Here is a 57,371-nt window from a genome sequence, read left to right as displayed (position 1 = left end):
CGGCCAAGCCCTCGGGGTTCTCGGAGAACCAGTGGTCCGGCCCGGGCAGGTCGTGATCGAGGGTGAAGTGTTTCTCGAACAGGCGCGCCCCACGTGCCACGGCCAGGGAAGCAGCCAGCGGCCCCTGGGTGTGGTCGGAGAAGCCGGTCAGCAGTCCCGGGAAGGCTTGTTGCAAGGTGCCCAACTTGGCCAGGTTCACGTCCTCGTCAGGCGTCGGGTACTGCGAAGTGCACAGCAACAGCGCCACGTGGGCTCCCTCGAACCAGCCCACGGTCTCCAGCGCCTGGTGCACCTCGGCCAGGTCGCTCATGCCACAGGACAGGATCAGCGGCAGGCCCGCACCGGCGTAATGACGCAGCAGCGGCAGGTTGCTGAAGTCATCGGAGCCGACCTTGATCGCCGGCACGCCGATCCGCTGCAGCAAGTCGAGGTCGCTGCGATTCTGCGGCGAGGAGAAGAAGGTGATGCCGACCTTGGCGCAATGCGCCTTGACCGCACGCCACTGCACCTCACTGAACTCGTAGCGCTGGAACATCGCCAGCATGGACTCGGTGACGCTGCGCCCCTGGGACTGGTAGGTGAACATCTGCTGCGGGTCGCCGCAGAACTCCTCGGCCTTGAAGGTCTGGAACTTGACCGCATCGGCCCCTGCCTCGCGGGCGACCTCGATCATCCTCAGGGCCAGGTCGAGCTCGCCGTTGTGGTTGATCCCCACCTCGGCGATGCAATAGGGCTTCTGCTCGGGGCCGATGGGGCGCCCGGCGATCTGGAAATGACGTGTCGACATGCTTGCATCCTCCACGACCGGCTCAGGAGCCGGCCATTGCGTCCATGAGTGCGCGCCCGACACGGGCGACGCCGAGGCCATCGACCTGGTCCCAGGCCCGCCGGGACATGCCGCGCAGTAGCTCGGCGTCGAGGCCCTCCAGCACGCGCTGGTAGTCGGCGGATGACACGTCGGCGTGCTCACCCAGGTCGATGGCAAGGCCGAGCCCGTCCAGCCCCCGGGCCAGCTCACGCTGGTTTTCCGCCAGCACCACCACCAGAGCCGGCAGCCCAAGAGCACAGCGCTCCCAGGAAGACGAGCCAGCGGCGCCGATGGCCAGGTCCGCCACGGCCATCAGCCGGGCCATGTAATCGATCTGGCAGTGCAGGTGCCAGCCCTGGGCGGTACAGAGGCGCTCCAGCACCTTGTGATCACCGTGCCCAAGGCCGATGACCACATCCACCTGCAGTTGCGGCCGCCAATCTGCCAGCGCCTGCAGGGCCTTGAGGGTCTCGCCCTGGTCGTCGCCACCAGTGAAGAACACCAGCAGACGCTTCAGCTCACCGGCGCGCGGTGCGATTCCTTCACGGGCACACAGGAACTCCTCGCGCAGCAGGGCGTAGGACGGACCGAACAGCGTCGTTGCAGAGCAGGTCAGATGGCTGGCGTAGCGTGCATGCGGTTCGGCATGCAGGCCCGGGTCCAGCAGCAGGTCGCAGTCCAAGGGGCGGTTGGCCAGGTCGTCCAGCACCATGACGCGCGACGCATGACGACGTGCAAGGCCATGCCACTCGGCGTCCAGACCGTAGTGGTCGACGACGCACCAGTCGAAATGGCGTTCGCCCAGCAATCCATGCAACGCCTCGGCATCGGCGCGGTTATCGATCCGCGCTTCGGCGGTACAGGCCGCCGTCTCGTCAGCAGCGCTCGCGGGCAGCCTCAGCAGCGCGTAGTCGCTCGGCACCAGCGCAAGGGGCGCAGCGGGCAGGTCACGGCAGGCGAAGGTCAATCCGGCACCCTGCTCGTACAGTTCGCGGGCGAGCGTCAGGCAGCGCATCAGGTGGCCGCTACCCATGACGGGCGATGCATCCACACGAAACAGCACCTGCATCTCAGATATCCCCCTCCAGCAGCAGGGCGGCGTACATCAGCTCGGCACGGTGCCAGTCGTCGGGACCGTCGATGTCCTGCACCAGGTAGCGCGGCAGGATCAGCGGCAGCGAATGCGGGGCGTGTACCGCCTTGCCTGCGAGCCAGGCACTTGTACGCCCCCAGTAGAACTGACCGGCGTCATGGTAGGCGCGCTCCAGGTCCTGGGAACGGGTTTCGTAGAACTCGGGATAGAGCGACTCGACGCCGCCATCGGCGGCAACCCGCAGGGCACGCTGCACCGGCGAGGCGAAATCGGTGACGGTGAAGGCGAAATCCTTCTCCGGATGTGCCGCCAACAGTTCGAAGCCCTCACTGAGCTTCTCCGGCAATACCAGAGGGGCGGTGGCGTAGAGGCAGCAGGTGTAGTCGGGGTGGTCGCCAACGGCAGCCAACTCACGGAGCGCATGCTGGATGACCTCGACCGTGCCGGCATGATCATCGGCCAGGGCCGCCGGACGCATGAAGGGCACCTCGGCCCCCAGTTCGCGGGCCACGCTGGCGATCTCCTCGTCGTCGGTGCTGACGATGACGCGGTCGAACAGCCCCGACAGCAAGGCCGCGCGGATCGGGTAGGCGATCATCGGCTGGCCCTGGAAGAGCTTGAGGTTCTTGCGCGGGATGCGCTTGCTGCCGCCTCGGGCGGGGATGATGGCGACGCGGCTCATGGGCGCTTCTCCAACAGGAACCAGTTCATATCATCGGCCGGGAAGTTCACATCACGCCGATAGATAAAGCCGTAGTCCACCAGGCGCAGGTCCTCGTAGCGGTCGAGCAGCTCGCCGGCGAAGTCGCGCTTGAACAGCTTGCCCGTGTGCCCCCGGTAGCTGACTTCCACCGGTGAGGGGTTGTAGTACTCGGCGACGAGCACGTAGCGCCGGCTGGCCTCGTACAACTTGGCGTAGGCCTTGGGCAGCAGCTCGGGCGGCAGGTGGATGAGCACCCCACGGGTGAACGCCAGGTCCACCGGCTGGTGTACCGGGTAGTCGAACAGCGAGCCGTGCCAGACCTCGGCGATTCCCAGTGACTGGGCGATGACGTGGGCCTTGGCATTCAGCTCGACGCCATGCAGGGCGGCGTCCGGCAGCAGCCGATGCAGCGCCTGGAGGTTGAGCCCGCGGTTGGTGCCCAGCTCCAGCAGGCTGTCGAGGCGCCCGGCACGGCGCAGGGCCTGGGCGAAGAAGGCGGTGGCGCTGGCTACGTGGCGCTCGCCGTCGTTGCGGTCGACGTAGTCGTCACCGAACTCGCCCTGCCAGAAACGTTCCTGCTCGGTCAGTTCGCGCATAGCGCGTCTCCTGTCAGCGCAGGAGGGCGGTCAGTGCCTGCACCACCCGCTCCTGCTGGTCATCGGTCATGCCGTGGAAGAGCGGCAGGCTCAGGGCCTCGGCGTAGTAGCGCTCGGCCTCGGGGAAGTCGCCCGGGGCAAAGCCCAGCCGCTGGTAGTGAGGCTGCAGGTGCACCGGGATGTAATGCAGGTTGACGCCGATGCCGGCGGCCCGCAGCCCCTCGAACACCTCACGGTGGCTGCGGCGGATGGCGTTCAGGCGCAGGCGCACCGGGTAGAGGTGCCAGGCCGAGTCGGCCCCCTCCTGGCGGCCCGGCAGGCGCAGCGGCAGATCGGCGAGCAGCTCGTCGTAGCGGTCGGCCAGGGCCCGGCGACGAGTGACGAAGGCCTCCAAACGCTGCAACTGGGAGAAGCCGAGGGCGGCCTGCAGATCGGTCATGCGGTAGTTGAAGCCCAGTTCCAGCTGCTGGTAGTACCAGGGGCCGTGGCTGGCTTCGGTCATGGCGGCCGGGTCACGGGTGATGCCGTGGCTGCGCAGGCGCCGCAGGCGCTCCGCCAGGTGCGGGTCCTGGGTGGTGAGCATGCCGCCTTCGCCGGTGGTGATGATCTTCACCGGGTGGAAGCTGAACACGCTGATGTCGGCATGGGCGCCGCAGCCCACCGGGCGCCCGAGGTAGGCGGCGCCGACGGCGTGGGAGGCGTCCTCGATCACGCGGAAGCCGTAGCGCCGGGCCAGTGCGGCGATGCGCGCCATGTCGCAGCTCTGCCCGGCGAAGGCCACCGGCACCAGCACCTTGGGCAACCGGCCGCGCTGCTCGGCCTGGGCGAGGCGAACCTCCAGCAGGTCCACGTCGAGGTTGAGGGTGCGCGGGTCGATGTCGACGAAGTCCACCTGGGCGCCGCAGTAGAGCGCGCAATTGGCGCTGGCGACGAAGGTGTTGGGGCTGGTCCAGAGCCAGTCCCCCGGGCCCAGGTCGAGGGCCAGGCAGGCGATGTGCAGGGCTGCCGTGGCGCTGCTGACGGCGATGCCATGGGCGGCCTCGCAGCGGGCGGCGAAGGCGCCCTCGAAACGCTCGATGGCCGGCCCCTGGGTCAGCCAGTCGGAGTTGAGGGTCTCGACGACGGCGTCGATGTCCGCCTGGGAAATGCTCTGGCGTCCGTAGGGAATCATGCTCAGGACCAGGCCTCGGCCAGCTCGCGCAGCTCGGCGACGCTGAGGTAGTGGGGATTGCTGTCGGAGACGTACTCGAAGCCCTCCTCCACCGCCCGCCCGATCCCTCCCAGGCCGTCACAGGCGTAGTCGTACTGCATGTTGAAGTTGATGGAGGGGGCGATGACGAAGTGGCTGTCGAATTCCCAGGTGTGGGAGCTGTCATCACGGGAAATCATCATTTCGTGCAGTTTCTCGCCGGGGCGGATGCCCACCAGGCGATGGGGCAGGCCCGGTGCGAGGGCCTCGGCCAGGTCGGTGATACGTGCGGAGGGGATCTTCGGCACGAACAGCTCACCGCCCTGCATGCGCTCGAAGCTGCGCATGACGAAGTCGACGCCCTGGTCGAGGGTGATCCAGAAGCGGGTCATGCGCGCATCGGTGATCGGCAGCTCGCGGGCACCGTCGGCCAGCAGCTTGCGGAAGAACGGCAGCACCGAGCCCCGCGAGCCGACCACATTGCCGTAGCGGACGACGGCGAAGCGGGTCTGGTGGTCGCCGGTGATGTTGTTGGCGGCAACGAACAGCTTGTCGCTCAGCAGCTTGGTGGCGCCGTAGAGGTTGATGGGGCTGGAGGCCTTGTCGGTGGAGAGCGCCACCACTTTCTGCACGCCGTTGGCGATGGCGCCGTTGATGATGTTCTCGGCGCCGCCGACGTTGGTGCGGATGCATTCGGTGGGGTTGTATTCGGCAGCCGGTACCTGCTTGAGGGCTGCGGCGTGCACCACCAGGTCGATGCCACGCAGGGCCTGCTGGACGCGGTCGGCGTCGCGCACGTCGCCGAGGAAGTAGCGCATGCAGGGGGCGTTGAACTCCTGCTGCATTTCGTACTGTTTGAGTTCGTCCCGCGAGAACACCACCACGCGCTTGGGCTGGTAGCGCTGGAGCAGGCTGCGGATGAAGGAGCGACCGAACGAGCCGGTACCTCCGGATACGAATACGGACTTGCCATCGAACATGCGTGTTCTCCCCTGCCCTGCCGCCACCGGCTTCGCCGACGGCCCTGCGCCTGTCGTGCTGACGGAATTATGGCGTTCTATTCGGTTTTCAGGTCACGAAGCAAGCATGGTGCCAACCCACCGGAATGCAAGGCGACGCCGTGTCCCAGGGACAGGGCGTCGCCAGCAGTGCGCAGAAGGCCGATCAGTTGAGGAAGTTGAACAGGCTCAGGCCGTTGATCTTGACGAAGCTCTGCTGGGCCGCCTGCAGGATGGTGGACTGCAGGGTGAGACGCGAGATGGCCTCGGCGTAGTCCAGGTCCTCCAGCTCGGATTGCACGGCCTTGTTCACCAGGCTGACGTCGTCGACGAACCCTTCGGTGGTCTCCAGGGTGTTGAGGCGCGCGCCGATGGAGCCCTGCACGGCAAGCACCTTGGTGTTCACCGCTTCAAGGTTGGACAGCGCCACCGCCACCGAGTCGCGAGTCTGCAGATTCCCCACCGGGCCGTCGGAGGAGGACTGAAGGGCTTTGCGCAGGTCGGAGACCACGTTCAACAGCCCGCGCTTCTCCTGGGATGGGTTGCGGTTGATGCTGAAGTCGTCGCCAGTGGCGGGATTGCCGTCGATCTGCACCTTGACGCCGCCATAGGTGACGAAGTTAGGGGTGGCCGTGTTGGTATCGAACGCTCCGGTAGCCAACTGCCCAGTCGGCGGCGTCGCGGGGTTGTAGGTGGTCCAGTCGTAAGCCGGCGGCAGGGTGGCCGGGTTGTAGACCACATAGTTCTGGGAGTCGAGGAAATGGATGCCGATGGCATCGGTGGCCACTGGCGGGTTGCTGGCGGGGAAGATGGTGTCGTAATCGACCTTGTCTATCACCAGGCCCTGGGCGATGCGCGCGGTACTGCCGGTACCGACGCTCCCCTGGGAGGTGGTCACGCGGTTGGCGTTGAACACGTCCTCGAACAGCGCCTTGCCGTTGTCACCCAGGGCGAGGAAGGTGCTGCTGGCCACCTGCACCTCGCGCCGGCCCTCGTCGCCCAGGTAGCTGTAGGTGCCGTCGGCATTACGGACGAACGGCGCGGTATCGGCCTGGGAGCCGCCGAACAGGTACTTGCCGCTGGAGTCACGACTGTTGAGCAGGCTGAGCAACTCGTCCTCGCGCTGCTGCAGCTCGGTGCCCAGGGCTGCCTTGTCAGTGGAGTCCTGGCCACCGTCACCTGCCTGTACGGCAATCTCGCGGATGCGCTGCAGCACGTTGCCCACCGAGTTCAGCACCGCTTCCTCGGCGTTGAGGCTGTTCTTGGCGGCGGTGATGTTCGACTTGTACTGGCCGTTCAGCGACTCCTCCTGGCTGAGTTGCAGGAGGCGCACGGAGGCCACCGGGTCGTCAGCCGGCGTGAGGAGGCGCTTGCCGGTGCTGATCTGTTCCTGGGTGCGGGTGACGTTGGAGTAGTTTCGCTGCAGGCCGGCAACCTGGTTGTTGAAGGCCTGGATGGTGGAGATTCTCATATCGCATCAGCCTCAGTTGAAGGCGCCGATCAGGGTATCGAACAGCGCCCGCGCAACTTGAATGACCTGGGCATTGGCATTGTAGTACTGCTGGAACCGGATGAGGCTGGCGGCCTCCTCGTCCAGGCTCACAGCCGACAGGGAGTCACGGCTGTCCTGGGCCTGGGCCTGCACCGCCTCGGCAGCGGCCGCGTTGATCCGCACCTGGGAGGTCAGCGCACCGACCTTCTCCACCAGAGCGCTGTAGGAGTCGTTGTAGGTGGCACTGGTGGCACCGATGTTGACCGTCTGCTTGGTCTGCAGCCCGACCAGGGCGAGGCCGTTGCGGTTGTCCGCCGTGCCCTTGGTGTTGAAGGCCAGGGTGAAGCTGTCGCCGCCCTGGGGAATGCCCGAGACAGTGAACTCGTAGGTGTAGCTGTTGTTGGTGGACGGATCGGTGTAGTTCAGCCGCAGGGTGTTGGTCTGCCCCGGGGTCAGCGCCGTGGTCGAGGGTGAGACATAGCTCAGGGTCGCGCCAGGCGGCAGGGCGCCGGTCAGGGTGTTGGTGGTCGAGTCGAACGTCAGCGTGCGACCGGTGGTGCCGAACAGGTCCTGCAGGTCGGTGAGGTCGATGGGCGATGGGCCGTTGACCAGCGCCGGCTGCCCGATGGCGCCGGTACCCCGGTTGTTGGTGGTGGCTTCGGCACGGGCCGAACCGGCGAACGCCAACTGGTCGGCGGACTGCAAGGTCGCGCCGAAGTCGGCAGCGCCGCGACGGGTCGGTTGCAGGGTGAAACGGTCACCGGCGGCCGGCAGTGCGTTCAACTGCACCTGGAAGCCCTGGTTGACGCCCGAGGCGTCGGCGAAGCTCAGGGTGTAGGGGCCGGTGCCGGTGACCGTGACGGTCATGCTGGCGTTGTCGGACAGGCGCAGCGCGGTGAAGTTGGTGCCGTCGAAGTCCAGCCGGTAGTCGCTGGAGGTCATCTGGCTGGTGTTGGTGATGTTGAGGACACCGCTGGCCGTACCGGTGTTGGTGGTGGCCGCGAGTACACGCAGGGATGCAGCCTGGGCCGAGTTGATGTCGGCGAAGAGCGGGCTGCCGGCCCGACCGACCAAATCCAGGCCCTGGCCCAGTTGCTTGTTGACCGTGTCGCTGATGGTGATGGCGAGCTGGCCCAGGGCGTTGTAGGACTGGTCCAGCGCGGTGTCTCGGTAGGCGATCAGGCCGCCCATCTCGCCACCGGTCACCTGATCGGTGACGATCTGCGAGACGCCGCCGGTGATGAGCTCGATCTGGTAGCGCGACGGATCGTTGACGCCCGGCGAGGCTTTCAGGGTGGAGGCGGAGCTGCCCACCACCAGCGGCTGACCGGTACCGATGAACAGGCTGAGGGTGCCGTCCTTCTGCTCCAGGGTCTTCACGCCGACCATCTCGGATATCTGCCGGATCGCCTCTTCGCGGGCGTCCAGCAGGTCGTTGGGCTCGGCGCCGTTGGCACGCGCTTTGGCGATGGCGTCGTTGTAGGAGGCGACGTTGGCAGCCAGGGAGTTGATCTGGGTGGTCAGCGCATCGAGCTGACTGTTGATCTGCTCGTTCTGCTTGTCGAACTGGCCGTAGAGCGTGTTGAAGGTGTCCGAGAGGCTCTTGGCCTGGGACAGCACGGCCTCGCGCCCGGCCAGGGACGCCGGGTCCTGGGAAGCGGTCTGCAGCGAGGTGAAGAAGCTCTTCAGCGCCGGGCTGATGCCGGTGGTGGTGCTGGACAGCAGCGAGTCGAGCTGTTCGATCTGGCTCTTGAATGCCTGCAGTTCGCTGTTCTGGCTGGTGGCCGTGCGCAACTGCGAGGTGAGGAACTCGCTGGCCAGCCGCCGCACATCCGTCACCTGGCTGCCGGAGCCGATGTAGCCGCCGCCGGTGAACTGCGGGAGGTTGGTCTGCTGAACGGTCTGCTGACGCGAAAAACCGGGCGTGTTGACGTTGCTGATGTTGTGCCCGGTGGTGGTCAGCGAGGTCTGCGTGCTGCGCAGGCCGGACAGGCCGATGTAGAGAAGGTCAGCCATTGCTCATCCTCATGAGTTGGGCACCGAACCGACCGATGCGACGGCCTGGTAGGTCTGCATCTGGCGCGCGATCTGCGTGACCTTGCGGGCGTACTGCGGGTCGGTGGCGTAGCCGGCCTGCTGCAGTTCGCGCACGAAGCGCTCAGGTTTGTCGGTCACTGCCAGTGCGTCCTGGTATCGGTCATTCCCCTGCAGGAAGCTCACGTAGTCACGGAAGCTCTGCCGGTACGAGTCGTAGGCGCGGAACGAGGCCGCTTCCTTGACGGCTTCGCCGCCCTTGTATTCGGTGGTCACGGCGCGGGCGGACTGACCGCCCCAGCCGTGGGATTTGATGCCGAACAGGTTGTGGCTGCTGCTGCCGTCCTGCTGGCGAATGATGGATTTGCCCCAACCGGTCTCCAGTGCTGCCTGGGCCACCAGGTAGCGTGGGTCGACGCCGATGCTCTTCGCCGCTTCCTGGGCCATGGGCATCATGGTGTCGATGAATTCCTGGGGTGAACTGAAAGCGGGCTTGCCCGGTGCCAGCGGCGGCTGGGCGATGCGCCGGCCGATCACGGCGCTGTCGCCATCCACCGAGGCCACGCCCCGCTCGGGTGCGCCATAGGACTTGGCTGGCAGCCAATCGGAACCAGCCAAGGCCTGCTTGCCGTCTGCGACTCCGGCAGGCGGCACGATGCCGGCCAGCAGGCGGTCGGTGAAGCGACTGGGCAGGCTGATGCGGCGCTGGGCCAGCAGTTTGGAATCGTCACGCCCCCCTTCCGGCGCGGCCGCGGGGCTGCTGCCCTTCTGCGGCCACTGGGCTCCGGCGGTCTCGGCCACCTGGGCGAAGGGGTTGGCCTTGCCGGTGGACTTGGTCTTGCTCAACTGGCGGGTCAGCACATCGGCCAGGCCGATGCCGTGGCCCTTGGAGATGGTGACCGCGAGCTGCTGGTCGTACATGTCGCGGTAGGTCTTGCTCTCGTTGCTGTTGAGGAAGTTGCCTTCGGCGAAGACGTCGCCGGCAGCACGCATGGACTTGAGCATCTCGTTGACGAACAGCGACTCGAACTCCTGAGCGACCTTCTTGACGTTTTCCTCGCCGTCGCGCCCCTTGCCCACCTTGAACTGGGCCATGCGGTTCAGGTCGGTGAAGGCACCGGAGTCGATGGCCCCGCGCGTGGCGAGGCCTGTAGTGAGCCTGGAGTCCATGATCGCTACCTCAGATCACGATCAGGTCAGCCTGGAGGGCGCCGGCTTGCTTGAGCGCCTCGAGGATGGCCATCAGGTCGGAAGGAGACGCCCCCACCTGGTTGACCGCGCGGACGATCTCGTCCAGCGAGGTACCGGGAGCGAACTTGAACATCGGCTTCGCCTCCTGGTCGGCCTTGACCTTGGAACGCGGTACGACAGCCGTCTGCCCGCCGGACAGTGCGCCCGGCTGACTGACGATGGGGTCTTCGGTGATGGTGACGGTGAGGCTGCCGTGGGTGACGGCGGCCGGCTGCACGCGCACGTCCTGGCCGATGACGATGGTGCCGGTGCGTGAATTGATGATGACCTTGGCCACGGCCTTGCCGGACTCGATCTCCAGGTTCTCGATCACCGAGAGGTAGTCGACGCGCTGATTCGGGTCCAGCGGGGCACTGACCCGCACCGAACCACCGTCGATGGCCTGGGCGACACCTGGGCCGAGCATCTCATTGAGCTTGTCGACGATGTTCTTGGCGGTGGTGAAGTCCGGGCGGTTGAGGTTCAGGGTCAGGGTATTGCCCTGGTCGAAGCCGCTCGGCACCGGGCGCTCGACGGTGGCACCTGCGGGAATCCGACCGGAGGACGGGACATTGACGGTGATCTTGGAGCCGTCGCTGCCCTGGGCGTCGAAGCCGCCCACCACCAGGTTGCCCTGGGCGATGGCGTAGACGTTGCCGTCGATGCCCTTCAGCGGGGTCATCAGCAGGCTGCCGCCGCGCAGGCTCTTGGCGTTGCCGATGGAGGAGATGGTCACGTCCAGGGTCTGGCCGGGCTTGGCGAAGGGCGGCAGGTCGGCGTGGATGGAGACGGCGGCGACGTTCTTCAACTGCACGTTGCCCGAGCCCTCCGGGACCTTGATGCCGAACTGCGCCAGCATGTTGTTGAAGGTCTGCAGGGTGAAGGGCGTCTGGGTGGTCTGGTCGCCGGTGCCGTTGAGCCCCACCACCAGGCCGTAGCCGATCAACTGGTTGTTACGCACGCCCTGAATGCTGGCCAGGTCCTTCAGGCGCTCGGCATGAGCGAAAGTACCGGCGAGCAACAGGCAAAGGGCTGCGATGAATCGTTTCATGTCGCGCTACCTGCTCAGAACGGCCACAGCGGGCTCATGAAGAAGCGGTCGAACCAGCCCGGCTGGCTGGCGTCGGCGAAGGCGCCGGTGCCCGAGTAGGTGATGCGGGCGTCCGCCACGCGAGTGGAGGACACGGTGTTGTCGGTGCCGATGTCGTCCGCACGCACCAGGCCGGCAATGCGCACCAGCTCGTCGCCGGTGTTCAGGGTCAGCCATTTCTCGCCACGCACGGCAAGGATGCCATTGGGCATCACTTCGGAGACGGTAACGGTGATTGAACCGGTCAGGCTGTTGCTCTGCCCCACCTTCGAGGTGCCGTTGGCATCACGGCTACCCGAGTAACCGGCGGACAGCGTGAGGTCCTCGGCCTCCAGGGGGTTCAGCTTGGAGCTGGGGTTGCTGATCGAGACGCCACCGCCGAACAGGGAAGTCAAGCCAAGGTTGGCAGTGCTGTTCTTCTGGATCTGCGAGTTGGCGTTCTTGCTGGCCTGGGTCCGCTCGTTGAGGGTGATGGTGATGATGTCACCCACGCGGTAGGCCTTGCGGTCGTTGTAGAGGTTGGTCTCGAACCCGGGCTGGTAGATGGCGCCGTTGTTCTGCGCGGCCGGCAGCGGGGTGCGGGGCAACACCGGTGCGTAGTACGGGTCGTTCGGCTTGGGCGGCGGCGCGACGCACCCGGCGAGAAGTTGGGTGGCGAGCAACGGGGCGATGATGAGCAGCCGGTTCATGACAACTTACCTCGGGGGCGTTACAGGTTCTGCGAGATGTAGCCGAGCATGGAGTCGGCGGTGGAGATGACCTTGGAGTTCATCTCGTAGGCACGCTGGGTGGTGATCATGTCCACCAGTTCCTCCACCACGCTGACGTTGGAGTTCTCCAGGGTGTTCTGCAGGACGTTGCCGAGTCCGGTGAGGCCCGGGGTGCCAACCTGCGGCGCACCACTGGCGGCGGTCTCCAGGAACAGGTTGTTGCCGATGGCCTGCAGGCCGCCGTAGTTGACGAAGTCGGCGGTCTGGATGTTGCCGATCACCTGGGGCGTGGGGTTGCCGAAGGTGGTCACCGAGGCGGTGCCATCCTCGCCAACGGTGAAGGTCTGGACCTGGGCGGGCAGGACGATGGCCGGCTCCAGGGGGTAGCCCTGGCTGGTGACGATCTGCCCGTCGGAGTTCAGGTGGAAGCTGCCGTCGCGGGTGTAGGAGACAGTGCCGTCCGGCAGGAGTATCTGGAAGAAGCCGCGCCCATTGATGGCGAGGTCGAGCGGCTGCTCGGTGGTCTGCAGGCTGCCCTGGGTGAAGATCTTCTGGGTGCCGGCGATGCGCACACCGGTACCCAGCTGCAGGCCGCTGGGAAGCTGGCTGTCCTGGGTGCTCTGGGCGCCGGGCTGGCGGCGGATCTGGTAGAGCAAGTCCTGGAATTCGGCGCGGTCGCGCTTGAAGCCGGTGGTGGAGACGTTGGCCAGGTTGTTGGAGATGGTGGTCAGGTTCATGTCCTGTGCCGCCAAACCCGTCTTGCTGACCCAAAGTGCCGGAATCATCGTCATTCTCCTCGGGCGCCGAAGTCATGGCGCCGCGTACTGGTTGTTAGCTGAGCTGCATGACCCGTGCCATCGCCGCGGCGTCGTCCTCGGCGGTGCGCATCATCTTCACGTGCAGTTCGAATTGACGGGACAGGGAGAGGATCGCGGTCATCTCCTCGACGGCGTTGACGTTGCTCGCTTCAAGGAAACCCGAGGTGAGCTTGACCGTGCCATCCACGTCCGCCGGCTGTTTGTTCTTGGTATGGATCAGGCCATCGAGGCCCTTCTCCAGTTGCTTGGGATCGGGGTTGACGAGCTTGATGCGGTCCACCTCGGCCATCACGTTGGGGGCCTCGCCCAGGGCGCGGATGCTGATGGTGCCGTCGGAGCCGATCTCCACCTTCTGCTCCGGCGGGATGGCGATCGGCCCGGCGTTGCCGATTACCGGCAAGCCATTGCCGGCACGCAACTGGCCGTTGGCGTCCACCTGGAGGCTGGCGGTGCGCACGTAGCCTTCGCTGCCGTCCGGCGCCTGCACGGCGATCCAGCCCTCGCCACCGATGGCGATGTCCATGTCGCGCCCGGTTTCCTGCAGGGCACCTGGGGTGAAGTCGGTCCCGGGGCGTTCGCTCATGGCGAACACGCGCGCCGGGAAGGTGTCGCCGAACACGGGCATGGAACGCGCCTGCTCGAAGTCGCGACGGAACCCGGTGGTGGATACGTTCGCCAGGTTGTTGGCATGAGCGCGCTGGGCCAGGGTGTTCTGGCTGGCACCGGTCATGGAGATGTAGAGCATCTTGTCCATGGAGGTCTCCAAGGTGGGCTTTTGACGCCCGCATTGCTTTGCAGGGTCTACAGCAATTGCTGTGCCAAGCTCTTCAAATAGAGACACGCCATTGATAAACAAGGAGAAACTGAAAAGAAAAAGGCCTCACATGGAGGCCCTGGAATGCCGTGGCGGCGAGGGGATGCCGCCAGCGGCAAGGTCGCCGCCACCCTTTTGACGGGCGACGGCCACTCACTCAACGCAGGTTGATGATGGTCTGGGTCACCGCATTCTCGGTCTCGATGGTCTTGGCGTTGGCCTGGTAGTTGCGCTGCGCAACGATCAGGTCGACCAGCTCGGTTGAAATATCCACGTTGGAGGACTCCAGAGCGCCGGACTGCAGAGCCCCCAGGGTGCCGGCACGCGGAGTGCCGATCACCGGCTCACCGGATTCGGAGGATTCGACCCAGGAGGTCTTGCCCACCGGAGTCAAGCCCTGGACGTTGGCGAAGTTCGCCAGGACGACCTGACCCTGGAGCTGGGTCTGACCGTTGGTGTAGCGGGCGAAGATCATGCCCTTGTCATCGATCTGCAGGCCGGCCAGTTGCCCGGTGGTGTAGCCATCCTGGGCGACGCTGGCAACAGCGAAGGCGCTGGAGAACTGGGTGGAGCCACGGATATCGAAGGTGATGCTCGGGGCGGCTGCGGCACCGTTGGCGCTCCATACCGGCGGGGTGGCGCCGTCGGATACGGCCGGCACCCAGCCATTGATGCCCAGGGTGCCGTCGGCGTTAACGGCAAAGCCACCGGTGTTGGCGAAGGTGGAGGTGTCCAACTGGCCGGAGGCGGTGAAGCCCACCGGGGTACTCATGGGGGTGGTGGAGGCCGGATTGGTAGGGTTACGACCGTCGATCAGCACGTTCATGGTCCAGGTGTTCGCCGGCGTGGCCGATTTGACGAAGTACTGGGTCATGACATGGGGGTTGCCCTGGGCGTCATAGATGTTGACCGACGTGGAGGAGTTGTAGCTCTTCGGGTCGGCCGGGTTGAACGGCGACACCGTCGGCGGGGTGTTGCTGGAGTTCAGGTTGAACGGCTGGGTGATGGTGGTGGTGGCCTTGGGCTGCTGGTTGTTGGTCTTGATGGTGAGGTCACCGACCACACCGCTTTGCAGCGCACCACTAGCATCCACCGTGTAACCCTGGAGGCGGTAGCCGTTGTTGTCGACGATGAAGCCGTCCTTGTCGGTGCCGAAGTAACCGGCACGGGTGTAGCTGACAGCGCCGTTGTTGCTGGTGACGAAGAAGCCGTTGCCGTTGATGGCCAGGTCGAGGGCGTTTTCGGTGTAGTCGATGGTGCCCTGGTTGTAGAGCTGGGCGACGTTGGCCAGCAGCACGCCGCTGCCGATGGTCTTGCTGCCGGAGCCCAGTACGGACGCCGAGTACAGGTCCTGGAACTCGCCACGGGACTGTTTGAAGCCCACGGTCCCTGCGTTGGCGATGTTGTTGCCAGTGATGTTGAGGTCACTGGAGGCGGCGCGGATGCCGCTGAGGCCGATGTTGAACGACATGGGATGCTCCTGTTGCGCCGACAGCGTCGACGATTACTTACCGATGACCTGGACCTTGGAAAGCGCGATGCTGCCGAGCCCTGCGAGGTTGAGCGTCATCTCTCCGCCGTTCTGGCCCAGGGTGACGCTGTCGACGTTGGCCGGGAGGACGGTGCCCATGGCAACGGTCTTGCCATCGACGCCAGCCTCGGCCTTGAAGGTGTAGACCCCCTTGGCGACAGCATTGCCACTGGAGTCCTTGCCGTCCCAGGTGAAACTGACCGCACCGGCCTTCTGCGCACCCAGGTTGACGCGACTGACCGTGTTGCCCTTGTCGTCCAGTACGTTGACGTAGAGGTTGGACGTGGAGCTGGTGAGGCTGACGGTGCCGGTGAGCCCTTCGGCGGGATCGACCATGGCCTTGCTGGAGGGGACCATGACCTTGCGCCCCACCAGGGATGATGCCTGCAGTGCCTGAGAGGACTGGGTGCTGGAGAGGATGGTGTTGACGCTCTTGTTCAGGTTGTCCAGGCCTTCGACGGTACTGAACTGGGCAAGCTGCGCCACGAACTCGCTGTTGGTCTGCGGGTCCAGCGGGTTCTGGTTGTTCATCTGCGCCACCAGCAACTGGAGGAACTGGTCTTTGCCCAGCTCCTTCGGCTTGGTGGTTTCCTTGAGCTTGTATTGGTCCAGTACCGAAGAACTGGTGGTGGCGCCTACGTCAACGCTCATCTTGTCACTCCCTCACGCACTCACTGACCCAGGGTCAGCACGCGCTGCATCATCTGCTTGGCGGTGTTCATCATTTCGACGTTGGTCTGGAAGGCTCGGCTGGCGGAGATCATGTCCGCCATTTCCTCGACCACGTTGACGTTGGGGTAGTACACGTAGCCGTCCGCATTGGCGGCGGGATGGTTCGGTTCATAGCGCGGCACCAGCGCGCTCTGGTCCTCGACCACACCCAGCACCTGGACGCCACGACCGGACTCGTCTTCAGGCGCGAACAGGGAACCCTGGTCGCTGCCCTGGCCGTTGAGCTGGCTCTGGTACATGGTGGCGAACACCGGATGGCGGGCGCGGTAGGTCTTGTCGATGCTGGAGGACACGGTCTCGGCGTTGGCGATGTTGCTGGAGACGGTGTTCAGTCGGGTGCTCTGAGCACTCATGCCGGTGCCGGCAATGTTGAAGACGCTGGTCAGGGACATGGTCGTTCTCCTTACTCGCCACGCAGTGCGTTGACGAGCCCTTTGAACTTGCTGTTGAGCAGGGTGAAGCTGGCCTGGAATTGCACGGAGTTCTCGGTGTAGCTGGCCTGTTCCTGCTGCAGGTCGACAGTGTTCTGGTCGATGGAGGGCTGGAACGGGATGCGGTACTTGAGGGACTCATCCAGCATGCCAGTGCCCTCGGCTGCGATGTGCCGCGCGTTGGTCAGCGTTGCCTGGAAAGTGCCCTTGGAGGCCTTCTCCGCCTGCTCGGCGAGCACGGAGGAGAAATCCAGGTCACGCGCCTTGAAGTGGGGGGTATCGGCGTTGGCGATGTTATTGGCCAGGACCTCGGCACGCTGAGTGCGGAACCGCAGGGCGGACTCGTGGATGCCAAGGGCGCTTTCGAAACTGATGCTCATGTCTTCCAACCTTTGCCAGGCGGCAATGACGGTTTGTCTGCCGGACATTCAGCAAAGGCTGTGCCAATTTTAAATATCCTTTTAAAACAAATAGTTGAGGAATTTTCAGACGACAATCAAGGGCTGAACGGTAAGGCTTTGCCGCTTTGCCGCAGACTGGGCGGCAAGGCGGCAACGGGCATTGCCGCCGAACGGCAAAGGGCGGCACGGTCGAATGACAGGCACAAAAAAGGAGGCTTGCGCCTCCTTTCAGGATCACCACCGATTACTTCACCTTGTAGATGATGCCCGGGTTGCACTGGACCATCTGATAGAGATCCGGCAAGCCGTTCAGAGCCTCGGAGGCCCCGAGAAACAGGTAGCCACCAGGCTTCAGGGTTGCGTGGATACGAGTAAGGATGTCCTTCTTCACATCGGCGGAGAAGTAGATCAGCACGTTGCGGCAGAACACGATGTCGAACTTGCCGAGAGAGGCGTAGCTGTCCAGCAGGTTCAAGGCGCGAAACTCCACGCGATTGCGAATGGCTGGCTTGACCACCCAGCGCCCCGGCCCTTTCGGATCAAAGAATCGGGTGAGCCGCTCCTGGGACAGACCACGCCCCATGGCGAGGCTGTCGTATTCGCCAGCACGGCAGGCCGCAAGCATGGCCGTGGACAGGTCGGTGGCGACGATCCGAACACCGGCCTTGAGTTGCCCCAGATTGGTCCGCTCGAACTCGTCGATGGCCATGGAGATGGAGAACGGCTCCTGCCCGGAGGAGCTGGCCGCCGACCAGATCCGCAAGGGCTGGTTCGGATTGGCCTTGATCAGCTCGGGCAGGATGCGACTCTTGAGCACTTCAAAGGGGTAGGTATCCCGAAACCAGAGCGTTTCGTTGGTGGTCATGGCATCCACCACCTGCTCTCGCAGGCCGCTACGGGGTGCGTTCTGGATCTTCTGCACCAGCTCGCTCAACGTCTTGATGCCGTTCTGCTCCATCAATTTGTTCAGACGGCTGGAAACCAGGTACTGCTTATTGCTTCCCAGCAATATGCCGCAGGTTTTTTCCAGGAAAGTCCGGAACTGCTCGAAATCCAAGTTACCTGAAGACACTAGGGCCGCCTCATTCATCATCTGTACCTGGGGAACGAATCCCCTTCACGCCCCGTCCGCAATCCTGATCCGCTCGATCACCCTCGCGGCCAGCTCGTCGGGTCGGAACTTGGCGAGGAAGTCATCCGCGCCAACTTTCTTCACCATCGCCTGGTTGAAAACGCCGGAGAGCGAAGTATGCAGGAGGATGTGCAGCTTCTGCATTCTCGGATCACCACGTATTTCCGCAGTCAGGGTGTAGCCATCCATCTCCGGCATCTCGATGTCGGAAATGATCATCAGGAGTTCTTTATCCGGCGCCTTGCCCTGCTCGACCAGGTCATGCAGGTAGTTGTACGCCTGGCGGCCATCGTTCAGCGAGACCACCTCCACCCCGACCGTCTCCAGGCAGCGGATCAGCTGCTTGCGCGCCACGGAAGAGTCGTCGACGATCAGCACGCGTTTGGTAACGGCGCTGGCCTGGGTCTCGTGATCGATAACGCCCTCGGAGATGACCTCCGAGGTCGGCGCGACTTCGGCGAGGATCTTCTCCACGTCAATGATCTCGACCAGGTTCTTGTCGACACGCGTGACTGCGGTCAGGTAATGCTCACGCCCGGTTCCCTTGGGTGGCGGATGAATCTCTTCCCAGTTCATGTTGATGATGCGCTCCACGGAGCGCACCAGAAATCCCTGAACCTTGCTGTTGTACTCCGTAATGATCACGAAGCTGTTCTTGAGATCACTCAGCGGCTTGCGCCCTGTCGCCATGGACAGGTCGAGGATGGGGATGGTCCCTCCGCGGATATTCGCCACACCCCGAACCACCGGGCTGGACTTGGGCATGATGGTGAGCTTGGGGCATTGAAGCACCTCCTTCACCTTGAACACGTTGATCCCGTAGAGCTGGGGTCCATCCAGCCGGAACAACAGCAACTCCAGGCGGTTCTGCCCTACCAGTTGCGTACGCTGGTTAACCGAATCCAATACACCGGCCATGCCAGGACTCTCCCCTTTTGAGCTTCAGGACGCTTCGCCATAGATTAGCAGGCGGCACGAGCCTTGCTTTTTTGAATTGCATGAACCCGACAACGACGCTTTTCCGACACTTGATAGCACATCGCCGTCACCGGTCATGGGCCTTTTTACCCGTTTTATTCTGCCTGAGCCATAACGGCGCTTCGGCAGAAGGACTCACGCCGCCCGAAGTCCTTATCGGCTCCACCGAAGGGTTTCTTGAGTTCAAGGTAGAGGAATATCTCCAGAATAGCGGCATCGAAGGACGCTACGAAATCCAGGTGAATCGACTCGACCCGCGGCTACGTCTCGCTACCTGCGACAGGGATTTGACAGTGAGCCTGGAAAGTCCCACACAACCGGTTGGCCGTGTCACGGTGAAGATTCGCTGCGAAGGGGGCGCCCCGTGGTCTGTCTTCGTGCCTGCTCAGGTTCGTCTCTTCCGCAATGTAATAGTCGCCGCACGCCCGATGCGCAAAGGGGAAGAACTGTCCTCCCGTGACTACAACCTGGTCGAGCGTGACGTAGGACTGCTCTCCCAAGGCTATCTCACAGCACCTTCTCAAGCAGAAGGTCACAAGCTCACGCGCCCTGTTCTGGCCGACCAGATCCTGACGCCAACGCATGTGGAAATGGCTGAGGTGGTTCGCAAGGGTGACCAGGTGGTGATCAGTGCCGGGAACTCCACCATCCAGGTAAAGATGCCGGGCGAAGCGCTTTCCGCAGGCGCAGTAGGGGAGCAGATACGCGTCCGCAATCTCAACTCCAAACGCGTCGTCAAAGCCCGGGTAACCGGACCAGGGCAAGTGGAGGTCGCCATGTAGGCACGACTCTTGTATGGCTTGATGTCATTTCGTGTAGAGTGCCGGTTTTCCAGCGCCACACCGCGTCCGGGATTTTTTTCGGAAGTTGCCCTAAAGTTAGTTCGGGCCTGGTCGATAAGGTCGGTAAGCGTCCAAAACACCCAGAGGTTCTGCATCATGGTCATCGACTTCAACCGGCTCAACAATGCCAACACGCCCGCCAACGCGGGACGTACCGGCAACGCCGGAAAGAACGAAGGCGTTACCGCCACCCCGACCAACACCAGCCAGACCGCCAACGAGCCGGCTGCCACTTCCCCGCGCAGTGGTGAGAGCGTGCAACTGAGCAGCGATGCCCAGCAACTGCAGAAGGTCACCGACAAGCTACGCGACCTGCCCACCGTCGACCGGGAGCGGGTCGACAAGATCAAGCAAGCCATCGCTAACGGCACCTACCAGGTAGACAGCCAGCGCGTGGCAAGCAAGTTGCTCGACTTCGAATCCCAGCGCTAGTCCAAGGGCAGCGCTGGGGATATTGGACGCCCGATCCCCAGAGCCCGAAATGCAAGACTCCGAACTGCTCGACCTGCTCAACCACGATATCGACCACGCCCAGCAACTGCTTGAGCTGATCGATAACGAATTCAAGGCACTGACCGAACGCGACCTGCCGCAACTCGAGCAGATTCTCTCGGACAAGCAGCCCTTGCTCGCCCTCCTTGACCAGCATGGCCGTCTTCGCGCCGAGGCACTGCAAGCGCTCGGGCTAAGCGCAGACCGCGCCGGACTGACCGCCCTGGTCGAGCGCTCCCCAATCGGCGCCGATTTGCAGGCGCGCAGCGCAGCACTGAACGACGTGCTGGAGCAGTGCCAGGCGGGCAATCTGCGCAATGGGCGACTGATCCGCGCCAGCCAGACCAGCGTGGACAACACTCTGGCCATCCTGCGCGGCCAGGAAACTCCCAGCCTCTATGACAGCCGGGGAAGCGCCGCTAAAATCCCGCGACAGCGCCCGCTCAGCCAGGCCTGAAACAATAAGAAGCGCCAGGACATCGGGGCACATTGCCAGTATGCTGGCGCACCGAGCCCCATGTGTTTGGAGAGACCTGGACCGTGTCCAACGCATTCAACGAAGATGATGGCCCACAACCCCCCAAGGTGTTGAAGGCACCCGTGGAGATCCAGGCCAATCTTCGCCTCTTGCTGCAAAGCCATGACCCTCTAGTCGTTACCTTCCATGAGCGCAGCCAGCGCTTCCAGAGCTTCCTGGTGGAGGTCGACAAGGACCGTAAACGCGTCGCGCTTGATGAGATAGTTCCCAACGACGGCGAGCGGTTCATTCGCGCGGGGGAGTACTTTCGTGTGGAAGGCTTCCATGATGGCGTCAGAATCGCCTGGGAATGCCGCCAGCCCGTCCAGGTAGGCGAACATCAGGGAGCTCCCTGCTACTGGTGCCCCCTACCCGAAGAAGTCACTTACCACCAACGCCGCAACGCCTTCCGCGCACCCTTGCTGAAGGGGCAGCCCGTCCCCATCGAACTGGCCGGAGACCGGCTACCCATGGGGATCAGCGGCGAGATGCTGGATATCTCCGCCACCGGCTGCAAGTTGCGCTTCGCTGGTGACGCCACCCAACAGCTGCAGACAGGCCAGGTCTACGAGCGCTTCAGCGCTCGCCTGCCATTCGGCACCTTGCTCACCCCCATTGAACTACGCCACCTCAGCTACAACGACAAGCTGAACATCACCCTGGCGGGCGTGCGCTTCCACCGCATGAACGGCCCCGAGCAACGCCTCGTGGAGCGTTTCGTCTACCAACTCCAACGCGAAGCCCGCCGCTTCGACAAAGACGATCTCTTCTAGCGCCCTCCTCACCCGAGCCTTCAGCTCGGGTGAGGCGCCTCCGGCTCCTCGGGAGCTGGCTGCGTGAAAGCCTCCCCTGCCATCTGCTCCTGCACCATCTGCTCATCCACACGCGGGTCGAGCGCCGCCACCAACGGCGAACTCACCTCTGGTGTCGCAACGTGCTGCAGCGGAGCCTCGTCCACCCGGTGCAGACCCGTGACCTTATCGGGACGCACCCGCACCACCAGAATCAGCGCACAAACGCTGACGAAGGCATAGAACATGTTCGGCCCCAGCAGCTTCATCAGCGCCCCCGTCAGCAGCGGGCCAATACTCGCGCCCACACCGAAGGTGATCAGCAACATCGCCGTCAGCGACACCCGACGCTCCGCCTCGATGTGGTCATTGGAAAAGGCCACCGCCAGCGGGTAGAGCGTGAACTGCAGCATGCAAACCAGAAACCCCATGGGGAACAGCATCTCCATCGGCACACTGGGCATCAGCGCCAACGGCAGGGCCGCCAGCACCAGCAGCACCGATGCACTGCGGATCAGCATGGCGCGGTCGTTACGGTCCGACAGCCAGCCCAGCGGCCACTGCACCAGCAAACCTGCAAGGATGCAGCAGCCCATGAACAGGCCGACCTGCTCGGTAGTCAGCCCCTGCCGCGTGGCGTAGAGGGGCGCCAGACCGTAGAACGACCCCAGCATCAGGCCCGACACCAGCACCGTCGTCATCGACTGCGGCACCCGCCGGATGAAGAAGCGCGGCTCCAGCGGCGCCGGGTGCAAAGGCGCCGGGTGGATCTTGCGAGTCACCGCCACCGGCACCAGACACAACGCGAAGCACATCGCCACCAGCATCAGCAGTTCCGGGCCAAGGCCGGGGTGCAACACCAGCACCAGTTGACCCAGCACCAGGCCGAGGTAAGAGGCCAACATGTAGCCGGCGAACACCTTACCGCGCTGGCCAGGCTCAGCCTGCTCCGTCAACCAGCTCTCGATCACCATGTACTGGCACATCATCCCCAGGCCAACCAGCAACCGCAGAAACAGCCAACCAGGTACCCAGCTCAACAGGCCGTGTCCCAGTACGGCGGCGGTGACCAGCCCCGCACAGGCGACATACGCACGGATGTGCCCGACTCGTGCGATCAGCCGGTGCCCCAGCTTGCCCCCGATGATGAGGCCCAGGTAGTTGGCCGCCATCAGCGCACCGACCCACAGGCCGTCGACCTTGTCCGCCGCCAGGCGCAGGCCGAGGTAGGTACTGAGCAGGCCGGAGCCGATCAGCATGAGCAACGTTGCGAAATACAGGGCCCGGAAGGACTTCAGGACTCGACCCATCGGCTTTCCATGCGCTCCTTGAGCAAGGGCGGGCCGCTTGAGTGCGGCCCGCGATGAGGGGTAATGCTAGGGCCTGGTAGAAAGGCCGTCGAACGCTGGAACTCTACATTGCCGGATCAAGCCAGGGCTGCCAGAACACGACGCTCCCAGGGCGTGATCTGATCGAAAAAGCTCGCCAGCTCCATCGTCTTGGTGGCGATGTAGCCTTCGATGAACTCCTCCCCGAACAGTTCCCGTGCCAGGTCGCTGCGCTTCAGACGCTCCAGGGCCGCATGCAAGGTACAGGGCAACGACAGAGAGTCCGGCACCTCGAACTCCCCCTGGATCAGCGGGCTCGGCTCGATCCCCTGTTCCAGGCCATGAAGCCCCGCCGCCAGGCTGGCGGCAATCGCCAGGTAGGGGTTGGTGTCCGCCCCCGGCAAGCGATTCTCCACCCGTCGCGCAACGGGCGCACTGGCCGGGATACGCAGCCCGGCGGCACGGTTGTCGTGGGACCAGCACGCATTGTTCGGCGACGCGTAGGGGTGGCACAAGCGCTGGTAGGAGTTCACGTTGGGTGCGAACAGGGCGGTCAACTCCGCCATCGCCGCCTGCTGCCCTCCGATGAAGTGGTAGAACGCCTGCGACGGTTCGCCATTTGCCTCGGAAAAGATGTTCCGCCCATCCGCGCAGCACACCACACTCTGATGGATGTGCATCGAGCTACCCGGCGTATGCGCTAGCGGCTTGGCCATGCACACCACGGTCAGCCCGTGCTTGAGGGCGACCTCCTTGAGCAGGTGCTTAAACAAGAAGGTCTGGTCGGCCAGCAGCATCGCATCGCCATGCAGGAGATTGATCTCGAACTGGCTGACACCCATCTCGTGCATGAAGGTGTCACGCGGCATCCCCAGCTGCGCCATGCAACGGTAGACCTCCTCGAAGAAGGGGCGCAGGCCGCTGTTGGAGCTCACGCTGAACGCCGAACAACCGTCCTCGCGGCGACCATCCAGCCCAACCGGTGGCTGGAACGGCTGATGGGGATCGGGATTGGGCGCGAACACGAAAAACTCCAGCTCGGTGGCCACCACCGGCGACCAGCCGCGCTCGGCATAGCGATCCAGCACACGGCGCAGCAAGCCACGGGTGGACAGACCCGACGCGCGGCCATCCAGCTCATGGGCATCGCAGATCGCCAGGGCACGCGGCGTGTCACTCCACGGCAGGCGATGGACCTGCCCGGGGTCTGCCACCAATGCCAGGTCACCGTCATCACTGCCGTAAAAGCGCGCCGGCGGATAGCCGCCCATGATGCACTGCAGCAGCACGCCACGCGCCAACTGCAAACGCCGTCCGGAGAGGAAACCCTCGCCGGTCATCACCTTGCCCCGCATCACACCATTCAGGTCAGGCGTCACGCACTCGATCTCATCGACTCCAGCCAAGCGCTCTGCCAGCTCGGCCGGGATTGCCGTGTTCATGTTGTTTTCCTTGTCAGACATGGACCGCTGCGAATGGCGGCGCGCCCAAAATACTCATCACCTGTTCAATATTTCAAGCACATATGAAAACCCCCGCAGATGCGGGGGCTCGGTGATGCGCGGTTGGCTTAAGGGAGGTCAGCGCCAGTCCTTGAGCGCCTGGGTGGCCGCCTGATTCATGGGCTGCGCCAGAAGCCCAGTGGGTGAAAGGTTGACCGCGTAGACCGCCCCATCCGCCATCGGCAGGAAGGTGACGCGCTGAGCCTGGGCATCGAACAGGAACAGGTCATGCTGCCCCACCCTCAGCCAGCGCCACAGATCGATGCCATAGGGGCTACTGGCCAGCGTCGCCTCGGGGTGCTGCGCCAGTTCCTGGTCCTCGATGGCGAGGAAGCGGCCCGACAGTTTCTCCAGGCGGTAGCCGGACTGCAGGCCGATCAGCCGTGCCAACCCCTTCAGGTGAAGCAGCCGAGCATCCAGTTGCCAAAGATCGCCATCCAGCAGCACGCTGCGTTCACGACCGCCTTCCAACAGCATCACCTCGTAGCGCTGGGACCCGAGCGCCTTGAAGCTGAGTGTCACGATAGGCTTGCCGGTGTCCAGGTGGTCGTAGCGGGTCAGGTCCCAGGCAACTGTCCCGACCAGAGTAGCCAGGGCCACGAATGCAAGACCCACGGTGCCGCGCAACCAGCCGAGGAACCAGCTACGGTCGAACAGGATGCGTGCGGCCACCACGACCGCGAGCAGGGCCAGCAGGGCGATGCCCCAGGCCAGGCCGTCATACTGCATGGAACCCTTTCCTTCTCCACAAAAGAGCCGGCATTATGCGCACCTCCCGACGCAGCGACCAGTTGCCACGCTGCGCAGTCCGCCACAGATCGAGCATTTATGCCTTTCCCCATCGAACTCGCAGTTGATCCGGTCACCCTGCTGGTGCTCGCCGGCGTCGCGTTCCTGGCCGGCTTCATCGACGCCATCGCGGGCGGCGGCGGCCTGCTGACCATCCCGGCGCTGCTCACGGCCGGGCTGCCGCCCCACCTGGTACTGGGTACCAACAAGCTTTGCGCCACCTTCGGCTCTGCCACCGCCAGCTACACCTTCTACAGACGCAAGCTGTTCGAGCCGCGCCGCTGGAAGAACGCCCTGCTGGGCACTGCTGTGGGCGCTGCCCTTGGCGCGATCATCGCCCATTGGATGCCGGCGCATTGGCTCAACCAGATGCTGCCGGCCGTGGTATTCGGCTGTGGCCTGTACCTATTGTTCGGCCGCACCCCCGACGTGCAGCACGCCGCTGACGCAGCCATCCCCCGTGGCCGGCAATGGCCCCAGGGACTGGGACTGGGCTTCTACGACGGCGTTGCCGGTCCCGGCACAGGGGCCTTCTGGACGGTGAGCAGCCTGCTGCTCTACCCACTCGACCTGGTGCGGGCCAGCGGCGTGGCGCGCACCATGAACTTCGTCAGCAACGGCGTGGCACTGGCGGTGTTCATCATCGGCGGCCAGGTGGCCTGGGTACTGGGCATCAGCATGGGGTTGGCGCTGATGGGCGGCGCCTTCTTCGGCGCCCGCACTGCCATCAGCGGTGGGGCGAAGCTGATCCGCCCGGTGTTCATCTGCGTGGTGCTGGCGCTGACTGCGCGACTAGCCTGGCAGCACTGGTTCTGACAACCCCAGGCGACGCGCTACGTAGAGGTCGATGAGATAGCGGGCAATGGACTTGCTTGCCGGCAGCGGCGGCAGCACATGAATGGGGAACCAGCGCGCGTCCTCGATCTCGCCCGGCTGGGGGACGATTTCACCAGAGCGGTATTCGGCGTGGTAACCCAGCATCAACGAGTGCGGGAACGGCCAGCTCTGGCTGGCGATATAGCGAGGCTCAGCGATCTCGACCCCCACTTCCTCGCGCACTTCCCGGGCTACACACTCCTCCACCGTCTCGCCGGGCTCGACGAAGCCCGCCAGCGTGCTGTAGACGCCGCTGACGAAACGCGGCGAGCGCGCCAACAGCAGCTCATCACCACGGGTCACCAGCACGATCATGCTGGGCGACAGGCGCGGGTAGTGGTGCACACCGCAGCTTTCGCAGTGCATTGCCCGCTCGCTGGCCACCTGGACCATGCGTGCGCCGCAGCTGCCGCAGAAGCGGTGGTGGTCGGCCCAGGTCCCGATCTGGGTGGCGAAACCCAGCATGCGGAAGGTCTCGGCGTCACCCTGCATCATCAACTGGCGCAGGCCGACCCAGGCCGCGCCTGGCACGTCGGCGGGGCGCGCCAGTTCGAGGAGGAAGACTTCATCGTCACCGAAGTGGCCGATGCCATGCTCGGCAAGGATGGGCAGGTCCTGGCGCTTCAGCCAGTCACGGGGGAACAGCACACCATTGCTGTCCGCCAGGAAAGTCTGGCGGCAGTGCGCCAGCGCCCAGCCGCCAGGCCGTGCCGCATCCAGAAAGCTCGAACGCCAGCGCGGGTCGGCCATCTCAGGCCGCCACCTGCAAGCCCAGTGCCCGCACGCTGTCGGCCGCGAGATCGAGCACATCAGGATGGGCCTCAGGGCGCAGCACCGCGCCGCCCTCAAGGTAGTACTCGAGGCTGGTCAGGGCATCGGCCAGGGTCTCCAACATCTGCTCGGAGGGCATCTGCACGGCCTCCAGCATCTGCTTCTGGATGAACTCGCCACAGGCGCCCACCAGGTTGCCGGCACGCTCCTGTCCAAGGAACCACAGGCCACCGCGCACGGCCTGCAGGGTGCTGGGCACGTTGGCCAGGTGCAGCTTGTCGCCGTTGGACTCGAGGTAGGCGGTGATGGCGCGCTTGGCCATCGCCAGGCCGCCCTGGGCCTCGTCGATGACCACGATGCGCGCCTCGGTCAGTTGGTGCTGGGCGAAGGACTCAGCCTCGGTCATCACCGGGGTGGCCGCCTGGCGGGTATCACGGCGCTCGCCGCGCTCCAGGTCCGCCACCATGCTCTCGACATACAGCACGGCGTCGGCGAGCCGGTTGAGCGACTCCGGCGATACCGCTTCGCCTTCGGCCCAGCTGCCGACGGCGGGCAGTTGTGCCTGCAGCGCATTGGCGGCGGAGGTCAGGCCCACCATGCCAAGGGTCTTGGCCAGCTTGCCCAGCAGAGCGTGCAGGCTGCCGAGGCTTTCGGGCTGAGCGGTGCCGCGCTCGATCAGGTCGAGCACGTCCTTCACGCTGGCCAGCTCCTCGCGGATCGCCGAGGACAGCGAGCGCATGACGGCCTGACCGGGACCGGCCAGGCGCTGGTATTCCTCTTCCAGCAGGTGATCGGTGAACGGCATCGCCGTCATCCCGAACACGCTGCGGACCTCGGTGGCACGCGGGCCCTGGCTGTCCGCCAGGGCTACCAGATAGAGCAGCTCCTTCTGCAGGCTGCGCGGCGCTTCGTAGTGCTCGTTGGCCAGCAGCTGCTTGAGTTCGCGGTCGATGCGGGCGAACAGCTGTTTGCGCGACTTACGCGCGATCAACTGCCCATCCACCATCGCCTCCAGCGCCGCAGCGCCGATCCAGCACAAGCGCGCACGCGGGTCGATGGCGTAGAGGCTGTCCAGGCGTGCCAACGCACGGCCCATGAGCTTCAGGCTGGGCTGGGGGCTCTGCTCGCGGATGAAGCCCAGCAGGCCCACCTGGTACATCTGCCGCAGGCGGCGCGCCATCAGGTACTGGGCGCTGACCTCGGGCAGGCTGGGGACGGAGGGCACGCGCGCCTGGTCCAGACGCACGCTGAAGAAGAAGCTCTCCGGCAGCGGCTGTTGCCCGGCGGACTGACGCAACTCGTTGATCGCCGGCAGCAACAGCTCGGGCATTTCCTGCCGGTGAGCGTCGACGTTTTCCAAGTAGCGGCGCAGCACGTACAGCGCGTTGCTCAGGGCGGCAAGTTGGTTGTCACGCTCCTCCCCCACGCCGGCCGGGATGTCGGTGGCTTGTTGGAGAATTTCCTGCGCCAGCAGCTCGGCGCCGGTCAGTTCGATGAGGTTGAGGGTGCCGCGCACCTGCTGCAGGCTTTCGACCGCCTGTTGCAGCAGGCTGCCGTTGTGGCGGTCGACGATGAACTGTTCGAGGCTCTGTTCGGCCTGCTCGATCGTGGCGAACAGCTCGTCGCGCACCAGGCTGAGGGAAGTGGCTCCGGTGACCATGGGTCTAGCGCGCCTCCCGCGCGAAATACTGGTACGGCATCAGTCGGCGAATTCCGGTTTCTGTTTGTTCATGTGGGCGGCCATGGCCACACGCAGGTCGTTGGACTGGAGCATGGCGGCGTTCCAGGTGGCGATGTACTCAAGGCCATCGTCTACGCGGTGGTCGCGCATGTAGCGGATCATTTCCTTGGTGCCACGGATCGCCACCGGCGACTTGGCTGCGATGTCCCGCGCCAGGGTGAATACGCCTTCCATCAGTGCATCGCGGTCAGCGTAGGTGCGATTGACCAGACCGATGCTGCGCGCCTCTTCACCATCAACGGTGCGGCCGGTGTAGGCCAGCTCGCGCATCATGCCGTCGCCGATGATGCGCGGCAGCCGCTGCAGGGTACCCACGTCAGCGGCCATGCCGATGTCGATCTCCTTGATGGAGAACTGAGCATCGACAGTGGAATAGCGCATGTCGCAGGCGGACACCAGGTCGATCGCGCCTCCCAGGCAGTAGCCCTGGATCGCAGCGATCACCGGTTTGCTGCACAGGTCGACAGCATTGAACGAGGCTTGCAGCTCGAGGATCTTGCGCCGCAGCACCAGGGCATTGCGGCCCACGTCCTTGCCCAGCTGCGCACCGACGGAGGCCAGCAGCATCAAGTCGATACCGGAGGAGAAGTGCTTGCCGGCACCACTGAGGACAGCGACCCGGACCTCGTCCGTTTCATCGATCCAGCGGAAGATCTCGACGATCTCGGCCCAGAAATCGGCGTTCATCGCGTTGATCTTCTCGGGGCGGTTGATCTCCACGTGGGCGATCTTGTCCGTCAGCTCTACGCGAAAGGCTTTGTAGTCGGGCACGAAAGTTATCCTCGCCAGTTCTGCTGCTGGCCTATGAAAAGTGCGGAATTCCAAACCCGGCAACTATAACAAGCGGACACCGAAAGTCGAAGGTGGCCTCTGTGAAGCAGGCCACGCCATCGACCTTCAACCACTTGCCCTTGCGCCTTCCACACGGTTTCGCCACTGCCGCCAGCTGTATAGCGGGATACCGGCCATCAGTACCAGGAAGCCCCAGAAGATCGCCTGCTCGCCGGTGCCGTAGAGCGCCCAGATGGCGTACACGAAGCCCAGTGACCCCAACAGCAGGGCCCAACCGCGCTCACGCTCGCTGAATGCCTCGGGCTTGACTGCCAGCCACTGCAGCAGCGCGGCGGTGCAGAAGGCGTAGGGCACGACGCCGGTCATGGTGCCGAGCAGGATGATGACGTTGAACACGTCCACCAGCTCGCCCTGACCATCGACGAACACCAAGGCGGTCACCAGCACTGCCGAGACCAGCAGCCCGTTGGCCGGCGCCCCCCAGCGGTTGGTCTGGCCGAGCGAATGGGGCAGCAGCCCGTCGCGGGCGGTGGCCATGGGGATCTGCCCCTGCAGCAGCACCCAGCCATTGAGCGCCCCCAGGCAGGCGATCACCGCCCCGGCCGCGACCAGGTGGTAGCCCCACTCCCCCACCAGCACCCGCGCCGCATCGGCAAACGGTGCGCTGGAGCGAGCCAACTCTTCAGGCGGCAACGTACCCTGCACGGCAGTGATGGAGAGGATGTAGACGGCCGCCGCCACCAGGGTGCCGAACACCGTGGCACGGGGAATGGTGCGGCGCGGATCGCGGACATCGTCCGCCGGTACGGTGGCGGACTCCAGGCCGATAAAGGACCACAGCGTCAGCGCCGCCGTGGTGGCGATCGCCTTGGCGTAGCCCCCGGTTCCCGGCGGCAGCTCCTCCGGTGTGGGGATGCGCAGGTACTCGGGATGAAACGAGAACCAGCCGAGAATGCCCACCAGCAGCAGCGGGATCAGCTTCAGCGCGGTGAGGATGTTCTGCGCCACACCGAAGGCGCCGATGCCCCGCAGGTTGATCAGGGTGCACAGCCAGATGGCACCGATGGCCACCAACACAGTGAGCACCGGGTCGCGCAAGGCCGGGAAGAACACCTGCAGGTAGCCCACCAGAGTCACGGCGATGGCCGCGTTGCCGATCCAGGCCGCCTTCCAGTAGGTCCAGGCGCAAAGGTAGCCGGCGAACGGACCAAAGCCATCACGGGTGTAGGCGTAGGGGCCGCCCGCCCCGGGCGCGAGCCGCGCCAGCCGGGCGAAGGTGAGCGCGAGGATGACCGCACCGGTGCTGGAGATCAGCCAGCCGAACAGGCTGAGCCCGCCATAGGCCGCCAGGCTGGAGGGCAGCAGGAAAACGCCCGACCCGATCATGTTCCCCACCACCAGGGCAGTGCAGGTCCAGAACCCCATGCCACCCCGCCTCACCGCCGTTCGCTCGTCGCTCATCGCGCCCCCAGGCCGAGTCACTCCTTGATGCAATCAACGGTATAGCAGCGGCTCTGCGGGGTGTCCTGCTGCTGCAGGCCGTGCACATCGGAGTCGAAACCGGGGAAGGACTCGTCGAACGTCCGAGCGAAGGCCAGGTAGTCGATGATCGAACGGGTCTCTTCGGTGAAGCGCTCCCCCGGCATGATCAGCGGGATGCCCGGCGGGTAGGGCACCAGCATCACCGCCGCGATGCGCCCTTGCAGCGCATCCAGCGGCACCGCCTCCACGTCGCCGCGCACCAGCTTGTCGTAGGCGTCCGCCGGTTTCATGGCGGCGACCGGCAGGGTGGTGTACATGCGCCGCATCGCCCGCGCGGTGCCGTTGTCGCGGTAGCAGCCGTGGAGTTCGTCGCACAGGTCACGCAGGCCGAGCCCCTGGTAGCGGGCACCACCGGCACGGGCGATGGACGGCAAGGCGGTGATCAGCGGCGCATTGGCGTCGTAGAGCCGCTTGAACTCCAGCAGTTCGGTGAGCAAGGTGCTCCACTTGCCCTTGGTGATGCCCATGGAGAACAGCACCAGGAAGGAATACAGGCCGGTCTTCTCCACCACCAGCCCCCGCTCCCAGAGAAACTTGCCGACCACCGCTGCCGGGATGCCACGCTCGCCCAGGCGTCCGTCGGCAGTCAGGCCCGGCATCACCAGGGTGACCTTGATCGGGTCGAGCAGCACGTAGTCGTCGGCCACCTCGCCGAAGCCGTGCCAGTCAGCCTGGGGCTGCAACAGCCAGTCGGGGGTGCTGACCTGGTCGCGCCCCTCCACCTTCGGCGGCTGCCAGATGCTGAACCACCAGTCGTCCTCGGCCAGGTTCTGCCCGACGTTGGCCAGGGCACGGCGGAAACTCAGGGCCTCGTCGAAGGTTTCCTGGATCAGCGAGCGCCCGGCGGGGCCCTCCATCATGGCGGAGGCAACGTCCAGCGAAGCGATGATCCCGTACTGGGGTGAGGTGGAGATGTGCATCATGAACGCTTCGTTGAAGCGATCACGGTCCAACTGGCGGGTCTCGCCGTCCTGCACATGGATCATCGAGGCCTGGCTGAAGGCCGCCAGCAGTTTATGAGTGGAGTGGGTGGTGAACACCAGCGGGCCGCCCGCCCCTCGCGCGGTGCCCATGCCGTAGCGGCCGGCGTAGAACTCGTGGAAGGCCGCGTAGGCGTACCAGGCCTCGTCGAAGTGCAGCACCTCGACGCTGTCGCCCAGGGTCTGCTTGATCAGCTCGGCGTTATAGCAGAGCCCGTCGTAGGTGGAGTTGGTCACCACCGCCAGGCGCACCCTCGGCTCCCGTCCGCGGGCCAGCGGGCTGGCGTCGATCTTCGCCTGGATCGATTCACGACTGAATTCGCTCAGGGGTATTGGTCCGATGATGCCCAGCTCGTTGCGCTCCGGCATCAGGTACAGCGGGATCGCGCCGGTCATGATGATCGAATGGAGGATCGACTTGTGGCAGTTGCGGTCCACCAGCACCAGGTCATCGCGGCCGACCATGGAGTGCCAGACGATCTTGTTGGCGGTGGAGGTGCCGTTGATGACGAAGAAGGTGTGGTCCGCGCCGAAGTTCCGCGCCGCCCGCGCCTCTGCCTCGGCCAGCGGTCCGGTGTGGTCCAGCAGCGAACCCAGCTCGGGCACCGACACCGAGAGGTCGGAACGCAGGGTGTTTTCGCCGAAGAACTGGTGGAAGGCCTGCCCCACCGGGCTCTTGCGGTAGGCAACGCCACCGCCGTGGCCGGGCGTGTGCCAGGAATAGTTGGACTGCGCGGTGTGCTCCACCAGCGCGCGGAAGAACGGCGGCAGCAACCCCTCCAGGTAGGTGCGCGCAGCCCGCGCCACCTGGCGCGCGAGGAACGGCACGGTGTCTTCGAACAGGTACAGCAAGCCGCGCAGCTGGTTGAGGTCGGCCATCGCCTCGGCGGGGGCGTTCTCGATGGTGACCTGTTCACCCAAGGCGAAGATCGGCAATTGCGGCGCTCGCACCCGGGCGACGCGGATCAGCTCGACCACGTCATGCAGCAGGCGCTGGTTCTCCCCGGCGCCCTCCGCGGCCACCAGGATGCAGGCCAGCCCATGATGGGTGGAGGCGACGATACGCCCCTCGGCGGAACTGGCGGTGGAGAGGATGACGAAACCGTCCCGCTCCAGTTCGTGGGCGATGCCGCGCACGCGCTCCCCCGCGACGGTATCGGCCTTGATATCGCGGTGGACGATGAGGATGGGGAACTTCAGGTCTTTGTACATGAGGACGTCCCGGTACGGCGGGTCCATCCCGCCCAGGACGCCAGGGTAGAAGCTCGCCGGGAGTCGCGTAACCCCCGGCGCTAGCACCTGTAAGAAAAGGTCGCGCCGGTGAAATCGGCGCTGCTCACGCCTCGGGCGTAGTCGGTGCCTCCAGCTTGGCCCACAGGGCCGGGCCGCCGGAGGCCTTCTCGATCACCGCCAGCCGCTCCAGGTGAGCTGCCAGCTCCGCTTCGCTGGCCCGCAGAACGCGGCCGGGCGCACGGCCCTGAATGCGGCGGATGGGCGAGGCCTGGGGCCGACCGCCCTCGTCACCGCCCTCGCCCGCCAGGGACAGGTTGGTCTGACCACCGGTCATCGCCAGATAGACGTCAGCGAGGATCTCGGCGTCGAGCAGTGCGCCGTGGAGGTCACGGCCGGAGTTGTCGACGTCGTAGCGCTTGCACAGGGCGTCGAGGTTGTTGCGCTGCCCCGGATGGCGCTCGCGCGCCATCATCAGGGTGTCGATCACGCCGCAATGCTCGGCGATGTCGGAACGGTCGCTCTGCCCCAGCAGGGCGAACTCGTTGTTGATGAAGCCGATGTCGAACGCCGCGTTGTGGATGATCAGCTCGGCGCCCTTGATGAATTCGAAGAACTCGTCGGCGACGTCCTTGAAGCGCGGCTTGCCCACCAAGAACTCGTTAGTGATGCCGTGAACGGCGATGGCGCCTTCGTCCACTTCGCGGTCGGGCTGCAGGTATTGGTGGAAGTGGCGACCGGTGAGGCGGCGCCCTTCAAGCTCGACGCAACCGATCTCGATGATGCGGTGGCCATCGGTCACCGGCATGCCGGTGGTTTCGGTATCCAGTACTACGTAACGCATGTTCGATGCCCGTGGGGTGGAGGGTCTGGATCAGGAGGCGGTATTGCGATGGCGCATTCTAACGGGGGCCCAGCTCGCTGACACCCCGGTTCGCCAACTGGTCGGCGCGCTCGTTGCCCGGATGACCGGTGTGCCCGCGCACCCACTGCCATTCCACCTGGTGGCGGCTGACCTGCTCGTCCAGCAACTGCCACAGGTCGGCGTTCTTCACCGGTTGCTTGGCGGCCGTCTTCCAGCCGCGCTTCTTCCAGTTGGGGAGCCATTCCTGGATGCCGCGCATCACGTATTCGGAGTCGGTGACCAGACGCACCTGGCACGGCCGCTTGAGCGCCACCAGACCGGCAATCGCAGCCATCAGCTCCATGCGGTTGTTGGTGGTGTCGTGTTCGCCCCCCCAGAGCTCCTTCTCGGCGCCCTTGTAGACGAGCAATACGCCCCAGCCACCGGGACCGGGGTTACCCTTGCAGGCCCCGTCGGTGTACATCTCGACCCGTTCTGTCACTTATGCCTCGTGTTTCGAATCGCGCCGGCTGACCTTCGCCACCGGCATGGGAATCAGCTTGCCCATGGGCTCGCGTCGACTCTGGCGCAACGGGCGCAGGCCGACTACCAACTTGCGCGCCACCAGCAGATAGAAGCCGGCACCGAGCCACTGCCCGGCGCCGCCCCAGCGCTCCATCCAGGCCAGGCGCGACTGCCAGGCCGGTGAAGCGAGCGGCGGACGATAGCACCCGAAGCGGCGTTTCTCCAGCGCGAAGCCCAGCAGGTTGAGCCAGTCGGCGACCCGGCTCGGCGCGATGCAGCGGGCCTTGCCCAGGGCGTCCCCGGCGAAGTAATGACGCACGCCCCAGGCGCTCCAGGGGTTGACCCCGACGATCAGCAGGTGCCCGCCAGGGCGCACACTGCGCGCGGCCTCACGCAGCAGGCCATGGGGCGAGAGGCTGAAATCCAGCCCATGCTGCAGCACCACCACATCGGCAGCGTGTTCGGAGAGGGGCCAGGCGCTCTCATCGCAGGCGATCTCCACCCCCGACAATGGCGCGCCCAGATGGACGCTGCGCTGGATCTGCTGCGCCCCCGGCGGCAGTTCAGCGCGGGGGCCGTAGTGAACCAGGTAGCCGCCGAAATAACGCCCCAGTTCGTCCTCGAGCAGGCGCTGCTCCTCGAACAGCATCAGCCCACCCAGCGGGCCGGAGAACCAGGTGCGGGCGTCCTCGATCAACTCGAGCCAGGCAGGATCGGCCTGGGCGATGGGTGGCCTGTTCACGGAAACCTCCTGGTGATGGACACGGGGGCCGCCGATCCGGGCAGCACGACGGGCACTGCCCACACCGGCTCGACGCCCTGGGGCACGGCCCCTAAGATGCGCTTTTGCTGACAGACAGGCGAGCGGCCCATGATACAGATCGACCCCATCCGTGCCTTCTCCGACAACTATATCTGGCTGTTGCAGGATGCGACCGAACGACGCTGTGCGGTGGTCGACCCCGGCGACGCCGCCCCCGTGCTGGCCTGGCTGGAGGCACACCCCGGCTGGACCCTCGGCGACATCCTGATCACCCACCACCACGGCGACCATGTGGGTGGGGTGGCCGAGCTGAAGGCTCGCACCGGCGCCACGGTGTACGGACCGGCCCACGAGACCATCCCGGCGCGGGATCGGGCGCTGGAAGACGGCGAGCGCATCGAGGTGCTCGGCCTGACGTTCGAGGTGCTCCACGTTCCCGGCCACACCCTGGGCCATATCGCCTACTTCCACGACGACGCCACCGCACCGCTGCTGTTCAGTGGCGATACCCTGTTCGCCGCCGGTTGCGGACGCCTCTTCGAGGGCACCGCCGAGCAGATGCACGCGGCCCTGTCTCGCCTCGCCGCCCTCCCCGCCCCGACCCGCGTCTACTGCACCCACGAGTACACCCTCGGCAACCTGCGCTTCGCCTGCGCCGTCGAGCCGGGCAACCTGGCGATTGAGCAGCGCTTAGAGGCCGTGCGCCGCCTGCGCGAGGATGATGGCATCAGCCTGCCTTCCAGCATTGCCCTGGAGCGCGCCACCAACCCGTTCCTGCGGGTCAGGGAAGCATCGGTGATCTCAGCAGCCGACAAACGGAGCGGCAGCCACCACACCGCCCCGGCAGCGGTGTTCGCCACCCTGAGGAGTTGGAAGGACACGTTCTGAAACGCCCTTCAGGTCACATTCGAGCTGGTGAAAACTTGACCACCCCCGGGTCGGTTCCTAGAATCGCCCGACCTTTTTTCCCGGAAAAGCCCAGCGACCAATGCCGTCTACGCCGCCGAAAACCCTTGATCTAGACGCATTGGCAAGAGCCGTAAGGGCTGTATTGCTGGTCTCCGCAGCCGCCCTTACCGGCTGCCAGAGCATGGGCCACCGCCCCGAGGACGACAGCCAGGAGAAGGTACTGGCGGCCAAGCTGCACCAGCAGACCCAGTGGCAGGAAGAGGCGCAGGTCGAGCAGGAACCACAGGACATCTGGGAGCGCATGCGCAAGGGCTTCGCCCTGCAGGACGAGATCGGCGTCAACCCGCGCATCGAGCAACAGCGCCTCTGGTTCGTCAGCAACTCGTCCTTCGTCGAGAAGGCGTCGCAACGCAGCAACCCCTACATCCACTACATCGTCGAGCGCCTCGAAGAGCGTGAGATGCCGCTGGAGCTGGCGCTGCTGCCGGTCATCGAGAGCGCCTACAACCCCTTCGCCTACTCCCGCGCAGACGCGGTGGGCCTGTGGCAGTTCATCCCCTCCACCGGGCGTCACTTCAACCTGCGCCAGACCAACTGGTACGACGGCCGGCGCGACATCACCGCCTCGACCAACGCCGCCCTCGATTACCTCGGCCGCCTGCACGAGATGTTCAACGGTGACTGGCTGCTGGCCCTCGCCGCCTACAACGCCGGGGAAGGCACCGTGAGCCGCGCCATCGAGCGCAACGAGAAAGTGGGCCTGCCCACCGACTACTGGAACCTGCCGCTGCCCAAGGAAACGCGCGACTACGTGCCCAAGCTGTTGGCCCTTTCGCAAGTGGTCCTGGCCCCCGACGCCTACGGCATCGCCCTGAGCCCCGTGGCCAACGAGCCCTATTTCGAGGTGGTGGAACTCAAGCAGCGCATGGACCTGTCCCGCGTGGCGGCAATGGCCGACCTGGACGCGGATGAGCTTTACCAGCTCAACCCCGCCTTCAAGCGCCGCATCACCATGGACGGCCCGCAGCAATTGCTGGTACCGACCCAGAAGGCCGAGCAACTGCTGGCCAGCCTGTCTACCCTCGCGCCCCAGGACCTGGTGGAGTGGCAGGAGTACCGCGTGCGCAGCGGCGACAACCTGCAGGCCATCGCCAACCGCTACCAGGTGAGCGTCGCCAGCATCAAGGAAATCAACGGCCTCTCAGGGAGCCGCCTGCGCGTGGGCCAGAGCCTCAGCATCCCGGTGGAAGCCGGCCGCACCCCAGCCCAGCCGGTGTTCCAGAACCTGGCCCGTAACGAGCCGGCCGCCAAGGCGCGTACCTACAAGGTCCGCAACGGTGACAACCTCTGGCAGATCGCCAAGCAGACCGGCGTCCACGTGAATGACCTCAAGCGCTGGAACCGCCTGAACGGCACCCACCTCAAAATCGGCCAGACCCTCGCCCTGCAGGGCTCCAGCAGCACCCGCACCACCACCCGTACCGCGGCGATGACCGACAAGGCCGGCCGTGACGCGGTGACCTACTACAAGGTGAAGAAAGGGGATTCGCTGTACGTCATCGCCAAGCGCTTCAATGTGGAGATGAAGCACATCCAGCGCTGGAATCCCCGAAGCGGGCACGCCCTGAAGCCGGGCCAGACCCTGACCCTCTACCTCCCCTGAGGCTTGCCGATCGCCGCCAGACAGCGCCCAGCCAACTGGGCGAAGCGCTGAAAGGCGACGAACTGCTCAGGCTTCAACGCACGCCCCGAAGGGCGGCAGTCAGCGTAGATCACGCCGATCGGGCGCGCCCCGGCGAACAATGGCGCGATAAAGAACATCCCCTGGCCGAACCAGCGGCGCATGGGCTGGGTCATCAGGTCGTTCAGGCTGCAAGTGGCGGGAGTGCCCATCCATAACGGCTCGCGGCTACGCAGCACGTAGCTGAACAAGTGAGGCTGTTCCGGCTGCTCGACCGGTAGCTCGAAGCCCTGCCGCCAATCCTCCGCCGCCTCGCCCGCGACCCGCTTGACGCGGAAACAGGTCTGGCGGTCGGCAAGAACCGCCACCATCACACGCTCCAAGCCCACGCCAAGGTGCAGGCCACGCGCCAGCGTGTCGAGAATCAGGCCCACATCCGCCTGGCGGGACACCATCATGCCCAGGTCCTGCAGGGCCTGCTGCATCAGCAGCAGGTCGGGCTGGAGCTGGCGTGCCTTGCGCTGGGCCTGCTGCACCAGCAACTGCTCAGGGTCAGTGGGCGGAATGAGCGCACACAGGCGGCTGGCGCCGAAGGTCGCCGCCACCTTCACCGTCTCATCGGCACTGGCCAGCACCTGCTGCATCGCCTCCTCGGGGGATACACCGATGAACTGCGCCATCTGCGGGATCAGCATCGCCATCTGCGGCGAGTCCCAGCCCTCCAGCGCCGCCTCGCTGATCTGTACCCCAAGTGTCACGGCCCTCACGGCCGGATCGGCCTGGGCGCCGCCACCGCGAGCCAACGCTGCCACTTCCCCCAGGCTCCAGCTCTTGATCAGCCCGATGGTGAGGTGGCGGAAGCTGGTGCCCAACACCTCGCGCACTGTCTGCTCTTCGTCTGCACCGGGTTGTGCAAGGGCCTGAGCAAGCTCGTCGGCCTGCTCCCCTGCGCAGCCCCAGAACGCCAGTTCCCCGAGGCGATAGAGCAGTGCGGCGATGAACACCTCCTCCTGGTCACGACTGATCACATAGCCGGCGATGTTGCGTGCCTGCACGGCGGCATGGAACGAGCGCGCCAGCAGCTCCTGCAACTGCTCACGAGGGGCGCGGGTCAGCAGACCGTCGATCAGGCTGAGGGAAAGGCCGATAAGGCGAACGTTCTCGAAACCGATCAGCACGATGGCGCGGGAGATCGTGCGAATCGGCTCCTGGGAAGGGTTGTAGTACGCACTGTTGCCCACCCGAAGGACCTTGGCGGTCAGCGCGGCATCACGCAACAGCACGTCGGCCAATTGCTGGACGGACGCGTGATCGCGCCGGGCAAGACTGTGGAGGTCGAAGACGACCGCCGCTAGAGCAGGCAAATCCGCCTGAGTGAGCCTGTCGATCCATGACTGCAAACCATGGCTGCGTAAACCCAAGATGAGGAACCCCCGCACGTTTTGGAAAAGTGTAGTCAAAAGGCTGGCCGGCCCCACTCTGGGCGGACCTTTTTCCAGTGGATACAAGCTGTTACTGTACCGGCCAGAACGCCCGTCCTACTGTCCTTTCGGCGACACAGGACAAGGCCGCCAGTGGCTGCATCACGCGAGGTTTCCAAGCGTTGCACGGCTCACGGCACACCCCCTTCCCAGCGCACCACGGACCGGATCCCCACCTGATGCGTCACCTCCTTCTCCTGCTGATCGGCCTGCTCGCCAGCGCAGGCGCGAGCGCGACACTCAGCGAGAGCCATGGCTATGCCCAGTTCGGCGGCCTGAAGTACCCCGCCAGCTTCACCCACTTCGACTGGGTCAACCCCGAGGCCCCCAAAGGCGGCACGCTGAGGCTGATGGCCTTCGGTACCTTCGACACCCTCAACCCCTACACTTTCAAGGGCACCAGCCCGGTGGCCACGCCGAACTTCCTGCAGTACGGCATCTCCGAGCTCAACGAGCCGCTGATGGTCGGCACCGGCATCTATGATCCTTCGGGAGACGAACCGGCCTCCAGCTATGGCCTGATCGCCTCCAGCGTCGAGTACAGCGAAGACCGCAGCTGGGTCGTCTTCAACCTGCGCCCCGAAGCGCGTTTTCACGACGGCAAGCCGATCACGGCCTACGACGTGGCCTTCTCCTACCGCACGCTGATCGGCAACGGCCACCCCCAGTACCGCACCAGCCTGCAAGAAGTGAAGCGGGTCGACATCCTCAACCGCCACCGCATCCGCTTCGTCCTCAAGCGCGCCGGCAACCCGCTGCTGATCCTGCGCCTCGGCGAGCTGCCGGTACTGCCGCAGCACTATTGGAAGGATCGTGATTTCAAGGCCACCACCTTCGAGCCACCGCTGGGCAGCGGCCCCTACCGCATCACCCAGGTCCGTCCCGGACGCGGGCTGGTGTTCGAACGGGTCAAGGACTGGTGGGGCAAGGACCTGCCGGTAAACCGGGGCAAATACAACTTCAACCGGGTCGAAGTGGAGTTCTATCGCGACGCCAACGTCGCCTTCGAAGCCTTCAAGGCCGGCGAATTCGACTTCTACATCGAGCATCAGGCGAAGAACTGGGCCAACGGCTACCGCATCCCGGCCGTGGTCCGGGGCGATGTGATCCGCGCCGAAATCCCGCACCAGATCCCCACCCAGACCCAGGCCCTGTTCATGAACACCCGCCACAAGGTGTTCCAGGACCGCCGCGTGCGCGAGGCCATGGGGCTGATGTTCGACTTCCAATGGACCAACCGCGCGCTGTTCAACAACGCCTACCTGCGTGCCAACAGCTACTACCCCAACAGCGAGTTCACCGCCACCGGCAAGCCCGAGGGCCAGGAGTGGCTGCTGCTTTCTCCCTACCGCGCACAATTGCCGGCACAGTTGTTCACTGAGCCCTTCAACGTGCCGACGACCGACGGGCGTGGCATCCCGCGTGAAACCCTGCGCCGGGCGCTGGGTCTACTGGGCGAGGCCGGCTGGAAGCTCTCCGGCCAGCGCCTGTTGAACACCCGTGGCGAGCCGCTGCGCTTCGAGATCCTGCTGGTCAACCCCAACCTTGAGCGCATCCTCCAGCCCTACACCGAGAACCTGGCAGGCATCGGCATCGACGTGACCCTGCGAACCGTCGACCGTGCCCAGTACAAGCAGCGTCTGGACCACTACGACTACGACATGATCCTCATGACCCTGCCCCAGAGCCTCAGCCCCGGACTGGAACAGTCTCTGTACTTCCATTCCAGCCAGGTCGGCGTGAAGGGCAGCAAGAACTACGCCGGCGTCGCCGACCCGGTGGTGGATGCCCTGCTGGAGCGCCTGCTGGGCGCCCGCACCCGCGACGAGCAGGTGGCCGCCGGCCGCGCACTGGACCGCACGCTGCTGTGGCAGCACTACAGCATTCCCAACTGGTACCTCAACTACCATCGCCTGGCGTACCGCAACCGGTTCGCCTTCGTCACCACGCCGCCCTACACCCTGGGCCTGCGTGCGTGGTGGCAGAAGCCCACGGAGAACACCCGATGAGCACGAACTCCCTGCGCACCTGGTGCCTGGCCGGCTGCGGCGCCCTGCTGCTTGGCCTTGCCGGCCTGGCCCAGAGCGAACCTCGGCACGCCATAACGCTGTATGACGAAACGCCCAAGTACCCGGTGGGCTTCAAGCATTTCGCCTGGGTCAACCCGGACGCCCCCAAGGGCGGCACCCTGCGCTTGGCAAGCTATGGCGGCTTCGACAGCCTCAACGCCTTCATTCCGAAGGGCACGTCGGCCAGCCAGCTGGGGCTGATCTACGACTCCCTGACCTTCCACTCCCCGGACGAGCCGTTCACCGAGTACGGCCTGCTGGCGGAGAAGATCGAGAAAGCACCGGACAACAGCTTCGTGCGCTTCTACCTCAACCCCAAGGCCCGCTTCAACGACGGCACCCCGGTGACCAGCGAGGACGTGGTATTCACCTTCCAGACCCTGCTGCAGCACGGCGATCCGATGTACCGCCACTACTATTCCGACGTGGACAAGGTGGTGGCCGAAGACGCCCAGCGCGTGCGCTTCGACTTCAAGCACCCGGGCAACCGCGAGTTGCCGCTGATCCTCGGGCAGATCCAGGTCCTGCCCAAGCACTGGTGGAGCACCCGCGACTTCGCCAAGTCCTCCCTGGAACCGCCCCTGGGCAGTGGCCCCTACCGCATCACCCAGGTGGAAGCCGGGCGCTCGATCCGTTTCGAGCGGGTCAAGAACTGGTGGGGCAAGGATCTGCCGGTGGTCCGTGGCTACTACAACTTCGACGTTGTCAGCGTCGACTACTACCGCGACATGTCCGTCGCCCTGGAAGCCTTCAAGGCCGGGCAGTTCGACTTCAATCTGGAGTATTCCGCCAAGGACTGGGCCACCGGCTACGACTGCCCGGCCTTGCGCAAGGGGCATATCACCCAGGTGGCCATCCCCAACCACAGCCCAGTGGGCATGCAGGCCTTCGCCTTCAATATTCGCCGGCCGGTGTTCCAGGATCGCCGCGTGCGCGAGGCCATCGCCTCGCTGTTCGACTTCGAATGGACCAACCGCCAACTGTTCTTCGGCGCCTACAAGCGTACCCGCAGCTATTTCGAGAATTCCGAGATGGCCGCCAGCGGCCTGCCAGCCGAAGCCGAGATGAAGATCCTCGAGCCCTTGCGTGGCAAGATCCCCGACGAGGTCTTCACCCAGCCCTTCCAGCTACCGGTCAGCGATGGCAGCGGCATCATCCGCGACCAGAAGCGCCACGCCTACAAGCTGCTCACCGAAGCCGGCTACCACATCGAGAATGACCGCATGGTAGGGCCGGACGGCAAGCCGCTGAGCTTCGAAATCATGATTGCCCAGGCCAACCTGGAGCGGGTGATCCTGCCGTTCAAGCGCAACCTGGCCGAGTTGGGCATCGAACTGGTGATCCGTCGTGTCGACGTCTCCCAGTACATGACCCGCCTGCGCTCGCGGGACTACGACATGATTCCCGCCACCTGGGGCCAGTCGAACTCGCCAGGCAACGAACAGATGGAGTTCTGGCACTCCCGCAGCGCCGAGAGCCCTGGCAGTCGCAACTTCATCGGCCTGCGCGATCCGGCGGTAGACACCCTGGTGGAAGGCCTGATCCGCGCCGACTCCCGACAGAGCCTGATCGACCATGCGCGGGCGCTGGACCGGGTCCTGCTGTGGGGGCACTACGCCATTCCCAACTATTACGTCGACACCTGGCGCGTCGCCTACTGGGACCAGCTCCAACGCCCTGCCGCAACGCCGCAGTACGACCTCGGCCTGTTCACCTGGTGGCAGAAGCCCGGTGCAACGCCCGCCGCTGAGGCAACGGACGCTCCCGAGGCCCCGGCCACCGAACCGCAACAGGACGCCCGCTGATGCTCGCCTACATCCTGCGGCGCCTGCTGCTGATCATCCCCACCCTGTTCGGCATCCTGCTGATCAACTTCATCATCATCCAGGCCGCCCCCGGCGGACCGGTGGAACAGATGATCGCCAAGCTGGAAGGCTTCGACGCCGCCTCCGGCGGTGCCACCGGGCGCATCTCCGGAGGCGGCGGCGAGGTCTCGGTGGCCGGCTCCAACTACCGCGGTGCCCAAGGCCTGGACCCGGAGCTGATCAAGGAAATCGAGAAGATGTACGGCTTCGACAAGCCAGCGCCGGAACGCTTCTGGCTGATGGTGAAGAACTACCTGCATTTCGATTTCGGCAACAGCTTCTTCCGCGACGCCAAGGTCACCGACCTGATTCTGGAGAAGATGCCGGTGTCCATCTCCCTCGGCCTCTGGAGCACCCTGATCATGTACCTGGTCTCGGTCCCCCTGGGCATTGCCAAGGCGGTGCGGCACGGCAGCGTGTTCGACGTCTGGACCAGCACTGCGATCATCGTCGGCTACGCGATTCCCGCCTTCCTCTTCGCCATTCTGTTGATCGTGCTGTTCGCCGGCGGCAGCTACTACGACTGGTTCCCGCTGCGCGGGCTGACCTCCAACCACTTCGACGAACTGAGCCTGGGCGGCAAGGTGCTCGACTACTTCTGGCACCTGGCCCTGCCGGTGACGGCCCTGGTGATCGGCAACTTCGCCACCCTCACCTTCCTCACCAAGAACAGTTTCCTCGACGAAATCAACAAGCAGTACGTGATTACCGCGCGCGCCAAGGGCCTTTCGGAGAACCGCGTGCTCTATGGCCACGTGTTCCGCAACGCCATGCTGCTGATCATCGCCGGTTTCCCGGCGGCCTTCATCGGCCTGTTCTTCACCGGCTCGCTGCTGATCGAGGTGATCTTCTCCCTCGACGGCCTGGGCCTGCTGAGCTTCGAGTCGGCGGTCAACCGCGACTACCCGGTGGTGTTCGGTACGCTGTTCATCTTCACGTTGCTGGGCCTTTTGGTGAAGCTCATCGGCGACGTCACCTACACCCTCGTCGATCCGCGCATCGACTTCGAAAGCCGGGAGGGCTGACATGCGCCTATCGCCCATCAACCGCCGTCGCTTCGAGCGCTTCAAGGCCAACAAACGTGGCTGGTGGTCCCTCTGGCTGTTCCTCGCGCTGTTCGTCCTCAGCCTGGGTGCGGAGCTGATCGCCAACGACAAGCCCCTGGCCATCCGCTACGACGGTGAGTGGTACTTCCCCGCCTTCAAGCGCTACCCGGAAACCACCTTCGGCGGCGAGTTTCCGCTGGAAGCCAACTACCGCAGCCCGTACATGAAGGAACTGATCGCCGCGCGCGACGGCGAGATGTACTGGCCGCCGATCCCCTTCAGCTACGGCACCATCAACTACGACCTGAAGGTCCCCGCTCCCGCGCCGCCGTCCGCCGAAAACCTGCTGGGCACCGACGACCAGGCCCGCGATGTGCTCGCCCGGGTCATCTACGGCTTCCGCGTTTCGGTGCTGTTCGCCCTGACCCTGACCCTGCTGAGCGCGGTGATCGGCGTTACCGCGGGTGCCCTGCAGGGCTTCTACGGCGGCTGGGTGGACCTGGCCGGGCAGCGCTTCCTGGAGATCTGGTCCGGGCTGCCGGTGCTCTACCTGCTGATCATCCTGGCCAGCTTCGTGCAGCCGAACTTCTGGTGGTTGCTGGGCATCATGCTGCTGTTCTCCTGGATGAGCCTGGTGGACGTGGTGCGCGCCGAGTTCCTCCGCGGCCGCAACCTGGAATACGTGCGCGCTGCGCGGGCGCTCGGCATGCAGAACGGCGCGATCATGTTCCGCCACATTCTGCCCAATGCCATGGTCTCCACCATGACCTTCCTGCCCTTCATCCTCACCGGCGCCATCGGCACCCTGACGGCACTGGACTTCCTCGGCTTCGGTCTGCCCCCTGGCGCACCGTCCCTGGGTGAGCTGGTGTCCCAGGGCAAGTCCAACCTGCAGGCGCCCTGGCTGGGCATCAGCGCGTTCGCCGTGCTGGGCCTGATGCTGACGCTGCTGGTGTTCATCGGCGAAGCCGCCCGCGATGCCTTCGACCCGAGGAAGTGAGATGAGCGAGAACCTGATCGAAATCCGCGACCTCTCCGTCGCCTTCAGTGCCGGCAAAACAACACAGACGGTGGTGGAAGGGGTGAGCTTTGATATCCGCAAGGGCGAAACCCTGGCCCTGGTGGGCGAGAGTGGCTCCGGCAAGTCGGTAACGGCGCACTCCATCCTGCGCCTACTCCCCTACCCGCTCGCCAGCCACCCGAGCGGGCATATCCGCTATAACGGCGACGACCTGCTCAAGCTCCCGGAGGCGCGCATGCGCGGCATCCGTGGCAATCGCATCGCCATGGTGTTCCAGGAGCCGATGACCTCCCTGAACCCACTGCACTGCATCGAGAAGCAGATCAACGAGGTACTGGCCCTGCACAAGGGCCTGACCGGCAAGGCGGCCACCCGACGGACCCTGGAGCTGCTGGAGCTGGTCGGCATTCCCGAGCCGGCGAAACGCCTGCGCGCCCTCCCCCACGAGCTGTCGGGCGGGCAGCGCCAGCGGGTGATGATCGCCATGGCCCTGGCCAACGAGCCGGAACTGCTGATTGCCGACGAGCCCACCACCGCCCTCGATGTGACCGTGCAACTGAAGATCCTCGACCTGCTCAAAGACCTCCAGGGACGCCTGGGTATGGCGATGCTGATCATCAGCCACGACCTCAACCTGGTGCGTCGGGTGGCCCATCGGGTGTGTGTGATGCAGCGCGGCCGCATCGTCGAGCAGTCCGACTGCCAGACGCTGTTCAAGGCCCCCCAGCACCCCTACACCTGCGAGCTGCTGGCAGCCGAGCCCAGTGGCGGCCCGGTGCCCGCCACTGAGGGGCCGACCATGCTGGAAGTGGACGACCTCAAGGTATGGTTCCCGATCCGCAAGGGCCTGCTGCGCCGGACCGTGGATCACGTGAAGGCGGTGGACGGCATCGGCTTCACCCTGCGCCAGGGGCAGACCCTGGGCATTGTCGGCGAGAGCGGCTCCGGCAAGTCGACGCTGGGCCTGGCCATCCTCCGCTTACTAGGCAGCCAGGGCGCGATCCGTTTCCAGGGACAGGCTCTCGAGGGGCTCTCGCAGAAGGAAGTACGTCCGCTGCGCCGGCAGATGCAGGTGGTGTTCCAGGACCCCTTCGGCAGCCTCAGCCCACGCATGTGCGTGGGCCAGATTGTCGGTGAGGGGCTGCGCATCCACGGCATCGGCAGCGAAGCCGAGCAGGAAGTTGCAATCATCGAAGCCCTGCGCGAGGTGGGGCTCGACCCGGAGTCGCGCCACCGCTACCCACATGAATTCTCCGGCGGCCAGCGCCAGCGCGTCGCCATCGCCCGCGCCTTGGTGCTCAAGCCTGCATTGATCCTGCTGGACGAGCCCACTTCAGCACTGGACCGCACCGTGCAGCGCCAGGTGGTCGACCTGCTGCGCAACCTACAGGCCAAGTACAACCTGACCTACCTGTTCATCAGCCACGACCTCGCCGTAGTGCGTGCCCTCAGCCATCACCTGATGGTGGTCAAGCACGGCCAGGTGGTGGAGCAAGGACCGGCAGAAGCCATCTTCTCTGCCCCCCAACACAGCTACACCCGGCAACTGCTGGAAGCCGCCTTCCTGGCCCCGTCTACCGCTCACTGAATCCAGGAGAACAGCCACATGGGATTCCTCACCGGCAAGCGCGTCCTCATCGTCGGGGTAGCCAGCAAGCTGTCCATCGCCTCGGGCATCGCCGCTGCCATGCACCGGGAAGGCGCCGAGCTGGCCTTCACCTACCAGAACGACAAACTGCGTAGTCGGGTCGAGGAACTCGCCCGGGAGTGGAGCTCCGGCCCGGACCTATGCTTCCCGTGCGACGTCACCCACGACGAAGAGATTGCCGCTGTGTTCGAGGCGCTGGGCAAACGCTGGGATGGTCTGGACGTGATTGTCCATTCCGTGGGCTTCGCCCCCGGCGACCAACTGGATGGCGACTTCACCGAGGTCATCAGCCGCGACGGTTTCCGCATCGCCCACGACATCAGCGCCTACAGCTTCATCGCCCTGGCCAAGGCTGGCCGCGCGCTGATGAAAGGCCGCCAGGGCAGCCTGCTCACCCTCTCCTACCTCGGCGCCGAGCGCACACTGCCCAACTACAACGTGATGGGCATGGCCAAGGCGAGCCTTGAGGCCGGCGTCCGTTACCTGGCCAGCAGCCTGGGCGCGGAAGGTACCCGGGTGAACGCCATCTCCGCAGGCCCGATCCGCACCCTGACAGCCTCGGGCATCAAACACTTCCGCAAGATGCTGGCGGAAAACGAGCGCCAGACGCCCCTGCGCCGCAACGTGACCATCGAGGAAGTGGGCAATGCGGCGGCCTTCCTCTGTTCGGACCTGGCCTCGGGTATAAGCGGCGAGATCCTCTACGTGGACGGCGGCTTCAACACCACTGCCATGGGGCCAATTGAAGACTGATCCCCCACTGCCGAACTGAGCCCGGCCTGTGCGGGCTTTTCATTTCCTGCGGGCAAGAAAAAACCGCCCGAAGGCGGTTTTTCATCAACCAACACCGATCAGTAACGCTCGATCTTCGCGTCGGCTTCCAGCTGGCGACGGTAGGCCGCGAAATCCTGCTGGCCACTGCGGGACGCCAGGAAGCGGCTGTACATGGCCTTGTCTTGCTCAGACAGAGTCTCGTCGGGCTGGCTGACACCGTTCAGGCGCACCAGTACATAGTCACCGTTCTTCAGCGCCACGGAGGTAAAGCTGGGCTTGTCGGCAGCAGCCGGCTTGGGCATGCGGAACACGGCCTGCAGCAGGGAAGGATCGACACCCTCCTGGCCACGGGTGGCGGCTTCCACCACGTTCCAGGTCTGGCCGTCCTGGGCCTGGTCAACCGGGGTCTTGCCTTCGCGCAGGCTGGCCAGCAGGGCATCGCCCTTGGCCTTGACGGCCTCGGTGGCTTTCTCCTGCTGGAGGTGCTGACGAATGCTGTCCTGCACGGAAGCCAGCTCAAGCTGCTCAGGCTTCTTGTGTTCCTTCACGCGCAAGGCAACTACGGTTTCCGGGTCCAGCTCGATGGCCGAGCTGTTGGCGCCGTCTTCCAGCACTTCGGTGCTGAAGGCGGCCTGCAGGACCTGGCGATTGGCAGCAAGGCCTTCACCACCTTCACGACCGAAGGGGGCGCTGATCTTCACTTCAAGCCCCAGCTCCTGTGCCGGCTGGCTCAGGTCGGAGGCTTCGAAGGCGGAGTCTTCCAGCTGCTTGGTCACTTCGACGAAACGCTGCTCAACGCGTTGCGCCTTGAGGTCGCGCTCCATCTTGTCCTTCAGGCTGGCGAAGCTGGGCACCTCCGGCGCCTGAACGGCCAGCAGTTTGATCAGGTGAAGGCCGTAGGGCGTGCGCACCGGTGCGGAGACCTCGCCTTGCTTGAGGGCGTAGAGGGCATCCTCGAAGGCGGGCTCGTAGACTCCACGGCCGGCAAAGCCGAGATCACCACCGTTGGTAGCCGAACCAGGGTCCTCGGAGAACTCCTTGGCCAGGGCAGCGAAATCTTCACCCTTGTTCAAGCGCTGCTTGATCTCGTCGATCTTCGCCTTGGCCTGTTCCTCGGTCTGCTTGTCGTTGACCTCTACCAGGATATGAGCGGCATCACGCTGCTCGGACAAGTTGGAGATTTCCTTCTCGTACTGGGCCTTGAGCTCGTCATCGCTCACAGAGACTTGGCTGAAGAACGCATCCTTCTTCAGCTCGACGTACTCCAGCACAACCTGCTCTGGGCTCATGAACTGGGCCTTGTGCTCGTCGTAGTAGGCCTTGATCTCGTCATCACTGACTTGAGTCGCCTTGAGGTCGGCTTTGAAGGTCAGGGTGGCGAAATCGCGGGTCTGCTTCTCCAGGCGGGCAAAGGCACGAACCTCGTCTTCGGTCACGAAGCCGCTCCCGGCAAGGCCAGCACGCAGTTGGCCGATGAGCATCTCGCGCTCCAGCTCCTGGCGGTACTGCAGGCGGGTGTAGCCCATCTGGCGCAGGACCATGTCGAAGCGGTCTGCACTGAACTTGCCGTTGTCCTGGAACTCGGGCGTCTGGACGATCAATTGGTCGATCGCCTGCTGTGAAAACGCAAAATGCGCGCTCTTGGCGCCCTGCAGCAGCAGGCTGCGGTCGATCAGCCCCTTGAGGGCCGCTTCACGCAGCAGCTTGTCATCCAGCATGGAGGCATCGAAATCCTTACCAAGCTGCTGCATCAACTGGCGACGCTGCATGTCCACGGCTTGCGACAGTTGGTTCTGGGAGATTTCCTCACCATTGACCTCGGCTGCCGTCTGACGATGGCTGGTGGCATTGAAAATGGCATCGAAACCGGTCAGCGCCAGCAGAGCGATGATGACGCCGATGATGGTCTTGGCAATCCACCCCTGTGAATTGTCCCTGATGTTCTGCAGCATGGTTCCCCCAGAAACGACTGTACTGACTCAAACAGCCGTGCAGAGCGGGTAAAAGTTGGGTCCGGATAAAAGAAAGGCGCATCCGAGGATGCGCCTTCTCTTAACTGTCGGGGTAGCCGGAGGGTTGCCCCTCGGCAGGCTGACTGCCTTGCTTCCCCGAGCCGCCTCCGCGGTTAGTCCGGAAGCGGATGGGCAAAGCCAGAGGGACGCTTAGTTGACGGCGTCTTTCAGAGCTTTACCAGCCTTGAAACCGGGGATCTTGGCAGCGTCGATCTTGATCGGCTTGCCAGTCTGCGGGTTGCGGCCAGTGCGAGCAGCGCGCTCTTTGACAGCGAAGGTACCGAAACCTACCAGCACCACGGAATCACCAGCCTTCAGAGCGCCAGTGACGGATTCGATCACTGCGTCCAGCGCACGGCCAGCGACAGCTTTCGGGATATCAGCGGATGCGGCGATGGCATCAATCAGTTCCGACTTGTTCACTCTTAAGTCCCCTTATATCTGTTGAGTTTGTTTCTTAGTTCTTCGGTGTAAGCAAAGCGGGTGCTGGATGGCCTGCTGACACATAGGAGCCGCTTTATAACAAGGGCTCGAAAAATGTGTCAAGAAAGCCCCCCGGCTAATGCGTGCTGATTCGCTCCTTGGAATCAGGCTCGCGCTTTTCATCCTTTGCAACCATCTCGGGAGCCGCATCGGGCAAGGGCTCCGGCGCGTATTGCAGCGCAATTTGCAGGACCTCGTCAATCCATTTAACGGGTTTAATATTCAGATCCTGCTTGATGTTTTCAGGGATTTCTTTCAAATCACGGACGTTTTCTTCGGGAATGATCACAGTTTTGATACCGCCCCGATGAGCCGCCAGCAATTTCTCTTTCAAACCTCCAATTGCAAGCACTTGGCCACGCAGGGTGATTTCCCCTGTCATGGCGACATCAGCACGCACAGGGATTTGCGTCATGGCCGACACAAGGGCTGTACACATGCCGATGCCCGCACTGGGGCCGTCCTTCGGTGTAGCCCCCTCGGGCATGTGGATATGGATGTCACGCTTCTCATGGAAATCAGCCGGAATGCCGAGGCTCTTCGCGCGACTACGCACCACGGTAAGTGCGGCGGTAATGGACTCCACCATCACATCCCCCAGCGAACCGGTCTTGGTGAGCTGCCCCTTGCCCGGAACGACCGCAGCCTCGATGGTCAGTAACTCACCACCGACCTGAGTCCACGCCAAGCCTGTCACTTGGCCGATCTGGTCCTGTAGCTCAGCCAGCCCGTAGCGGAATTTGCGCACGCCAAGGAAGTGCTCCAGCGAGTCGGCAGTCACTATCACACTGAAACGCTTCTCACGGGCGTGTTCCTTAACAGCCTTGCGACACACCTTGGCGATCTGGCGCTCCAGGCTACGCACACCGGCCTCTCGGGTGTAATAGCGGATGATGTCGCGGATCGCGACCTCCTCGAATGCCAACTCACCTTTCTTCAAGCCGTTGGCCTGGGTCTGCTTCGGAGCGAGATACTTGGTGGCGATGTTTACCTTCTCGTCCTCGGTATAGCCAGGCAGACGGATCACCTCCATGCGATCCAGCAGCGGCGCCGGAATGTTCATGGAGTTCGCGGTGCAGAGGAACATCACATCCGAAAGGTCGTAGTCGACCTCAAGATAATGGTCGTTGAAATTGTGATTCTGCTCCGGGTCAAGGACCTCAAGCAGCGCAGAAGCCGGGTCGCCGCGCATGTCGCTGCCCATCTTGTCGATCTCGTCGAGCAGGAAGAGCGGGTTGCGAACCCCAACCTTGGTCATCTTCTGGATGAGACGGCCCGGCATGGAGCCGATATAGGTACGGCGGTGACCACGAATCTCGGCTTCGTCACGCACGCCACCCAGCGCCATGCGGATGAATTTGCGGTTGGTAGCACGCGCGATGGACTCTGCCAACGAAGTCTTGCCCACGCCAGGCGGGCCAACCAGACAAAGGACAGGGCCTTTCACTTTCTTGACACGCTTTTGCACAGCGAGGTATTCGAGAATCCGCTCCTTGACCTCTTCCAGGCCATAGTGATCGGCATCCAGGATCTCCTCGGCCTTGACCAGATCCAGGCGAACCTTGCTCTCAGCCTTCCACGGCACGTTCACCAGCCAGTCGATGTAGGAACGAACGACCGTGGCTTCCGCCGACATGGGCGACATCTGCTTGAGCTTGTTCAACTCAGCGTTGGCCTTGGTGAGGGCTTCCTTGGTAAGGCCTGCGTTTTCGATGCGCTTCTTTAGCTCTTCGATTTCGTTATGGCCTTCGTCGATGTCGCCAAGCTCTTTCTGAATGGCCTTCATCTGCTCATTCAGGTAGTACTCGCGCTGGCTGCGCTCCATCTGCTTCTTGACGCGCCCACGGATACGCTTTTCAACCTGCAACAGGTCAATCTCGGCATCCAGAAGCGCCAGCACATGCTCAACACGCTCAGAGAGATCGGTGATCTCGAGGATCTCCTGCTTCTGCTCGATCTTGAGGGCCATGTGCGCTGCCATGGTGTCCACCAGGCGACCGGGCTCATCAATGCTGTTCAGCGAGGAAAGCACCTCGGCGGGTACTTTCTTGCCCAGCTGCACGTACTGTTCGAACTGGCTGAGCAGGCTGCGAACGAATACCTCGGACTCACGCTCACCCGCGTCAACCTCGTCGATCAGAGCAACCTCGGCCCGGCAATGACCGTCCACTTCGAAGAAGCGCTCGATAGCACCACGCTGCTCACCCTCAACCAGAACCTTGACAGTGCCGTCAGGCAGCTTGAGCAGTTGGAGGACGGTCGCGACCGTACCGACGCGGTACAGTGCATCCTCGCCCGGATCATCGTCCGCCGGGTTCCTCTGCGCCAACAGAAGAATTTGCTTGTCCCCGGTCATCGCGGCCTCCAGGGCCTCGATGGATTTCTCACGCCCCACGAAAAGCGGGATGACCATGTGCGGATAGACCACGACATCACGCAATGGCAGGAGAGGCAATTCTACGGTTGTCTTCATGATTTCAGCTCTACAGCGGCCATGGGCCGTTAACAGATAGGGTGACCCTGAAGGCCTAAGATGGGGGCACGTATGGGAAAAAACAAGCGCTGTAGTGGGAAAGACAAAGGGGCCCGAAGGCCCCTTTGATGATCACGCGTCGGGCGCAGCTTTCGCCGGCTGCTCACTGTTCTCGTAGATCAGCAGCGGCTTGGAAGCTCCATCGATGACACTCTCATCGATGACCACCTTGCTGACCTCGTTCTGCGAGGGAATTTCGTACATGGTATCGAGCAGTACGCCTTCGAGGATAGAGCGCAGGCCCCGGGCACCGGTTTTGCGCTCAAGCGCACGACGGGCTACCGCCTTGAGTGCATCCGGACGGAACTCCAGATCCACCCCTTCCATTTCGAAGAGCTTGCCGTACTGCTTGGTCAGGGCATTCTTCGGTTCGGTGAGAATCTGGATCAAGGCAGCCTCGTCGAGCTCGTCCAAGGTGGCGATCACCGGCAGACGCCCTACGAATTCAGGGATAAGGCCAAACTTGACCAGATCCTCCGGCTCCGCGTCGCGCAGGGTCTCCCCCACCTTCTTGCCCAAGTCAACACTACGAACCTCTGCATTGAAGCCAATGCCGCCACGAGCAGAACGATTCTGGATGACCTTCTCCAATCCAGCGAACGCGCCACCGCAGATGAAGAGGATGTTGCGGGTGTCCACCTGCAGGAACTCCTGCTGGGGGTGCTTGCGACCACCTTGCGGCGGTACAGACGCGACGGTGCCCTCGATCAGCTTCAGCAACGCCTGCTGCACACCCTCACCCGACACATCACGAGTAATGGAAGGGTTATCGGACTTGCGGGAAATCTTGTCGATCTCGTCGATGTAGACAATGCCCATCTGGGCCTTCTCCACATCGTAATCGCACTTCTGCAGCAGCTTCTGAATGATGTTCTCGACATCCTCTCCGACATAGCCTGCCTCGGTCAGCGTGGTGGCATCGGCGATGGTGAACGGAACATTCAACAAACGAGCGAGCGTTTCAGCCAGTAGCGTCTTACCGGAGCCCGTGGGACCGATGAGGAGGATATTGCTCTTGCCGAGCTCGATATCATCCTTCTTGTCACGCTGGTTGAGACGCTTGTAGTGGTTGTAGACGGCGACCGCGAGAACCTTCTTCGCACGCTCCTGACCAATCACGTACTGATCCAGGATGGTGCGGATTTCCTTGGGCGCCGGTAGCTTGTGCGCATTGCTCTCGGCCTGGGCTTCCTGCACCTCCTCACGGATGATGTCGTTGCACAGGTCGACGCACTCGTCGCAGATAAAGACGGAAGGGCCGGCAATCAACTTGCGCACTTCGTGCTGGCTTTTGCCGCAGAAGGAGCAATAAAGCAGTTTGCCGTTGTCCTCGCCATTGCGGGTGTCAGTCATTCGATCAATCCAGTCGGGATAGGCATGAAACACAAGATGAAGGCAAATGCGGGCATTTTCAAGCCCGCGAAGTGGCCGGCGGGGGCCGGCCACGGTGCTGCGGATGGTGTTAGCTGGCGATCTGACGCTTGCTGAGGACCTGATCGATCAGACCGTATTTGACGGCCTCATCGCCACTCATGAAGTTGTCGCGATCAGTGTCACGCGCGATCACATCGATCGGTTGTCCGGTGTGATCGGCAAGGATCTTGTTCAGACGCTCACGGATGGTGAGGATCTCACGCGCATGGATCTCGATGTCCGAAGCCTGTCCCTGGAAACCACCCAGAGGCTGGTGGATCATCATGCGCGAATGCGGCAGGCAGTAACGCTTGCCAGCCGCACCGCCCGCCAGGAGCAATGCGCCCATGCTGCAGGCTTGGCCGATGCAGATAGTGGAAACATCAGGCTTGATGAACTGCATGGTGTCGTAGATCGACATACCTGCAGTCACCGAACCGCCTGGGGAGTTGATATAGAGGTGGATGTCCTTGTCTGGGTTCTCGGCTTCGAGGAAGAGCAACTGGGCAACCACCAGATTGGCCATGTAATCCTCGACCTGACCCACCAGGAAGATCACCCGCTCCTTCAACAGACGGGAATAGATGTCGTAGGCACGCTCGCCACGGGCAGACTGCTCCACCACCATCGGCACCAGGCCGCCAGCAGCCTGGATATCAGGGACTTGTTGCTGCATATAAGAATTGCGGGACATGTCCAGCGATCACTCCCTAACTAATGTCATGTCTCAAAGACGCATAAGCCAGCTCGGAGGCTGGCTTATGGTGTGCTCGAACGAGGCGAAACGATCAGGCGGCTTGCGGAGCTTCTACCGGCTTGACTGCATCTTCGTAGGAGACCGCTTTGTCAGTCACGTTGGCCTTCTGCAGGACAGTATCTACAACTTGTTCTTCCAGCACAACCGAACGGACTTCGTTCAGTTGCTGGTCGTTCTTGTAGTACCAAGCCACTACCTGCTCGGGCTCTTGGTAGGCAGAAGCCATTTCCTCGATCAGCTCGCGAACGCGGGCATCGTCCGGTTTCAGCTCGAACTGCTTGACCACTTCAGCCACGATCAGCCCCAGGACAACGCGGCGCTTGGCTTGCTCTTCGAAGAGCTCGGCCGGCAGTTGATCAGGGTTGATGTTGCCGCCGAATTGCTGAACAGCCTGAACGCGCAGACGGCTCACTTCGTTGCCGATCAACGCCTTGGGCACTTCGATCGGGTTGGCAGCCAGCAGGCCGTCCATCACCTGATTTTTCACCTTGGACTTGATGGCCTGACGCAGCTCACGCTCCATGTTCTTGCGAACTTCGGCGCGGAAGCCCTCAAGACCACCTTCCTTGATGCCGAACAGCGCGAAGAACTCGTCGTTCAGCTCCGGCAGGATGGGAGCGGAGACGCTGTTCACGGTCACGGTGAACTCGGCAGTCTTACCGGCCAGATCCAGGTTCTGGTAGTCCTCGGGGAAGGTCGGGTTGATGACGCGCTCCTCGCCCGCCTTGACGCCAAGCAGGGCATCTTCGAAGCCCGGGATCATGCGGCCGGAGCCCAGTACCAGGCTGGTGCCCTTGGCAGAACCGCCAGCGAAGGCTTCGCCGTCGATCTTGCCGACAAAATCGATGTTCAACTGATCGCCATTCTCGGCAGCACGATCCACAGCCTCGAAGCGGGTGTTCTGCTTGCGCAGGATTTCCAGCATGTTGTCCACGTCCGCGTCGCCGACTTCAGCCTGCAGGCGCTCGACAGCGATGGACTCGAGACCAGCAACCTGGAACTCCGGGAACACCTCGAAGGTGGCAATGAACTCGAGGTCCTTGCCCTTCTCGAACACTTTCGGCTCGACAGAAGGCTGACCAGCCGGGTTCAGCTTCTGCTCAACCACAGCCTCATAGAAGGAAGACTGGATCAGGTCACCCAGGACTTCCTGGCGAGCAGCGTCTTCGTAACGCTGACGGATGACGCTCATGGGCACCTTGCCCGGACGGAAGCCAGCGACCTTAGCGCGGCGAGCAGTCTGCTGAAGACGCTTGTTGACTTCAGTCTCGATCCGCTCGGCCGGCACACCAACGGTCATACGGCGCTCGAGAGCGGAGGTGCTTTCAACAGAAACTTGCATGGATATTCCTCGTTGCAGACATTTGCCGGCCGGACCGGCCCCATAATCAAGGGTCGGCATTCTATTAGAGGAAAATGCAGAAGTCACCCCGCCAACCCATCGCGCTTCGCGCCCATGCCTACAAGAGCCGACACCGCTGGATTCGTACCTTATATAAGGAAGGGCCGCCCTGCCCGACCAACATCCCTGCCCGATGCCTACGGCCGGGCGGGCAGCGCTCCGGCAGTACAGCACGCTCAAGGCCGGACGACACTGCGGCCGGATGCCGCAAATGTAGCGCGCCCACCGCGAGGAGTATTCATACCCCATGGCCAAACGACGCTTTCTCGGACACCTCAAATGCGAAGCGGTAGGCAAGCCCCTTGCCGGCACACCCTTCGCGAGACCGCCGAGACGCTGGACATCGCTACAAGCCTATTAGGTTCTGTACGAAAGTACTGGCGCAAGCATCGCAGAGTGCAAGCCCGCGAGACCATTGCGGTAAAGCTCTTGGCGAGCTTGTCGTGGCGGGTACAGTTTCTTCGGCGCTCTTTTAGCCAGCCGAACATCCGCTCAATGATGTTACGCTGCCGATGTTTCGGTCGATCAAAAAATCGAGGCAGCCCCGACTTGGGCCTGCGCTTTATGGTGCGCTGCGGAATCACCGGCTTCATGCGTTAGCGGCCGCAGTACTGGCGCAGATATTCGGCATCGTAACCTTTGTCTGCCAGTAACCAACCACAGCGCTTACGAGGCCGCCCAGGCTTTCCGGGATACGAACCTGATCCAGATGGGCTGTGCATGGGTAAAGTCGCTGGCTTTCCTCGGTGAAAGCAGGAAGCGAAGAGATATCCCTTTGGCACCCAGACCAGATGAATTCTGGTGGTCAGGCCACATTGACTGCACCCCAGCGCATGATCTATCGGTTCTTCTGCCCCCCTTTTAGGTTCTTCGCGGAATCAGAGGAAAGAGCGAGTTGACCGCCAGGGAAGCGGGTAGATTGGCAGTCGCCAAACGCCCCCCCTGCTGCCGCCGTGCATCCTATTGATCTTGCTGCTTTCTGGCCAGGCTACGAGGTCGTCGCCTGTCGCCAATCCTCCCATGACACCCTGCTGATTGAGCTCGAGCCTCAAGACGGTTCTGTCCCCATCTGCGGGCGCTGTGGCCAGCCCAGTCCATTAATCCACGAGCGGCGGATTCGCCAGGTGCGTGATCGCGATCTGCTCGACCAACGCGTCCAACTGCAACTGCCG

General features: G+C 63.9%; 50 protein-coding genes and 2 pseudogenes (1 of these 52 running past the window's edge). 14 read left to right on the top strand and 38 right to left on the bottom strand.

Annotated features, from left to right (window positions below; genetic code table 11):
• The 19 genes from A9G05_RS07350 to A9G05_RS07260 all read right to left on the bottom strand — a co-directional run.
• Window positions 1-787 carry the 5' portion of an N-acetylneuraminate synthase family protein gene (locus A9G05_RS07350; protein ID WP_069560348.1) on the bottom strand. Its footprint begins 287 nt before the window's first position, so only the first 787 of its 1,074 coding nucleotides appear in the window; its start codon is at window positions 785-787; the stop codon falls past the left edge of the window.
• Window positions 788-809: 22 nt separating this feature from the next.
• Window positions 810-1,877, bottom strand: coding sequence for a UDP-2,4-diacetamido-2,4,6-trideoxy-beta-L-altropyranose hydrolase (gene pseG, locus A9G05_RS07345; RefSeq protein WP_069560347.1), 1,068 nt, complete (start codon window positions 1,875-1,877; stop codon window positions 810-812).
• Window position 1,878: 1 nt separating this feature from the next.
• A complete protein-coding gene (pseF, locus tag A9G05_RS07340; RefSeq protein ID WP_069560346.1) occupies window positions 1,879-2,583 on the bottom strand; it encodes a pseudaminic acid cytidylyltransferase in 705 nt (234 codons plus the stop codon).
• Window positions 2,580-3,200, bottom strand: coding sequence for a pseudaminic acid biosynthesis-associated methylase (locus A9G05_RS07335; protein WP_069560345.1), 621 nt, complete (start codon window positions 3,198-3,200; stop codon window positions 2,580-2,582). The genes pseF and A9G05_RS07335 overlap by 4 nt, the downstream gene beginning before the upstream one ends.
• Before the next feature lie 13 nt (window positions 3,201-3,213).
• Window positions 3,214-4,371, bottom strand: a complete 1,158-nt coding sequence (gene pseC, locus A9G05_RS07330; protein ID WP_069560344.1) for a UDP-4-amino-4,6-dideoxy-N-acetyl-beta-L-altrosamine transaminase — start codon at window positions 4,369-4,371, stop codon at window positions 3,214-3,216.
• A 2-nt stretch (window positions 4,372-4,373) separates the two neighbouring features.
• Window positions 4,374-5,369 (bottom strand): UDP-N-acetylglucosamine 4,6-dehydratase (inverting), encoded by a 996-nt coding sequence (gene pseB, locus A9G05_RS07325; RefSeq protein WP_069560343.1) that lies wholly within the window; start codon window positions 5,367-5,369, stop codon window positions 4,374-4,376.
• A 184-nt stretch (window positions 5,370-5,553) separates the two neighbouring features.
• A complete protein-coding gene (gene flgL, locus A9G05_RS07320; RefSeq protein ID WP_069560342.1) occupies window positions 5,554-6,858 on the bottom strand; it encodes a flagellar hook-associated protein FlgL in 1,305 nt (434 codons plus the stop codon).
• Window positions 6,859-6,870: 12 nt separating this feature from the next.
• Entirely contained in the window at window positions 6,871-8,895 is a 2,025-nt protein-coding gene (flgK, locus tag A9G05_RS07315) for a flagellar hook-associated protein FlgK (protein WP_069560341.1), read from the bottom strand.
• Window positions 8,896-8,904: 9 nt separating this feature from the next.
• The gene (flgJ, locus tag A9G05_RS07310; RefSeq protein WP_069560340.1) at window positions 8,905-10,083 is read right to left on the bottom strand and encodes a flagellar assembly peptidoglycan hydrolase FlgJ; all 1,179 of its coding nucleotides are present in this window, start codon (window positions 10,081-10,083) and stop codon (window positions 8,905-8,907) included.
• 10 nt (window positions 10,084-10,093) lie between these two features.
• Window positions 10,094-11,194 carry a flagellar basal body P-ring protein FlgI gene (locus tag A9G05_RS07305; protein ID WP_069560339.1) on the bottom strand — a complete coding sequence of 367 codons (1,101 nt, stop codon included), beginning with the start codon at window positions 11,192-11,194 and terminating at the stop codon, window positions 10,094-10,096.
• A 14-nt stretch (window positions 11,195-11,208) separates the two neighbouring features.
• Window positions 11,209-11,922, bottom strand: a complete 714-nt coding sequence (gene flgH, locus A9G05_RS07300; RefSeq protein WP_069560338.1) for a flagellar basal body L-ring protein FlgH — start codon at window positions 11,920-11,922, stop codon at window positions 11,209-11,211.
• A gap of 20 nt (window positions 11,923-11,942) precedes the next feature.
• Window positions 11,943-12,728, bottom strand: a complete 786-nt coding sequence (flgG, locus tag A9G05_RS07295; protein WP_069560337.1) for a flagellar basal-body rod protein FlgG — start codon at window positions 12,726-12,728, stop codon at window positions 11,943-11,945.
• A 46-nt stretch (window positions 12,729-12,774) separates the two neighbouring features.
• Window positions 12,775-13,515, bottom strand: coding sequence for a flagellar basal body rod protein FlgF (locus tag A9G05_RS07290; protein ID WP_069560336.1), 741 nt, complete (start codon window positions 13,513-13,515; stop codon window positions 12,775-12,777).
• 217 nt (window positions 13,516-13,732) lie between these two features.
• Entirely contained in the window at window positions 13,733-15,046 is a 1,314-nt protein-coding gene (gene flgE, locus A9G05_RS07285; RefSeq protein ID WP_069560335.1) for a flagellar hook protein FlgE, read from the bottom strand.
• A gap of 33 nt (window positions 15,047-15,079) precedes the next feature.
• Window positions 15,080-15,757, bottom strand: coding sequence for a flagellar hook assembly protein FlgD (gene flgD, locus A9G05_RS07280; protein ID WP_069560334.1), 678 nt, complete (start codon window positions 15,755-15,757; stop codon window positions 15,080-15,082).
• Between the two features lie 20 nt (window positions 15,758-15,777).
• Complete coding sequence (gene flgC / locus A9G05_RS07275) at window positions 15,778-16,230, bottom strand: flagellar basal body rod protein FlgC (RefSeq protein ID WP_069560333.1); 453 nt, start codon at window positions 16,228-16,230, stop codon at window positions 15,778-15,780.
• A gap of 11 nt (window positions 16,231-16,241) precedes the next feature.
• The gene (gene flgB, locus A9G05_RS07270; protein WP_069560332.1) at window positions 16,242-16,649 is read right to left on the bottom strand and encodes a flagellar basal body rod protein FlgB; all 408 of its coding nucleotides are present in this window, start codon (window positions 16,647-16,649) and stop codon (window positions 16,242-16,244) included.
• A gap of 265 nt (window positions 16,650-16,914) precedes the next feature.
• Window positions 16,915-17,742, bottom strand: coding sequence for a protein-glutamate O-methyltransferase CheR (gene cheR / locus A9G05_RS07265; protein WP_069560331.1), 828 nt, complete (start codon window positions 17,740-17,742; stop codon window positions 16,915-16,917).
• A 45-nt stretch (window positions 17,743-17,787) separates the two neighbouring features.
• The gene (locus A9G05_RS07260) at window positions 17,788-18,720 is read right to left on the bottom strand and encodes a chemotaxis protein CheV (RefSeq protein ID WP_069560330.1); all 933 of its coding nucleotides are present in this window, start codon (window positions 18,718-18,720) and stop codon (window positions 17,788-17,790) included.
• Window positions 18,721-18,800: 80 nt separating this feature from the next.
• On the opposite strand from A9G05_RS07260, the gene flgA reads away from it, so the two are divergent.
• The 4 genes from flgA (at window position 18,801) to A9G05_RS07240 (ending at window position 21,404) form a co-directional block, all read left to right on the top strand.
• Window positions 18,801-19,562 (top strand): flagellar basal body P-ring formation chaperone FlgA, encoded by a 762-nt coding sequence (flgA, locus tag A9G05_RS26450; protein ID WP_083272514.1) that lies wholly within the window; start codon window positions 18,801-18,803, stop codon window positions 19,560-19,562.
• Between the two features lie 156 nt (window positions 19,563-19,718).
• On the top strand, window positions 19,719-20,054 hold the full coding sequence (gene flgM, locus A9G05_RS07250; protein WP_069560328.1) for a flagellar biosynthesis anti-sigma factor FlgM: 336 nt from the start codon (window positions 19,719-19,721) through the stop codon (window positions 20,052-20,054).
• A gap of 49 nt (window positions 20,055-20,103) precedes the next feature.
• Window positions 20,104-20,571 carry a flagella synthesis protein FlgN gene (locus tag A9G05_RS07245; RefSeq protein ID WP_069560327.1) on the top strand — a complete coding sequence of 156 codons (468 nt, stop codon included), beginning with the start codon at window positions 20,104-20,106 and terminating at the stop codon, window positions 20,569-20,571.
• Window positions 20,572-20,654: 83 nt separating this feature from the next.
• A complete protein-coding gene (locus A9G05_RS07240) occupies window positions 20,655-21,404 on the top strand; it encodes a flagellar brake protein (protein WP_069560326.1) in 750 nt (249 codons plus the stop codon).
• A gap of 20 nt (window positions 21,405-21,424) precedes the next feature.
• Here A9G05_RS07240 and A9G05_RS07235 read toward each other — a convergent pair whose 3' ends face one another.
• The 3 genes from A9G05_RS07235 to A9G05_RS07225 form a co-directional block, all read right to left on the bottom strand.
• Window positions 21,425-22,732: an MFS transporter gene (locus A9G05_RS07235; RefSeq protein ID WP_069560325.1), complete on the bottom strand. Its 1,308-nt coding sequence runs from the start codon at window positions 22,730-22,732 to the stop codon at window positions 21,425-21,427.
• A 116-nt stretch (window positions 22,733-22,848) separates the two neighbouring features.
• Window positions 22,849-24,090, bottom strand: coding sequence for a glutamine synthetase family protein (locus A9G05_RS07230; protein WP_165669846.1), 1,242 nt, complete (start codon window positions 24,088-24,090; stop codon window positions 22,849-22,851).
• A 240-nt stretch (window positions 24,091-24,330) separates the two neighbouring features.
• Complete coding sequence (locus A9G05_RS07225; protein WP_069560323.1) at window positions 24,331-24,981, bottom strand: hypothetical protein; 651 nt, start codon at window positions 24,979-24,981, stop codon at window positions 24,331-24,333.
• 99 nt (window positions 24,982-25,080) lie between these two features.
• Here A9G05_RS07225 and A9G05_RS07220 point away from each other — a divergent pair, with 99 nt between their 5' ends.
• A complete protein-coding gene (locus tag A9G05_RS07220) occupies window positions 25,081-25,857 on the top strand; it encodes a TSUP family transporter (RefSeq protein ID WP_069560322.1) in 777 nt (258 codons plus the stop codon).
• Here the strand turns inward: A9G05_RS07220 and nudC are convergent.
• The 8 genes from nudC to A9G05_RS07180 all read right to left on the bottom strand — a co-directional run bounded on the left by nudC (window position 25,834) and on the right by A9G05_RS07180 (window position 35,084).
• On the bottom strand, window positions 25,834-26,667 hold the full coding sequence (gene nudC / locus A9G05_RS07215; RefSeq protein WP_069560321.1) for an NAD(+) diphosphatase: 834 nt from the start codon (window positions 26,665-26,667) through the stop codon (window positions 25,834-25,836). The two genes, A9G05_RS07220 and nudC, sit on opposite strands and share 24 nt — an antisense overlap.
• 1 nt (window position 26,668) lies before the next feature.
• Window positions 26,669-28,348 (bottom strand): ferrous iron transporter B, encoded by a 1,680-nt coding sequence (locus tag A9G05_RS07210; RefSeq protein WP_069560320.1) that lies wholly within the window; start codon window positions 28,346-28,348, stop codon window positions 26,669-26,671.
• A 39-nt stretch (window positions 28,349-28,387) separates the two neighbouring features.
• Window positions 28,388-29,200 (bottom strand): crotonase/enoyl-CoA hydratase family protein, encoded by an 813-nt coding sequence (locus A9G05_RS07205; RefSeq protein ID WP_069560319.1) that lies wholly within the window; start codon window positions 29,198-29,200, stop codon window positions 28,388-28,390.
• A gap of 126 nt (window positions 29,201-29,326) precedes the next feature.
• A complete protein-coding gene (locus tag A9G05_RS07200; RefSeq protein WP_069560318.1) occupies window positions 29,327-30,682 on the bottom strand; it encodes an amino acid permease in 1,356 nt (451 codons plus the stop codon).
• 17 nt (window positions 30,683-30,699) lie between these two features.
• Entirely contained in the window at window positions 30,700-32,955 is a 2,256-nt protein-coding gene (locus A9G05_RS07195; RefSeq protein ID WP_069560317.1) for an arginine/lysine/ornithine decarboxylase, read from the bottom strand.
• Window positions 32,956-33,079: 124 nt separating this feature from the next.
• On the bottom strand, window positions 33,080-33,817 hold the full coding sequence (dnaQ, locus tag A9G05_RS07190; RefSeq protein ID WP_069560316.1) for a DNA polymerase III subunit epsilon: 738 nt from the start codon (window positions 33,815-33,817) through the stop codon (window positions 33,080-33,082).
• Window positions 33,818-33,875: 58 nt separating this feature from the next.
• Window positions 33,876-34,301: a ribonuclease HI gene (gene rnhA / locus A9G05_RS07185; protein WP_069560315.1), complete on the bottom strand. Its 426-nt coding sequence runs from the start codon at window positions 34,299-34,301 to the stop codon at window positions 33,876-33,878.
• Between the two features lie 18 nt (window positions 34,302-34,319).
• On the bottom strand, window positions 34,320-35,084 hold the full coding sequence (locus A9G05_RS07180) for a class I SAM-dependent methyltransferase (protein ID WP_069560314.1): 765 nt from the start codon (window positions 35,082-35,084) through the stop codon (window positions 34,320-34,322).
• A 129-nt stretch (window positions 35,085-35,213) separates the two neighbouring features.
• Between A9G05_RS07180 and gloB the strand changes: the two genes are divergently transcribed.
• Together gloB and A9G05_RS07170 are read left to right on the top strand one after the other, a co-directional pair.
• A complete protein-coding gene (gene gloB / locus A9G05_RS07175; protein WP_069560313.1) occupies window positions 35,214-35,993 on the top strand; it encodes a hydroxyacylglutathione hydrolase in 780 nt (259 codons plus the stop codon).
• A 100-nt stretch (window positions 35,994-36,093) separates the two neighbouring features.
• Window positions 36,094-37,677 (top strand): lytic transglycosylase domain-containing protein, encoded by a 1,584-nt coding sequence (locus A9G05_RS07170; RefSeq protein ID WP_069560312.1) that lies wholly within the window; start codon window positions 36,094-36,096, stop codon window positions 37,675-37,677.
• On the opposite strand, the gene A9G05_RS07165 is transcribed toward A9G05_RS07170, so the two are convergent.
• Window positions 37,665-39,116, bottom strand: a complete 1,452-nt coding sequence (locus tag A9G05_RS07165) for an HDOD domain-containing protein (RefSeq protein WP_069560417.1) — start codon at window positions 39,114-39,116, stop codon at window positions 37,665-37,667. The two genes, A9G05_RS07170 and A9G05_RS07165, sit on opposite strands and share 13 nt — an antisense overlap.
• Window positions 39,117-39,355: 239 nt before the next feature.
• On the opposite strand from A9G05_RS07165, the gene A9G05_RS07160 reads away from it, so the two are divergent.
• From A9G05_RS07160 to fabI, 6 genes are read left to right on the top strand one after another with little or no spacing between them, the layout of a single operon-like run.
• Entirely contained in the window at window positions 39,356-41,185 is a 1,830-nt protein-coding gene (locus tag A9G05_RS07160) for an extracellular solute-binding protein (protein ID WP_069560311.1), read from the top strand.
• A complete protein-coding gene (locus A9G05_RS07155; protein WP_069560310.1) occupies window positions 41,182-43,050 on the top strand; it encodes an extracellular solute-binding protein in 1,869 nt (622 codons plus the stop codon). The genes A9G05_RS07160 and A9G05_RS07155 overlap by 4 nt, the downstream gene beginning before the upstream one ends.
• Window positions 43,050-44,135: a microcin C ABC transporter permease YejB gene (locus A9G05_RS07150; protein ID WP_069560309.1), complete on the top strand. Its 1,086-nt coding sequence runs from the start codon at window positions 43,050-43,052 to the stop codon at window positions 44,133-44,135. The genes A9G05_RS07155 and A9G05_RS07150 overlap by 1 nt, the downstream gene beginning before the upstream one ends.
• Before the next feature lies 1 nt (window position 44,136).
• The gene (locus A9G05_RS07145) at window positions 44,137-45,156 is read left to right on the top strand and encodes an ABC transporter permease (protein WP_069560308.1); all 1,020 of its coding nucleotides are present in this window, start codon (window positions 44,137-44,139) and stop codon (window positions 45,154-45,156) included.
• A 1-nt stretch (window position 45,157) separates the two neighbouring features.
• Window positions 45,158-46,765, top strand: a complete 1,608-nt coding sequence (locus A9G05_RS07140) for an ABC transporter ATP-binding protein (RefSeq protein WP_069560307.1) — start codon at window positions 45,158-45,160, stop codon at window positions 46,763-46,765.
• Between the two features lie 18 nt (window positions 46,766-46,783).
• A complete protein-coding gene (fabI, locus tag A9G05_RS07135) occupies window positions 46,784-47,578 on the top strand; it encodes an enoyl-ACP reductase FabI (RefSeq protein ID WP_069560306.1) in 795 nt (264 codons plus the stop codon).
• 98 nt (window positions 47,579-47,676) lie between these two features.
• On the opposite strand, the gene A9G05_RS07130 is transcribed toward fabI, so the two are convergent.
• The 7 genes and pseudogenes from A9G05_RS07130 to A9G05_RS26445 all read right to left on the bottom strand — a co-directional run.
• Window positions 47,677-49,551: a SurA N-terminal domain-containing protein gene (locus tag A9G05_RS07130; RefSeq protein ID WP_069560305.1), complete on the bottom strand. Its 1,875-nt coding sequence runs from the start codon at window positions 49,549-49,551 to the stop codon at window positions 47,677-47,679.
• Between the two features lie 210 nt (window positions 49,552-49,761).
• Entirely contained in the window at window positions 49,762-50,034 is a 273-nt protein-coding gene (locus A9G05_RS07125) for an HU family DNA-binding protein (RefSeq protein ID WP_004422505.1), read from the bottom strand.
• A 136-nt stretch (window positions 50,035-50,170) separates the two neighbouring features.
• The gene (lon, locus tag A9G05_RS07120; protein ID WP_069560304.1) at window positions 50,171-52,567 is read right to left on the bottom strand and encodes an endopeptidase La; all 2,397 of its coding nucleotides are present in this window, start codon (window positions 52,565-52,567) and stop codon (window positions 50,171-50,173) included.
• Window positions 52,568-52,699: 132 nt separating this feature from the next.
• Entirely contained in the window at window positions 52,700-53,980 is a 1,281-nt protein-coding gene (gene clpX / locus A9G05_RS07115; RefSeq protein WP_069560303.1) for an ATP-dependent Clp protease ATP-binding subunit ClpX, read from the bottom strand.
• Between the two features lie 109 nt (window positions 53,981-54,089).
• Window positions 54,090-54,734, bottom strand: a complete 645-nt coding sequence (clpP, locus tag A9G05_RS07110) for an ATP-dependent Clp endopeptidase proteolytic subunit ClpP (RefSeq protein ID WP_069560302.1) — start codon at window positions 54,732-54,734, stop codon at window positions 54,090-54,092.
• Between the two features lie 94 nt (window positions 54,735-54,828).
• The gene (gene tig / locus A9G05_RS07105; RefSeq protein WP_069560301.1) at window positions 54,829-56,139 is read right to left on the bottom strand and encodes a trigger factor; all 1,311 of its coding nucleotides are present in this window, start codon (window positions 56,137-56,139) and stop codon (window positions 54,829-54,831) included.
• Between the two features lie 431 nt (window positions 56,140-56,570).
• A pseudogene (locus A9G05_RS26445) lies at window positions 56,571-57,062 on the bottom strand (IS5 family transposase); the annotation flags it as partial.
• Between the two features lie 90 nt (window positions 57,063-57,152).
• Between A9G05_RS26445 and A9G05_RS27855 the strand changes: the two are divergent.
• Window positions 57,153-57,371: pseudogene (locus A9G05_RS27855) on the top strand (ISL3 family transposase); the annotation flags it as partial.

It is taken from the genome of Pseudomonas sp. ENNP23 (assembly GCF_001728945.1).
GTDB classification, from domain to species: domain Bacteria; phylum Pseudomonadota; class Gammaproteobacteria; order Pseudomonadales; family Pseudomonadaceae; genus Metapseudomonas; species Metapseudomonas otitidis.
Note: the sequence above shows the minus strand (reverse complement) of the source record. Positions and strands in the feature narration are given on the sequence as shown.

Coding starts and splice junctions, on each gene's coding strand:
- flgB (WP_069560332.1), bottom strand. CDS start 16,649: ATGAGCATCAGTTTCGAAAGCGCCCTTGGCATCCACGAGTCCGCCCTG.
- A9G05_RS07195 (WP_069560317.1), bottom strand. CDS start 32,955: ATGTACAAAGACCTGAAGTTCCCCATCCTCATCGTCCACCGCGATATC.
- A9G05_RS07140 (WP_069560307.1), top strand. CDS start 45,158: ATGAGCGAGAACCTGATCGAAATCCGCGACCTCTCCGTCGCCTTCAGT.
- A9G05_RS07225 (WP_069560323.1), bottom strand. CDS start 24,981: ATGCAGTATGACGGCCTGGCCTGGGGCATCGCCCTGCTGGCCCTGCTC.
- clpX (WP_069560303.1), bottom strand. CDS start 53,980: ATGACTGACACCCGCAATGGCGAGGACAACGGCAAACTGCTTTATTGC.
- pseB (WP_069560343.1), bottom strand. CDS start 5,369: ATGTTCGATGGCAAGTCCGTATTCGTATCCGGAGGTACCGGCTCGTTC.
- A9G05_RS07335 (WP_069560345.1), bottom strand. CDS start 3,200: ATGCGCGAACTGACCGAGCAGGAACGTTTCTGGCAGGGCGAGTTCGGT.
- flgA (WP_083272514.1), top strand. CDS start 18,801: ATGAACCCGACAACGACGCTTTTCCGACACTTGATAGCACATCGCCGT.
- pseF (WP_069560346.1), bottom strand. CDS start 2,583: ATGAGCCGCGTCGCCATCATCCCCGCCCGAGGCGGCAGCAAGCGCATC.
- flgH (WP_069560338.1), bottom strand. CDS start 11,922: ATGAACCGGCTGCTCATCATCGCCCCGTTGCTCGCCACCCAACTTCTC.
- A9G05_RS07145 (WP_069560308.1), top strand. CDS start 44,137: ATGCGCCTATCGCCCATCAACCGCCGTCGCTTCGAGCGCTTCAAGGCC.
- A9G05_RS07160 (WP_069560311.1), top strand. CDS start 39,356: ATGCGTCACCTCCTTCTCCTGCTGATCGGCCTGCTCGCCAGCGCAGGC.
- rnhA (WP_069560315.1), bottom strand. CDS start 34,301: ATGTACACCGACGGGGCCTGCAAGGGTAACCCCGGTCCCGGTGGCTGG.
- A9G05_RS07290 (WP_069560336.1), bottom strand. CDS start 13,515: ATGGACAAGATGCTCTACATCTCCATGACCGGTGCCAGCCAGAACACC.
- A9G05_RS07220 (WP_069560322.1), top strand. CDS start 25,081: ATGCCTTTCCCCATCGAACTCGCAGTTGATCCGGTCACCCTGCTGGTG.
- fabI (WP_069560306.1), top strand. CDS start 46,784: ATGGGATTCCTCACCGGCAAGCGCGTCCTCATCGTCGGGGTAGCCAGC.
- pseG (WP_069560347.1), bottom strand. CDS start 1,877: ATGCAGGTGCTGTTTCGTGTGGATGCATCGCCCGTCATGGGTAGCGGC.
- flgE (WP_069560335.1), bottom strand. CDS start 15,046: ATGTCGTTCAACATCGGCCTCAGCGGCATCCGCGCCGCCTCCAGTGAC.
- A9G05_RS07130 (WP_069560305.1), bottom strand. CDS start 49,551: ATGCTGCAGAACATCAGGGACAATTCACAGGGGTGGATTGCCAAGACC.
- A9G05_RS07150 (WP_069560309.1), top strand. CDS start 43,050: ATGCTCGCCTACATCCTGCGGCGCCTGCTGCTGATCATCCCCACCCTG.
- flgK (WP_069560341.1), bottom strand. CDS start 8,895: ATGGCTGACCTTCTCTACATCGGCCTGTCCGGCCTGCGCAGCACGCAG.
- A9G05_RS07230 (WP_165669846.1), bottom strand. CDS start 24,090: ATGACCGGCGAGGGTTTCCTCTCCGGACGGCGTTTGCAGTTGGCGCGT.
- nudC (WP_069560321.1), bottom strand. CDS start 26,667: ATGGCCGACCCGCGCTGGCGTTCGAGCTTTCTGGATGCGGCACGGCCT.
- flgC (WP_069560333.1), bottom strand. CDS start 16,230: ATGTCCCTGACCAGCGTCTTCAACATTGCCGGCACCGGCATGAGTGCT.
- A9G05_RS07155 (WP_069560310.1), top strand. CDS start 41,182: ATGAGCACGAACTCCCTGCGCACCTGGTGCCTGGCCGGCTGCGGCGCC.
- gloB (WP_069560313.1), top strand. CDS start 35,214: ATGATACAGATCGACCCCATCCGTGCCTTCTCCGACAACTATATCTGG.
- flgG (WP_069560337.1), bottom strand. CDS start 12,728: ATGATTCCGGCACTTTGGGTCAGCAAGACGGGTTTGGCGGCACAGGAC.
- A9G05_RS07305 (WP_069560339.1), bottom strand. CDS start 11,194: ATGAAACGATTCATCGCAGCCCTTTGCCTGTTGCTCGCCGGTACTTTC.
- flgM (WP_069560328.1), top strand. CDS start 19,719: ATGGTCATCGACTTCAACCGGCTCAACAATGCCAACACGCCCGCCAAC.
- flgJ (WP_069560340.1), bottom strand. CDS start 10,083: ATGGACTCCAGGCTCACTACAGGCCTCGCCACGCGCGGGGCCATCGAC.
- A9G05_RS07170 (WP_069560312.1), top strand. CDS start 36,094: ATGCCGTCTACGCCGCCGAAAACCCTTGATCTAGACGCATTGGCAAGA.
- A9G05_RS07210 (WP_069560320.1), bottom strand. CDS start 28,348: ATGGTCACCGGAGCCACTTCCCTCAGCCTGGTGCGCGACGAGCTGTTC.
- flgD (WP_069560334.1), bottom strand. CDS start 15,757: ATGAGCGTTGACGTAGGCGCCACCACCAGTTCTTCGGTACTGGACCAA.
- A9G05_RS07235 (WP_069560325.1), bottom strand. CDS start 22,732: ATGGGTCGAGTCCTGAAGTCCTTCCGGGCCCTGTATTTCGCAACGTTG.
- pseC (WP_069560344.1), bottom strand. CDS start 4,371: ATGATTCCCTACGGACGCCAGAGCATTTCCCAGGCGGACATCGACGCC.
- clpP (WP_069560302.1), bottom strand. CDS start 54,734: ATGTCCCGCAATTCTTATATGCAGCAACAAGTCCCTGATATCCAGGCT.
- dnaQ (WP_069560316.1), bottom strand. CDS start 33,817: ATGCGTTACGTAGTACTGGATACCGAAACCACCGGCATGCCGGTGACC.
- A9G05_RS07245 (WP_069560327.1), top strand. CDS start 20,104: ATGCAAGACTCCGAACTGCTCGACCTGCTCAACCACGATATCGACCAC.
- A9G05_RS07200 (WP_069560318.1), bottom strand. CDS start 30,682: ATGAGCGACGAGCGAACGGCGGTGAGGCGGGGTGGCATGGGGTTCTGG.
- A9G05_RS07260 (WP_069560330.1), bottom strand. CDS start 18,720: ATGGCCGGTGTATTGGATTCGGTTAACCAGCGTACGCAACTGGTAGGG.
- tig (WP_069560301.1), bottom strand. CDS start 56,139: ATGCAAGTTTCTGTTGAAAGCACCTCCGCTCTCGAGCGCCGTATGACC.
- flgL (WP_069560342.1), bottom strand. CDS start 6,858: ATGAGAATCTCCACCATCCAGGCCTTCAACAACCAGGTTGCCGGCCTG.
- lon (WP_069560304.1), bottom strand. CDS start 52,567: ATGAAGACAACCGTAGAATTGCCTCTCCTGCCATTGCGTGATGTCGTG.